53 protein-coding genes and 3 tRNA genes (1 of these 56 running past the window's edge) are annotated in these 57671 nt (G+C 57.5%); 29 read left to right on the top strand and 27 right to left on the bottom strand.

Translation table 11 applies throughout. The features are described 5' to 3' along the window. Together Q7U76_13785 and Q7U76_13780 are read left to right on the top strand one after the other, a co-directional pair. Window positions 1–13: the 3' end of a 6-carboxytetrahydropterin synthase gene (locus tag Q7U76_13785; GenBank protein MDO8357455.1), read on the top strand. It extends 740 nt beyond the left edge of the window; the window shows 13 of its 753 coding nt (coding positions 741–753); the start codon falls outside the window, past its left edge; the stop codon is at window positions 11–13. A 31-nt stretch (window positions 14–44) separates the two neighbouring features. Further along, on the top strand, window positions 45–527 hold the full coding sequence (locus tag Q7U76_13780; GenBank protein MDO8357454.1) for a DUF4440 domain-containing protein: 483 nt from the start codon (window positions 45–47) through the stop codon (window positions 525–527). A 58-nt stretch (window positions 528–585) separates the two neighbouring features. Here the strand turns inward: Q7U76_13780 and Q7U76_13775 are convergent, their stop codons facing one another. The 5 genes from Q7U76_13775 to typA form a co-directional block, all read right to left on the bottom strand. Next, the gene (locus Q7U76_13775; GenBank protein MDO8357453.1) at window positions 586–2103 is read right to left on the bottom strand and encodes an ATP-binding protein; all 1518 of its coding nucleotides are present in this window, start codon (window positions 2101–2103) and stop codon (window positions 586–588) included. A 147-nt stretch (window positions 2104–2250) separates the two neighbouring features. Further along, window positions 2251–2583 (bottom strand): thioredoxin family protein, encoded by a 333-nt coding sequence (locus tag Q7U76_13770; protein ID MDO8357452.1) that lies wholly within the window; start codon window positions 2581–2583, stop codon window positions 2251–2253. 78 nt (window positions 2584–2661) lie between these two features. After that, window positions 2662–3132 carry a peroxiredoxin gene (locus tag Q7U76_13765; GenBank protein MDO8357451.1) on the bottom strand — a complete coding sequence of 157 codons (471 nt, stop codon included), beginning with the start codon at window positions 3130–3132 and terminating at the stop codon, window positions 2662–2664. 144 nt (window positions 3133–3276) lie between these two features. After that, the gene (locus tag Q7U76_13760; protein ID MDO8357450.1) at window positions 3277–4032 is read right to left on the bottom strand and encodes a hypothetical protein; all 756 of its coding nucleotides are present in this window, start codon (window positions 4030–4032) and stop codon (window positions 3277–3279) included. A 13-nt stretch (window positions 4033–4045) separates the two neighbouring features. Then, window positions 4046–5932: a translational GTPase TypA gene (gene typA, locus Q7U76_13755; GenBank protein MDO8357449.1), complete on the bottom strand. Its 1887-nt coding sequence runs from the start codon at window positions 5930–5932 to the stop codon at window positions 4046–4048. Between the two features lie 327 nt (window positions 5933–6259). On the opposite strand from typA, the gene Q7U76_13750 reads away from it, so the two are divergent. Next, complete coding sequence (locus Q7U76_13750) at window positions 6260–8539, top strand: PBP1A family penicillin-binding protein (GenBank protein MDO8357448.1); 2280 nt, start codon at window positions 6260–6262, stop codon at window positions 8537–8539. A gap of 98 nt (window positions 8540–8637) precedes the next feature. Here Q7U76_13750 and iscX read toward each other — a convergent pair whose 3' ends face one another. The 7 genes from iscX to Q7U76_13715 all read right to left on the bottom strand — a co-directional run bounded on the left by iscX (window position 8638) and on the right by Q7U76_13715 (window position 14013). Further along, the gene (iscX, locus tag Q7U76_13745; GenBank protein MDO8357447.1) at window positions 8638–8850 is read right to left on the bottom strand and encodes a Fe-S cluster assembly protein IscX; all 213 of its coding nucleotides are present in this window, start codon (window positions 8848–8850) and stop codon (window positions 8638–8640) included. Between the two features lie 50 nt (window positions 8851–8900). After that, entirely contained in the window at window positions 8901–10721 is a 1821-nt protein-coding gene (gene dnaK / locus Q7U76_13740) for a molecular chaperone DnaK (protein ID MDO8357446.1), read from the bottom strand. 5 nt (window positions 10722–10726) lie between these two features. After that, window positions 10727–11443, bottom strand: a complete 717-nt coding sequence (gene hscB / locus Q7U76_13735; protein MDO8357445.1) for a Fe-S protein assembly co-chaperone HscB — start codon at window positions 11441–11443, stop codon at window positions 10727–10729. A gap of 78 nt (window positions 11444–11521) precedes the next feature. Further along, window positions 11522–11878 carry an iron-sulfur cluster assembly accessory protein gene (locus Q7U76_13730; protein MDO8357444.1) on the bottom strand — a complete coding sequence of 119 codons (357 nt, stop codon included), beginning with the start codon at window positions 11876–11878 and terminating at the stop codon, window positions 11522–11524. 21 nt (window positions 11879–11899) lie between these two features. Beyond that, window positions 11900–12298, bottom strand: a complete 399-nt coding sequence (gene iscU, locus Q7U76_13725; GenBank protein MDO8357443.1) for a Fe-S cluster assembly scaffold IscU — start codon at window positions 12296–12298, stop codon at window positions 11900–11902. Between the two features lie 27 nt (window positions 12299–12325). Further along, a complete protein-coding gene (locus Q7U76_13720) occupies window positions 12326–13543 on the bottom strand; it encodes an IscS subfamily cysteine desulfurase (GenBank protein ID MDO8357442.1) in 1218 nt (405 codons plus the stop codon). Continuing rightward, window positions 13540–14013 (bottom strand): Rrf2 family transcriptional regulator, encoded by a 474-nt coding sequence (locus Q7U76_13715; protein ID MDO8357441.1) that lies wholly within the window; start codon window positions 14011–14013, stop codon window positions 13540–13542. Before Q7U76_13715 ends, Q7U76_13720 begins: the two co-directional genes overlap by 4 nt. Window positions 14014–14148: 135 nt before the next feature. Between Q7U76_13715 and Q7U76_13710 the strand changes: the two genes are divergently transcribed. Continuing rightward, window positions 14149–14565: a 2Fe-2S iron-sulfur cluster-binding protein gene (locus Q7U76_13710; GenBank protein ID MDO8357440.1), complete on the top strand. Its 417-nt coding sequence runs from the start codon at window positions 14149–14151 to the stop codon at window positions 14563–14565. Here the strand turns inward: Q7U76_13710 and Q7U76_13705 are convergent. Beyond that, window positions 14562–15266: an FAD-dependent oxidoreductase gene (locus Q7U76_13705; protein MDO8357439.1), complete on the bottom strand. Its 705-nt coding sequence runs from the start codon at window positions 15264–15266 to the stop codon at window positions 14562–14564. The two genes, Q7U76_13710 and Q7U76_13705, sit on opposite strands and share 4 nt — an antisense overlap. A 132-nt stretch (window positions 15267–15398) precedes the next feature. Here Q7U76_13705 and gltX point away from each other — a divergent pair, with 132 nt between their 5' ends. From gltX to Q7U76_13690, 3 genes are all read left to right on the top strand, one after another. Then, window positions 15399–16814 carry a glutamate--tRNA ligase gene (gene gltX / locus Q7U76_13700; GenBank protein MDO8357438.1) on the top strand — a complete coding sequence of 472 codons (1416 nt, stop codon included), beginning with the start codon at window positions 15399–15401 and terminating at the stop codon, window positions 16812–16814. Between the two features lie 71 nt (window positions 16815–16885). Further along, window positions 16886–16959: transfer RNA gene (locus tag Q7U76_13695), tRNA-Gln, on the top strand. A 54-nt stretch (window positions 16960–17013) separates the two neighbouring features. Further along, window positions 17014–17087 (top strand) — tRNA-Gln (locus tag Q7U76_13690). Window positions 17088–17109: 22 nt separating this feature from the next. Here the strand turns inward: Q7U76_13690 and Q7U76_13685 are convergent. From Q7U76_13685 to Q7U76_13660, 6 genes are all read right to left on the bottom strand, one after another. Then, window positions 17110–18153 (bottom strand): NAD(P)-dependent alcohol dehydrogenase, encoded by a 1044-nt coding sequence (locus Q7U76_13685; GenBank protein MDO8357437.1) that lies wholly within the window; start codon window positions 18151–18153, stop codon window positions 17110–17112. Between the two features lie 196 nt (window positions 18154–18349). After that, window positions 18350–18544, bottom strand: coding sequence for a DNA gyrase inhibitor YacG (locus Q7U76_13680; GenBank protein MDO8357436.1), 195 nt, complete (start codon window positions 18542–18544; stop codon window positions 18350–18352). A gap of 42 nt (window positions 18545–18586) precedes the next feature. Further along, complete coding sequence (locus Q7U76_13675; protein ID MDO8357435.1) at window positions 18587–18922, bottom strand: PilZ domain-containing protein; 336 nt, start codon at window positions 18920–18922, stop codon at window positions 18587–18589. Between the two features lie 155 nt (window positions 18923–19077). Beyond that, entirely contained in the window at window positions 19078–20772 is a 1695-nt protein-coding gene (locus tag Q7U76_13670) for a glutamine--tRNA ligase/YqeY domain fusion protein (GenBank protein MDO8357434.1), read from the bottom strand. A 120-nt stretch (window positions 20773–20892) separates the two neighbouring features. Further along, on the bottom strand, window positions 20893–21306 hold the full coding sequence (locus Q7U76_13665; GenBank protein ID MDO8357433.1) for a hypothetical protein: 414 nt from the start codon (window positions 21304–21306) through the stop codon (window positions 20893–20895). Between the two features lie 142 nt (window positions 21307–21448). Next, complete coding sequence (locus Q7U76_13660) at window positions 21449–21982, bottom strand: hypothetical protein (protein MDO8357432.1); 534 nt, start codon at window positions 21980–21982, stop codon at window positions 21449–21451. Window positions 21983–22192: 210 nt separating this feature from the next. Here Q7U76_13660 and Q7U76_13655 point away from each other — a divergent pair, with 210 nt between their 5' ends. The 10 genes from Q7U76_13655 (at window position 22193) to Q7U76_13610 (ending at window position 29522) form a co-directional block, all read left to right on the top strand. Further along, window positions 22193–22417, top strand: a complete 225-nt coding sequence (locus tag Q7U76_13655; GenBank protein ID MDO8357431.1) for a helix-turn-helix domain-containing protein — start codon at window positions 22193–22195, stop codon at window positions 22415–22417. Window positions 22418–22539: 122 nt separating this feature from the next. After that, window positions 22540–22887: a hypothetical protein gene (locus Q7U76_13650; GenBank protein ID MDO8357430.1), complete on the top strand. Its 348-nt coding sequence runs from the start codon at window positions 22540–22542 to the stop codon at window positions 22885–22887. Between the two features lie 278 nt (window positions 22888–23165). Next, window positions 23166–23243: transfer RNA gene (locus Q7U76_13645), tRNA-Glu, on the top strand. Window positions 23244–23547: 304 nt separating this feature from the next. Continuing rightward, entirely contained in the window at window positions 23548–24654 is a 1107-nt protein-coding gene (locus Q7U76_13640) for a deoxyhypusine synthase family protein (GenBank protein ID MDO8357429.1), read from the top strand. Beyond that, entirely contained in the window at window positions 24651–25292 is a 642-nt protein-coding gene (locus tag Q7U76_13635; protein MDO8357428.1) for a thioredoxin domain-containing protein, read from the top strand. The genes Q7U76_13640 and Q7U76_13635 overlap by 4 nt, the downstream gene beginning before the upstream one ends. Before the next feature lie 76 nt (window positions 25293–25368). Continuing rightward, window positions 25369–25638, top strand: a complete 270-nt coding sequence (locus tag Q7U76_13630) for a hypothetical protein (protein MDO8357427.1) — start codon at window positions 25369–25371, stop codon at window positions 25636–25638. A gap of 27 nt (window positions 25639–25665) precedes the next feature. After that, window positions 25666–27105: an aldehyde dehydrogenase family protein gene (locus Q7U76_13625; GenBank protein ID MDO8357426.1), complete on the top strand. Its 1440-nt coding sequence runs from the start codon at window positions 25666–25668 to the stop codon at window positions 27103–27105. A gap of 148 nt (window positions 27106–27253) precedes the next feature. Beyond that, on the top strand, window positions 27254–27820 hold the full coding sequence (locus Q7U76_13620) for an arginine decarboxylase, pyruvoyl-dependent (protein MDO8357425.1): 567 nt from the start codon (window positions 27254–27256) through the stop codon (window positions 27818–27820). Between the two features lie 23 nt (window positions 27821–27843). Beyond that, window positions 27844–28776, top strand: coding sequence for an agmatinase (gene speB / locus Q7U76_13615; protein ID MDO8357424.1), 933 nt, complete (start codon window positions 27844–27846; stop codon window positions 28774–28776). Between the two features lie 17 nt (window positions 28777–28793). Further along, window positions 28794–29522, top strand: a complete 729-nt coding sequence (locus Q7U76_13610) for a pseudouridine synthase (protein ID MDO8357423.1) — start codon at window positions 28794–28796, stop codon at window positions 29520–29522. 16 nt (window positions 29523–29538) lie between these two features. Here Q7U76_13610 and Q7U76_13605 read toward each other — a convergent pair whose 3' ends face one another. The 4 genes from Q7U76_13605 to Q7U76_13590 form a co-directional block, all read right to left on the bottom strand. Beyond that, entirely contained in the window at window positions 29539–30333 is a 795-nt protein-coding gene (locus Q7U76_13605) for an MCP four helix bundle domain-containing protein (GenBank protein ID MDO8357422.1), read from the bottom strand. 13 nt (window positions 30334–30346) lie between these two features. Next, complete coding sequence (locus Q7U76_13600) at window positions 30347–32011, bottom strand: ATP-binding cassette domain-containing protein (protein ID MDO8357421.1); 1665 nt, start codon at window positions 32009–32011, stop codon at window positions 30347–30349. A 138-nt stretch (window positions 32012–32149) separates the two neighbouring features. Then, window positions 32150–33634, bottom strand: a complete 1485-nt coding sequence (locus Q7U76_13595) for a TolC family protein (GenBank protein ID MDO8357420.1) — start codon at window positions 33632–33634, stop codon at window positions 32150–32152. Window positions 33635–33755: 121 nt separating this feature from the next. Further along, the gene (locus Q7U76_13590; protein ID MDO8357419.1) at window positions 33756–35192 is read right to left on the bottom strand and encodes a biotin/lipoyl-binding protein; all 1437 of its coding nucleotides are present in this window, start codon (window positions 35190–35192) and stop codon (window positions 33756–33758) included. Window positions 35193–35468: 276 nt separating this feature from the next. Here Q7U76_13590 and purE point away from each other — a divergent pair, with 276 nt between their 5' ends. The 3 genes from purE (at window position 35469) to Q7U76_13575 (ending at window position 39353) form a co-directional block, all read left to right on the top strand. Continuing rightward, the gene (gene purE / locus Q7U76_13585) at window positions 35469–35975 is read left to right on the top strand and encodes a 5-(carboxyamino)imidazole ribonucleotide mutase (GenBank protein ID MDO8357418.1); all 507 of its coding nucleotides are present in this window, start codon (window positions 35469–35471) and stop codon (window positions 35973–35975) included. Further along, window positions 35972–37150 (top strand): 5-(carboxyamino)imidazole ribonucleotide synthase, encoded by a 1179-nt coding sequence (locus Q7U76_13580; GenBank protein ID MDO8357417.1) that lies wholly within the window; start codon window positions 35972–35974, stop codon window positions 37148–37150. Before purE ends, Q7U76_13580 begins: the two co-directional genes overlap by 4 nt. Before the next feature lie 352 nt (window positions 37151–37502). Continuing rightward, window positions 37503–39353, top strand: coding sequence for an ATP-binding protein (locus tag Q7U76_13575; GenBank protein ID MDO8357416.1), 1851 nt, complete (start codon window positions 37503–37505; stop codon window positions 39351–39353). Window positions 39354–39444: 91 nt separating this feature from the next. Here the strand turns inward: Q7U76_13575 and Q7U76_13570 are convergent, their stop codons facing one another. From Q7U76_13570 to Q7U76_13555, 4 genes are all read right to left on the bottom strand, one after another. Further along, a complete protein-coding gene (locus Q7U76_13570; GenBank protein MDO8357415.1) occupies window positions 39445–40149 on the bottom strand; it encodes a rhomboid family intramembrane serine protease in 705 nt (234 codons plus the stop codon). 7 nt (window positions 40150–40156) lie between these two features. Next, window positions 40157–41035 (bottom strand): hypothetical protein, encoded by an 879-nt coding sequence (locus tag Q7U76_13565; protein ID MDO8357414.1) that lies wholly within the window; start codon window positions 41033–41035, stop codon window positions 40157–40159. Between the two features lie 56 nt (window positions 41036–41091). Beyond that, window positions 41092–42147, bottom strand: coding sequence for an LOG family protein (locus Q7U76_13560; protein ID MDO8357413.1), 1056 nt, complete (start codon window positions 42145–42147; stop codon window positions 41092–41094). Window positions 42148–42233: 86 nt separating this feature from the next. Further along, window positions 42234–43010, bottom strand: a complete 777-nt coding sequence (locus Q7U76_13555) for a CBS domain-containing protein (protein MDO8357412.1) — start codon at window positions 43008–43010, stop codon at window positions 42234–42236. A 178-nt stretch (window positions 43011–43188) separates the two neighbouring features. On the opposite strand from Q7U76_13555, the gene Q7U76_13550 reads away from it, so the two are divergent. The 9 genes from Q7U76_13550 (at window position 43189) to Q7U76_13510 (ending at window position 57627) form a co-directional block, all read left to right on the top strand. Next, window positions 43189–44679: a DUF692 family protein gene (locus Q7U76_13550; protein MDO8357411.1), complete on the top strand. Its 1491-nt coding sequence runs from the start codon at window positions 43189–43191 to the stop codon at window positions 44677–44679. After that, window positions 44676–45851: a tRNA-dihydrouridine synthase gene (locus tag Q7U76_13545; protein MDO8357410.1), complete on the top strand. Its 1176-nt coding sequence runs from the start codon at window positions 44676–44678 to the stop codon at window positions 45849–45851. Before Q7U76_13550 ends, Q7U76_13545 begins: the two co-directional genes overlap by 4 nt. Next, entirely contained in the window at window positions 45852–46484 is a 633-nt protein-coding gene (locus tag Q7U76_13540; protein ID MDO8357409.1) for a Maf family protein, read from the top strand. A gap of 68 nt (window positions 46485–46552) precedes the next feature. Next, window positions 46553–47224 carry a hypothetical protein gene (locus tag Q7U76_13535; protein MDO8357408.1) on the top strand — a complete coding sequence of 224 codons (672 nt, stop codon included), beginning with the start codon at window positions 46553–46555 and terminating at the stop codon, window positions 47222–47224. A gap of 262 nt (window positions 47225–47486) precedes the next feature. Further along, window positions 47487–48860, top strand: coding sequence for a sigma-54 dependent transcriptional regulator (locus tag Q7U76_13530; GenBank protein ID MDO8357407.1), 1374 nt, complete (start codon window positions 47487–47489; stop codon window positions 48858–48860). Then, window positions 48857–49966: a PAS domain S-box protein gene (locus Q7U76_13525; GenBank protein MDO8357406.1), complete on the top strand. Its 1110-nt coding sequence runs from the start codon at window positions 48857–48859 to the stop codon at window positions 49964–49966. Before Q7U76_13530 ends, Q7U76_13525 begins: the two co-directional genes overlap by 4 nt. Before the next feature lie 264 nt (window positions 49967–50230). Continuing rightward, window positions 50231–50626, top strand: coding sequence for a response regulator (locus tag Q7U76_13520; protein MDO8357405.1), 396 nt, complete (start codon window positions 50231–50233; stop codon window positions 50624–50626). A 43-nt stretch (window positions 50627–50669) separates the two neighbouring features. After that, complete coding sequence (locus Q7U76_13515; GenBank protein MDO8357404.1) at window positions 50670–52055, top strand: sigma-54 dependent transcriptional regulator; 1386 nt, start codon at window positions 50670–50672, stop codon at window positions 52053–52055. Window positions 52056–52698: 643 nt separating this feature from the next. After that, complete coding sequence (locus Q7U76_13510) at window positions 52699–57627, top strand: hypothetical protein (protein ID MDO8357403.1); 4929 nt, start codon at window positions 52699–52701, stop codon at window positions 57625–57627. The last annotated feature ends 44 nt before the right edge of the window (window positions 57628–57671 follow it).

Below are 57671 nucleotides of genomic sequence, written 5' to 3'. Positions count from 1 at the left end.
ATTTGCAGGTTGACCGGGCTGCGCTCGTGCGGTTGGGGCGTTCTATGAAGACAGGTCTGATCTTTGGGCTGTTGATGCTGTGCCTCTTGTGGCCTGCGGTCTCCAGGTCTGCCGAAGAAGCGGAGGCGATCGAGAGGACCGTCAAGGATGCCGCCATGGCCGCGGCGACTTTCTCGGAAACCAGAGACAAGCAATCCGTCTTGAAGCTCTACACCAAGGACTATGTCGGTATTCAGGATGGCGAGACGGAGGGCCGTGCCTCTATCGAAAAGTGGCTGTCGGACTATGAGGCTGAACTCGACAAAGGCAGTACCCTGCGGTTTATCGGCGCCGTGTCGAATTTACAGGTTCGACTGACCGGCTCGACAGCCTGGGCGACGTATGACTATGTGTTTCAGGCGATCAGAAAAGGCGAATTTGAAGCACAGGACTCCGGACAATGTACCGCACTCTTGCGCAAGGATGGCCCCCTGTGGCTTATCTTCCACGAGCATTGCTCGAAGACACGGTCTGGATTCGGGAAGTAATGAGACGGGGCGCAGGGGAGGGACCACTGCGTTCAAGTGTAATGGTGTGGTCCGGCGATCAGCGCGGCTGAGCTGTTTGCAGGAGTTCTCGGACTTTCTCGATGAGCGTGGTAGGCAGGAAGGGCTTTGGCAGGAAGGGCATGTCGTCCTGTACCCCGTTAGCCAGAAGGGTGTCGCCTGCGTAGCCTGACATATAGAGCACCTTGGCCTCTGGCCGCATCGCATGGACCCCTTCGATAAACGTGGAGCTTTTCATCCGAGGCATGATGACGTCGGTAATGACGAGGGAACATTGTCCTTTGAGCATTTGCAGGCCCTGTAAGGCTTGAATCCCATCGCCTGCTGCCAGCACCTGGTAGCCTTGATCCTGCAGGACCGTCGTAATCAAATTCCTGATGCCCTCCTCATCCTCTACAACGAGAATCGTATCTTGTGGCGCGAGGGTTGGTTTTCCTGCCTGAGGCGTCTCAGCCTCGACGGCCGGCTGTCCTATACGCGGGAGGTACAGGGTAAAACGTGAGCCTCGCCCCGGTTCACTCGTGACGTCGATATAGCCCTGGCTTTGCTTGACGATGCCATAGACGGTGGCTAGCCCGAGCCCGGTGCCTTTTCCCGGGCCTTTTGTCGTGAAAAATGGTTCGAAAATGTGGGTCAATGTTTCCCTATCCATCCCGCATCCCGCATCCCGCACCATAATCTTGACGTAGGGACCAGGCGTGGAGCCTGGGTGCGAGTTCGAGAATTGCTCGTCTAAGTCGATATTATCCGTCTCGATATTGATGAGGCCACCGTCCGGCATGGCATCGCGGGCATTTAAGACGAGGTTCATGATCACCTGCTCGAGTTGTACGGGATCGACCAGCGCATGGCCGGTCTGGGGATGGAGCACGATGACCATCTGAATCTGCTCTCCGATCAGTCGCTGAAGAATATCCTCCAATTCTCGAATGGCCTGATTTACAGGCAATTCTTTCGGCTCGAACACTTGTCTCCTGCTAAACGTAAGTAGCTTCTTGGTCAGGGCTGCCGCCCGCAACCCGGCTTGGCTGATCATCTCTAGCTCCTGATGGGCCGGGTGGGTTCCCAGTTGCTGCAGCAATCGTTGGGCATGTCCGATCACGACCATCATCAGGTTGTTGAAGTCATGTGCAATGCCGCCAGCCAATCGTCCCACCGCTTCCATCTTCTGTGATTGGTGCAGTGCCGCGGCCGTTCGTTTGTGTTCGGTGATATCGACGATCGTTTCGATCACGTGGGTCTGCCCGTCGGCGGTGGAGGCTTTGGACCAATGGACGAGGAGAAACTTATCCCCTGGGAGCGGGACTTCGCTGGAAATGACCGAGTTCGACGTTAGCGCCTCCGGCATCCGGCAGAATTGGCAGGGAGCGGCGCATCCGGCAATTTTCTCATAGCAGGAGGCTCCGGCGATATTGCCGAACTGTTTGAGTCCTGTGTCATTCTGGAATTGGACCTGATGATTCGAGGGGGCGATGACCGTAACGATCACCGGTTGGGAGTTCAGCAGGACTTGCGGGTCGTAGCGCGGACGATCGGTCGTCTGTGATGGAGATTCCATACGCGCTACCTCGAAACAGGCGGTGGTGCAGGCGATTCTTGCCTCATGTCACCACGGCCTCTCGACCTTACTACAAGTCCTGAGTGAGTCAAGAAGATCGACGATTTTCGGAAGACGTGAGCTGAATTCGATGAAGAGACGGTGCGGCTACTTGAGCAGGTGATCTGAAATCAACGAGGCGAGTTCTGCTGGTTCGACGACACCTTCGCGGGTGAGGAGCAGCGTGCCATGTGCAAAGAAGTGCGTGGTGGGGTAGGTTTCGAAGGTATGGCTCTTTTTAATCTCTCGGCATCGGCCAGGGACATGCATCTTCGCTTTGCCGACTTTTACTCCGGGAAACTTGGCGGCGGTCTCTTCCAGGATTGGGTCGTAGGTCTTGCAGGGTTCACAGGTCGCGAGGCCGTAGGCGACGATCGCAGCGGGCGCGTCGGTGAATTCCTTATAGTTTTCGTCTCTAACGTCTTCGACTGTTCCAGGCATAATTAAAAGTACTCAGTGCTGAGTTCTGAGTGCTGAGTCAGCCGAAATCTCGGCCCTCAGCACTCAGGACTATTCGAATTAGCTCAGCTTCGCGAGGGCCGCGAGAATGTCCTTGTCTTCCCGCGCCACTTTGATCTCCTGTACCTTCGCGTAGGCGACCTTGCCGTTCTTGTCCACGATGACGGTTGCACGCTTTGAGCAATTCAACGGCTCAAAGTAGAGGCCGTAGGCCTTCGCCGTGGTCCGGTGCACGTCCGACAAGAGGCGGTGCTTGAGGTCCATAGAATCAGCCCAGGCCTTGTGCGAAAAGAAGCTGTCGCAGCTGATGCCGAACAATTCTGCATTCGCTGATTGGAACTTGGGGAAGTCGTCGGTCAGGCACTTGTTCTCGCCCTGACAGACCGGGCTCCAATCCAGAGGATAGAAGCAGAGCACGACATTCTTCTTGCCGCGGTAGTCGCTCAGCTTCACGTCCTTCTGATCCTGATCCTTTAAGTCAAAATCCGGTGCGGTATCGCCAACCTTAATTTCTGCTGCTACGTCGCTCATCTGGATGCCTCCTTCACTGGGTTTAGTCCGGCCTCTGACACATTCGTCTGTATTTTTGTACCGTGCGGCTTGAAACCTTGTCAACGGTCCTGAAGGCCTATGGTTGGCCATGGCGACCTATAAGCGCTCGATAAAGCAGGAAAACTATAACGAAGTTCTGACTTCTCGAAAGCTGAGCATACGACCGGCTGGTGCGGCGGTGCGGTGGTTGGCAATTTCAATATTCTGACCAGATGGTCCTATACGGATGCGGCTTCCGACCTTGGGAGACTGTCCGGTCCTGGTCAATTCATCTGCCGTTTCACGGAGGAGGTCACGGATAGGCTGGTCTGGGAGACCAGGGGAGAGAAACATTTCAAGTTCATCCACCCCGAACTTACTGAGGCCGAGGGTATAACACCGGCTCCGATGGCTCGGCTCATGGTCTTCCTGCAAGACTGGGATGTGATCGCTCACGTCGAAGTGGGTGAGGGGACGATTCTGCCAGTCAGACGGGTTCACATACTGGTTCGTGGTGATGTCATGGGCTGTGCCTTGCGTGAGGAGCGTGAGCCCCCTGGCTAGTCGCGCGGCAAAGAGAATCATATCCGGCATGTCTCGCGGAGGTGCAAGGGAGGGCGCGACTGCTCCCATTACGTCGTGTTCCCAGGCCAGCTGCTTCATCACGTCGGCCACGTGGCTCATCGGCAGAGGCATCACGACATGGGCCGACCAGGGGCCGTGAGTCGCATGCCAGGATTCTGCCGAGCCAGCCTCATGGCGAATAGTCAGCGGTCCACCATATTCCCGGTCGTACCAGACCTTTAGTTCGTCGGTAGCCGGTGCCGTTCCACGATAGCCGATGAAGTAGAGCGGAGGGCGGCGAGCCGAGGGTTTTGGCGTTTTCTTCTTGATCCTCATCGTGGCGCTGCGGCTATTTGCTGGACTTCTTAGCCCGACGGCGTTCATCCGAGTTGAGGATCTTTTTGCGAATACGCAGGCTCTTCGGCGTCACCTCAATCAGTTCGTCCGGGCCGATATATTCGAGTGCGAACTCCAAGCCCATTTCCCGTGGCGGCGTGAGGACCAAGGCCTCATCGGTTCCCGACGCACGCATGTTGGACAGCTGCTTTTCTTTACAGACGTTCACGTCCATGTCTTCGTCCCGGCTGTTCTCGCCGACGACCATCCCGCGATAGACATCCACGACAGGGCCGATGAACATGGTTCCCCGATCCTGGGTCATGAAGATGGCATACCCTGAGCTAGTGCCGTCTTCGCAGGCGACGAGCGATCCATGTGTCGCCACCGCGAGGTCGCGCTGCTCCAGCGGCTCGTAGGCGACAAAGACATGGTGCATGATGATGGTGCCGCGCGTCTTGGCGACCAGGAGGTTCTTGAGTCCCATAATCCCGCGGGTGGGGATATGATATTCGAGATGCATTTCGCTTGTTCCGACGTCGGAATGGATGAGCCGCATATGGCGCAATTCGCCACGTCGTTTGCCCAGCTCTTCGATCACGGCGCCTTGATAGGTCTCCGGCACCTGGATCGTCAGTTCCTCATAGGGTTCGAGGACCTTGTCTCCGTCCCGATGGACGATGACTTCCGGTTGCGAGACTTGCAGTTCGTAGCCTTCCCGGCGCATGGCTTCGATCAGGACGCCGAGGTGGAGTTCGCCGCGGCCTGCCACGAGGAACTTATCCGCACTATCCGTTTCCTGGACGCGCAAGGACACGTTGGTTTCGAGTTCTCTGAAGAGCCGATCGCGCAAGTGCCGCGAGGTCAGGTACTTCCCTTCCCGTCCGGCGAACGGGCTATTGTTCACAGAAAAGGTCATTTGGACGGTTGGCTCGTCGACCGTCACGCGAGTCAAGGCGACGGGGTTCTCCGCGTCGGCGATCGTATCGCCGATGCTCACCTCGTCCAGACCTGCCACTGCGACGATTTCTCCTGCTTCCGCCTGTTCCACATCCGTCCGGTCAAGGCCGGAGTAGACTGCGAGGTCGGATACTTTTCCTGGGAACTTGGCGCCATCCTTGCCGAGTACGACCACATTCTGTCGGCGGGCGATCGAGCCGGATTGAATCTTTCCCACTCCCATCTTGCCTTTGTAGAGGTCCTGGATCAGGGAAAGAATCAGGATCTGCAATGGCGCCTCAGCATTGATCGCCGGTGCGGGAATCTTCTCCAGGACGGTGTCGAGGAGGGGCGAAATGTCCGTGCCGGGCTTCGCGAGGTCGTTGGTTGCCGTGCCCTTGATCGCGGCGGTGTAGACAATGGGGAAATCCAGCTGCTCGTCGGTCGCTCCGAGATGGACGAACAAGTCGAAGGTCCGGTTCACCACATCGTCGATGACGGCATCAGGCCGGTCGATCTTGTTGATGACGACGATGGCTTTGTGTCCGAGCGCAAGCGCTTTCCGCAATACGAAAGTCGTTTGCGGCATAGGGCCTTCTTTTGCGTCGATCAAGATGAGGACGCCGTCCACCATGCGCAGGGTCCGCTCGACCTCACCGCCGAAGTCGGCATGGCCCGGGGTGTCGACGATATTGATTTTTACGCCCTTGTAGATGACGCTGGCGTTTTTGGCCCGGATCGTGATCCCGCGTTCACGCTCCTGGTCCATCGAGTCCATGATCCGCTCACCCATGTCGTCGATCTTGCGATGGACGTGGGTCTGTCGGAGCACCGCGTCAACCAAGGTCGTTTTGCCATGGTCGACGTGGGCAATAATGGCGATATTTCGAATGTCGCTACGACGCCCCTTAGGAGCGATATCGGCTGCGACGGGAGACTCTGTTGGGGCTGTCTGATCCATAGATATTGCTGCATGCTCCAAAAAAAAGCGCCCGGGAATCCAGGCGCCGTGGGACAGTATACCCGAAGCATGCTGTCCGGTACAAGCGATGCCGGGAAGAAGATGCCTGGGAGGAAGGGGTGCCGTCGCAGGCTTGAGTTTTGAGGGGCCCCACGGTATGGTGACTTCGGCCTCCTTCCCAGGGAGGCGAGTGTTTCCACAAGATAACCCCGCGTAATTATGATGGATCGTCAGGTTCCTAGTCAGTATGAGCCCCGTCACCCAGCGCCCCGTCGGTCATGGTGGTGGTGGCAGATCGCACTTCTCAGCTTAGGGGCGGTGGCCTTGATGGGAGGCTTAGCCGTCGGCGGTTTCGTATGGCACCTCGCGAATGACCTTCCCCCATTGGACCAGCTGGAGACCTATCAACCCAGCCTGGTCACGCAGGTCTATTCGAGCGACCAGCAGCGCATCGGTCAATTTTTTATTGAGCGTCGCATCCAGACCCCTCTGGCGGGAATTCCAGAAGGGTTTCGTCATGCAGTCATCGCCGTGGAGGATGTCCGGTTCTTTGAGCATCCAGGACTTGACTACATCGGCATGCTCCGTGCGGCCTGGACGAACCTCCGTCGAGGGAGCAAGGTTGAAGGCGCTAGTACGATAACTCAGCAACTGGCACGCTCCCTGTTTCTTTCATCCGAGCGTACCTTCGATCGCAAAGTTCGCGAGTTGATTCTGGCGTACAAGATGGAGTTGGTCCTGACGAAGGATAAAATTCTCGAACTCTATTTGAATCAGATTTACTTCGGGCAAGGCGCCTACGGTATCGCCTCGGCGGCCCAAACCTATTTCGGAAAAGATCTTTCAGCTCTCACGATTGCGGAGACCGCTTTTCTGGCGGGTCTTCCGAAATCTCCCAACCATTACTCGCCGTTCAAAGCCTACGACCGAGCGAAAAAGCGACAAGAACATGTATTGGCGCGGATGGAAGAGGCCGGGTTCCTCACCGCGGCAGAACGTGAAGCGGCGGTGGCCGAAACGCTCAATTTTCGGCGTCCTGGCGGTGAACAGGCGGCGCCCTACTTTGTGGAATATGTCAGGCAGATGTTGATCGCCAAGTACGGCGAAGCGCTGGTGTATAAGGGCGGGCTGAAAGTCTTTACGACCTTGAACATGGAGATGCAGAAGGCTGCGGAAGTGGCGTTTGCGGCCGGTTTGCGCGAACTAGACAAGCGGCAGGGGTGGCGGGGTCCGCTTCGAACGGTGGACGTGGATGCGCCGGTTACACCCGCTGCTGCTGCGACCGCTGGGCAGATTCTCAAGGCAGGGGACTACCGGGAGGGGTTCGTCACGAAAGTGGCGAAGGATCATTTTGTGGTGCAGGTCGGATCAACGGTGGCGAGGCTTTTGTTCGACGATATGGCCTGGGCGAAGCGCCGTTTGACCGGACCGGATACGGCGAAAGATGTCGTCATCAACCCAAACCTCAAACAGGTACTGAAGCCTGGTGACGTCGTCGAGGTGATGGTGAAGAAGCTCGAGCGGGACCTCCTGTACGTCCAGCTGGAGCAGACACCCCTGGTCGAGGGAGGGTTGATTGCGCTTGATCCGGCGAAGGGTGCCATTCGGGTCATGGTCGGCGGGTACGATTTTGGGCGCAGTGAATATAATCGTGCCGTTCAGGCTCATCGTCAGCCGGGGTCTGCTTTCAAGCCGATCATCTATGCGGCGGCCCTGAATCACGGGATGAGCCCTGCGTCGGTCATTCTCGATGCACCGGTTGTCTACGAGCAGGAGCTGGAGGAGAAAACGTGGAAGCCTGAGAACTATGGGAAGAAGTTCCATGGCATGGTGAGTTTGCGGGATGCGCTGGCTCATTCATACAACCTCGCGACAGTCCGGTTGCTGGACAAGGTGGGGATCAGGAATGTCATCGAGTTTGCCAAAACGGTTGGAATTACCAGTCCACTCGCCGCAGATTTGTCGCTGGGATTAGGATCGTCTTCTGTGGGGCTCATGGAACTGACTTCTGTGTATGCGGTGCTACTCAATGAGGGGAGCCGATTGGAGCCCTACGCGATTGTGTCGGTGGAGGATAGTGCGGGAAAGGTGCTTGAGTTGGCAGAGTCGCAATCCCTGACGGTGATCTCCAAGGAAACCGCCTACGGGATCACTAATATGATGGAAGATGTGATTCAGAAGGGGACCGGACAGGCCGCCAAAGGTATTGGCCGGCCGCTTGCCGGGAAGACCGGAACGACCAATGATTTCATCAACGCATGGTTTATCGGTGGCGCTCCAAACTTGGTGGCAGGCATCTATGTGGGCTTTGACGATCGCCGTTCGCTCGGCGAGACAGAGTCGGGGGCGCATGCCGCACTGCCCATTTGGATCAATTTCATGAAGGAGGCGCTCAAGCCGCTACCGGTGGCGTTCTTCAGCATTCCGGAAGGCGTGACATTCGTGAATGTCGATCCAGCCACGGGATTACTCGATGGCGAGCAGGAGGGGCAGGCCGGCACAGTCGATATCTTTATTAAGGGCAGCGAGCCAACCCAAGCGCCTCAGCGCCGACTGGACCCGATTGATTTCTATAAGCTGGATCAAATCCCCGAAGGGGCTCTGTAGCAGAACAATTTAGCAGGATAGCCGGACGAGAGAAGCTAGGAGTCTAATCTGTCCACGTCGCGCGGTTCTTGCCAGTCTCGCAGGTCATGCTTCTCAGCTCAGGGCTTCGAGTCCTGATATTCTTCGTGCCAGGCCATCTGAATCGCCTCCAGAATTTTCTCGTTCGATTTCTTGGGATCATCCTTGAAGTCCGGGAGCGCGACGATCCAGGCATGCATGTCGGTGAAGCGAATGGTGAGCGGATCCGATTCCGGATGTTCTTCTACCAGGCGAATCGCGATATCTTCAGTGTTGTTCCACTTCAAATCCATGCGAACTCCTTCGTCTCTCGTCGTTCGTGACGCAAGATGCGGATGACGTGTTACGTGAGGTCCGAGACCTTCTTGCCTTGGAGTCCTCGTTTGAGCGAGTCGTTCAGCATCGCGACGGTCAGTCGTTGCGCCGATTGTTCGAGGTCGGCGATGCGCGCGCGGATGGCGCGCGGGTCGTTGCCCTTCTGCGCGGTTGCCAGGGCCGCGAGCGCTGCTCGAATGGCTGCGACATCTTCTTCGGCGATCAGGTGCAGGCCCTCCCCCAGTGATTTCTCCGTCGTCGTGATCAAGGCGCCGGCGTCGAGCCGCGTCTCAATCAGTTTTCTGGCGTTGACGTCATCTTTTGCGAACTTGAACGAGTCCTCGATCATCTGCTCCACTTCATGGTCGGATAACCCGTACGACGGCTTTACCTCGATGGACTGGCTCAGTCCGGTTCGCATGTCGCTGGCCTTCACGCTCAAGATCCCATTGGCATCAATGAGGAACGTCACTTCGATGCGAGGGACGCCCGCCGGGAGTGGAGGAACCTTCAGTCTGAATTTTGCCAGGCTGCGATTGTCTTTCGCCAGTTCGCGTTCGCCCTGGAGGATGTGGATGTCTACGCCGGTCTGCCCGTCGACATAGGTGGTGAACATCTCCTTGGCACTGGCGGGGATCGTCGTGTTTCGTCGAATCAGGCTGCTCATCACTCCGCCCATAGTTTCGATACCCAGGGAGAGCGGCGTGACGTCGAGCAACAGCATATCCGTCGTGCCGCCGCTGAGAATGTCCGCTTGCACGGCTGCGCCGAGCGCCACGACTTCGTCGGGATTGATCTCGCAGTGCGGGGTCTTTCCGAACAGTTCCTGAACACGTTGCCGGACGATCGGCATGCGGGTGGAGCCACCGACCAGCACGACTTCGTCGATCGCGTCCGGGGTGAGTCCCGCGTCTTTCAAGGCCATCCGGCAGGGAGTCAGGGTCCGTTCGATGATCTCTATGATCAGGGATTCGAGCTGGTCCCGCGTCAGCTCTCGCGTGAAGCGTCCCTTGTTGTCCGGAAGCTCGACCGATACCTGTATTTTTAGTTCGTCGGACAGACCGATCTTGGCCCGTTCTGCTTCGAGCCGGATCGTTTGCATGTGGTCCGGGTGAGTGCTGAAATCGGCTCCATGCCGGCTACGGATTTCGGTAAGGAAGAGGTCGGCAATCCGGCGGTCGATATCGTCTCCGCCCAAGTGGGTGTCGCCGTTGGTGGCCAACACTTCGAAGATGCCATTCTTGAGCTTGAGGATGGAGATATCGAAGGTGCCTCCGCCGAAATCGTACACTGCGATCGTGCCTTGCGTCTTTTCTTGGAGTCCATAGGCAAGCGAGGCGGCAGTTGGTTCGTTGATGATTCGCAGGACTTCCAGCCCGGCGATCATGCCGGCGTCTTTGGTGGCTTGCCGCTGGCTATCGTTGAAGTAGGCGGGGACCGTGATGACGGCTTTGGTGATGCTTTCACCGAGGTGCGCTTCGGCCCGCTGTTTCAGTTCTTTTAAAATCATTGCGGAGATTTGCGGGGGCGAATAGGTCTTCTCGCCGAGCTTAATGCGGATGACCCCGCCTTGCTCGGTGAGCGAGTAGGGGAAGTAGGCCAGCTCGCCCTGCACGTCCGCGAGTCCTTTCCCCATGAACCGTTTCACGGAGTAGACCGTCCGCTCAGGATTGCGGGTCAAGTGTTCCTTCGCGGCGTCGCCCACGATGAGCCCGTTGTCGGTCATGGCCACGACGGAGGGCACGATTGCCCGTTCATTCCGACCTGGGATGACGCGCGGGCGTCCGTTCTCCATGTAGGCGACGAGCGAGTTGGTGGTGCCGAGATCGATGCCGACGATGCGTGCCATGATGGTTATCCGATGGTTGCAACGAGGTCGTTGATGATACTTTTGACGTAGGTCCGGTTGGAGAGAGTTTCCCGCATCTGCTTCAGCAGACTGTCTCGTTCTGATCGGGCTTGGCTGGTCGCTTCACCCCGATCTTGAAGAAGATCCCAATCGGTGAAGAGCTGCTGGAGTTGGGTCTCCATATCCCGTTTGCGTTCTTCCAGCGTCTGTTGTTCAGCTTGGAGTGTTGTGCGGAGCTGCTGCCCCGGATCCGATGTGCGATCGGAGGCCCGATACTCGTCGAGCGTGTCTTGCAGCTCGAGGATCTCCTCGAAGAGATCGGCTGGCGGCGAATTTCTGATCTCCTTCACGGAGCCAGCTTCCAGATCGAGCAGATATTCGACACGCTGAATCGGATCGCGGAGCGTACGATAGGCTGAATTGAGCGTCGCGGCATTGCCGAGGCTGATGCTTTGCTCCGTTTCGCTCTTGTTCTGATAGAAGTCAGGGTGAAACGCACGGCTGAGTTCGTAGAACTTCGCTTCCAGTTTACCCGGGTCGATGGTCAGCCGCCTCGGGAATCCGAAGCACGTGAAGTAATCGGTCTCTTTCGACACCGGCTGGACTTTGACGCAGCGATCGCAGAAGTATTCACCGGACACCTCGGACTGACAGTGCCAGCACATGCTCCTGGCCATCTGGAGCTCACGAGGGTTTGAGCTGTGGGTATGTTCATGGTCCATCCGCGACCTCTTCTGACAAGACAGGCATGGCGGTTTGCCATGCCTGTGTAAGATGCTTCCCGCCGGCTATCGCAGACGTTACGCGGAGAAGGACTCTCCACAGCCGCAAGTTTTGTCGGCATTCGGATTGACGAACTTGAAGTTTCCGCCCAGCAAGTCTTTCTGGAAGTCCAGCTGCGTGCCTTGAAGATAAATGGCGCTCTTGGCGTCAACAATCACTTTTACGCCATCAATGTCATGGACTTGGTCATGCGGACCGATTTTTTCGTCGAAGTTGATCGTGTAGCTCAGGCCTGAGCAGCCGCCGCCCTTTACACCGAGGCGGAGCCCGCCTTCCGTGAGGCCTTGCACGTTGATGAGGCGTTTGACTTCCTTCATGGCCGCCTCGCTGAGCGTAATCACCGGAGCCTGGGTCTCTGCATTCGTGGTATCCATGGCGTGCTCCCTTTAGTGACGTTACTTCGCGGCAGTCGTGGTGCCGTCGGCTTTCTTTTGGTAGTCCGCGAGGGCGGCCTTGATGGCGTCCTCAGCCAGTACGGAACAATGGATCTTCACGGGCGGCAAGTTCAGCTCCTGCACGATGTCAGTGTTCTTGATTTTCTGCGCTTCCTCGATCGTCTTGCCCTTGAGCCACTCGGTGGCGAGGCTTGAACTGGCGATCGCGGATCCGCAGCCGAAGGTCTTGAACTTTGCGTCCACGATCATGTCGTTCTGCACCTTGATCTGGAGCTTCATTACGTCACCGCACTCCGGGGCTCCGACCATACCGGTGCCGACCCCTTCTTCGTCTTTCTTGAAAGATCCCATGTTGCGGGGGTTGTTGAAATGATCGACGACTTTGTCACTGTAGGCCATGGTTCATCCTCCTCTTAACTATCCTGGTCAGTGGGCAGCCCATTGAACTGATTTCAAATCGACGCCTTCTTTTGCCATCTCATAGAGCGGGGACATTTCGCGCAACTTCGTGACGATTTCGACCACTTTTTTGATCGTATAATCGATTTCGTCATCCGTGTTGAAGCGACCCAGGCCGAAACGGATCGAGGAATGTGCCAGCTCTGTTCCAACTCCCAATGCGCGGAGCACGTAGGAGGGCTCCAATGTAGCCGACGTACAGGCCGAGCCGGATGAAAGGGCAATGTCTTTCATGCCCATCAGCAAGGACTCGCCCTCCACATAGGCAAAGGAGATATTGAGGTTGCCGGGGAGCCGGTTGGTCGGGTGACCGTTCAGATAACTTTCTTCGAGGGCCTTCATGATACTGACCTCCAGCCGGTCGCGCATCGCAAGCAACCGTGCCGTCTCCTTGGTCATCTCTTGCTCGCAGAGTTCGCAGGCCTTGCCGAATCCCACGATGAGGGGCACCGGAAGTGTCCCGGAGCGCATGCCGCGCTCGTGTCCGCCGCCGTCAATCTGGGCGACGATGCGAACGCGAGGATTCTTCTTTCTCACATAGAGCGCTCCAACCCCCTTGGGTCCGTACATCTTGTGGCTGGTGAAGGACATCAGATCGATGCCCATGTCCTGCACGTCGACCGGGATCTTGCCGACACCCTGTGTCGCATCGCAGTGGAAGAGGATGCCCTTTTCCTTGGCGATTTTGCCGATCTCTTTGATGGGGTTGATCGTGCCGATTTCGTTGTTCGCCATCATGACGGAGATGAGGATCGTCTTCTCCGTGATCGCATTCCGCACATCCTCGGGGCTGACCATTCCGCATTTATCGACGGGGAGATAGGTAGCGGTCGCTTTGCCCTTGCCTTCTAATACCTTGACGGTGTCGAGCACGGCGCGGTGCTCGGTGGCGGACGTAATGATATGGTTGCCCTTTTCCCCATACATCTCCAGCACGCCCTTGATCGCGAGGTTATCCGATTCAGTGGCGCCGCTCGTGAAGACGATTTCTTTCGGATCAGCCTTGATCAGCTTCGCGATCTGCTTTCGGGCGTTCTCGACGGCTTCTTCCGCGGCCCACCCGAAGGCATGGTTGCGGCTGGCGGCGTTCCCGAATTTTTCGACGAAATACGGGAGCATGGTCTCCAAGACGCGTGGATCCATCGGTGTGGTGGAATGGTTGTCTAAGAATATGGGCAGTTTCATCGTTCGACTCCTTGTGCCGTGGGAGACTGAATCGTAATGAGGGGTGTGCCACCCATCATGTCTTGCAGGGTCATGTTATTGAGCAATTGGGCGATGCTGTCCTGGACTTTCAAGAGCGGAGTGCGGATATTGCAATTTCCCCGCTGCATGCAGAACTCGCCGTCTTTCTCGTGCGAACAATCGGTGATACCCAATGGGCCTTCGATACTTTCGAGAATTTGCGCGATCGTAATCTGGTGCGCGCGACGGGCTAGGACGTACCCACCCTTGGGACCATTGTGACTCTCGATCAATGCGTTCTTGGAAAGAGTCTGGAGCACTTTGGCCAGGAGTTCGAGGGGGATGTTATATTCCTCCGCAATCTCCTTCGTATTTACCACGCGCCCAGGTGTGACGTCACCGAACTGGGCCGCAGCGATATGCTGAAGCGCCATAAGGGCATAATCTGCTTTTTTTGAAATCTTCAACATTGCTATTGCCGATCTTCTAGGTCGGAGACTATAATGATCTCCGATCAATAAGGTCGGACTAACAATAGCATGCAGGTTTCAGGGCTGTCAACAGCGAGACATCAGGCTGAATTGGGCTGAGAAAGGAACGAGCATATGGGCGGGACCAATCCCTATATTGAAAAAGCTGAGTATGAGCTACCTCAGCGAGCCTACACCGTCACATTTATCGCCCCTGATGGCGTGGTGACGAAGGTTGAGGTCGATCCTGCCAAGATTCCCTATGGTCCGACCGGGCTTCCAGGGAGTCTCTTGGACGTGGCGATGGGCAGTGGGGTTGCGTTGGAACATGTCTGCGGGGGGGTCTGTGCCTGCTCGACTTGTCACGTCATTGTGAAGCAGGGGCTGGAGAGCTGCAGTGAAGGAACGGACGACGAGTTCGATGAGTTGGAGCAAGCGCCGGTTACGACGTTGCAGTCCCGACTCGGCTGCCAATGTGTGCCGAATGGGACGAAGGACATTGTGGTCGAAATACCGTCCGTGAACAAGAACCTCGTGCGGGAAGGGCACTAATCGTAGGTTTCTGTCTTAACATCCTTCCGGTCATAACCCGCCTCGACAAAATAGGCTCGCAGGGGCCGCACAAATCCTTTCGTGCCGCACAGTAGGGGTGTCACTTTCGCAGTCCCTTCAATCAAGGGCCTCAGCATAGAGAGCGTGAGGTCGACGCCTTGCTGCTCCCCTCCGGCAGCCACCAGGGGCAGGTAGCGAAACTGAGGATGGGTGACGGCCAACGTGAGCAACGCCTGGTGAAAGAGTAATTCTTCCTCCGCCGGAGCGACGGCAATTAGGAGGATCGCTGCCGTCTGTCGTTGTGCATAGAGATGTTTCAACATGCAGCGGATCGGGACGAGGCCAGTATAACGGGCGATCAGGATCAATTCCCGATCGAGTGAGACCGGAAGGGTGAAGTTTCCATAGGGGCCCGAGAGTTCCGTGCGATCGCCAGGTTTGAGGTGGTAGAGGTAGTTGGATCCTATGCCGCCCGGTATGCGGTCGAAGATGAGTGTCAGCTCGCCAGATGGAGTGCCAGGCGCCGCCATCGAGTAGGCTCGATTCAGCGGTGGTTTGGCACCGACTGGCAATTTAAGTGAGACCCATTGACCGGGCTGAAAAGCGATGTGCTGAACAGTAGGGAGGAGTACGAGCTGACGAACGTGGGGCGTAAGATCCGTGATCGAGAGGACCGTCGCCGGTTGTGTGCGTTCCGCCATCACGATCTCCGTATCCCTCTCATATCAGAAGGCCAGCCCGGATGAAAGGGATAGAGCCCACAATTCTGTACAACACTTTTCCTCACGTGTTATAGATACCGGCCGTTAATCCTGCGACAGAGGTTCATCCCCATGAGTCAGGTCAGAGTTAGGTTTGCGCCCAGCCCAACGGGCTTTCTCCACATCGGTGGTGTTCGTACGGCTTTGTTCAATTGGTTGTTTGCCCGCCAGCAGAAGGGTGTGTTCGTCCTTCGCATCGAAGACACGGATCAGGACCGCTCGACCGATGAGTCGATTCAGGCCATTCTTGAGGGGTTGAAGTGGGTGGGGCTCGATTGGGACGAAGGCCCGTTCCGCCAGACCGAGCGCATCGACATCTATCGCAGTTATGCGATGCAACTGCTTGAGAAAGGGCAGGCCTACTGGTGCGCCTGCAAAGCGGAAGAACTCGAAGCCAGGCGGAAGGAAGCAGAGGCCAAGGGATTATCGCCGAAATATGACAGCCGGTGCCGAGACCGTGGCCTGGCCAATTTGACCGGCGATGCGGCATTGCGCTTTAAGGCCCCGCTAGAGGGGGAGACGGTGGTCGACGACCTCATCAAGGGCAAGATTGTCTTCGACAACAATGTGCAGGACGATCTGATCATCCTCCGGTCGAATGGCTACCCGACGTACAATTTTTCAGTCGTGGTCGATGATGCGCTCATGAAAATTACCCACGTAGTGCGTGGCGACGATCATTTGACCAACACGCCTCGGCAGGTTCCGATCTTTCAAGCCCTCGGGTTTCCCGTCCCCCAATTTGGGCATCTGCCGATGATCCTGGGTTCGGACAAAGCTCGTCTGTCGAAGCGGCATGGGGCCACCTCGATTATGGCTTATAGAGATATGGGTTATCTGCCGGATGCCATGGTGAACTATCTCGTTCGCTTGGGCTGGTCGCACGGAGACCAGGAACTGTTCACCCGCCAGGAGCTGATCGAGAAGTTCGCTTGGAGAAACGTGCAAACGTCCCCCGCCGTGTTTAATCCCGAGAAACTCATCTGGGTCAACGCAGAATATATCAAGATCAGCCCGCCGGATCAGGTCGCTCAGGCGTTGGTGCCCCTCTTGGAGTCAGCGGGACTTGCAGCCGAAGTCAAGGCTGTCCAGGCCGGTTGGCTCGCGCAACTCGTCATTCTCGTAAAGGAACGGGCGAAAACGCTGGTAGAGATGGTCGAGTGGGTGAGGCCCTATTTCGGGCAGGCTGTGGCGTTTGATGAAGAGGCCGCGAAGAAATTTTTAACCCCTGCCATCGCGCCAGTCCTCGGTAAATTGCTAGCTTGTTTCGAGGCCTTTCCTGCCTTTTCGAAGCAGCAATGGGAAGAGGCATTCAAGCAGCTGGTCGAAGCGGAGGGGATGAAGATGGGGCAGCTGGCTCAGCCAGTTCGTGTGGCCCTGACCGGTCGTACGGCCAGTCCTGGTCTCTTCGAGGTGATGGAAGTGTTGGGGCGAGACCGGACGTTGTTTCGACTCCGCCTGGGGATCGACCGGGCATCCCGCGCCTGAGGTTGCGTTTGTCACTAAATCAGCCTCGATCTTGACGAAGCCAAGAGCCTTATATTATTGTGAGCGAAGGTTGGGGGATCGTCTAGCGGTAGGACGTCAGTTTCTGGATCTGACTACCTAGGTTCGATTCCTAGTCCCCCAGCCAATAATTCTTTCCCGCCCTGAACTTTCAGATCCATGACTCGGTTCCGTACCGCGCTGGGGGATCGTCTAGCGGTAGGACGCCGGCCTTTGGAGCCGGCTACCTAGGTTCGATTCCTAGTCCCCCAGCCATTTTCTTTGATCACCTCGATATCTACTTCAGCGATGCCAGATCGATCACGAATCTGTATCTAACATCCCCCTTAAGCACTCTCTCATAGGCTTCATTCACTTGTTGGATCGGAATCAATTCAATATCAGATTCGATGCCGTGCGTGGCGCAGAACTCGAGCATCTCCTGGGTTTCTCGGATGCCTCCGATCACCGATCCGGCGATCCGGCGGCGATGCAGAATCAGGGGAAAGGGCTCTAGCGGCGCCGGTTTATCCGGCGCTCCCACGAGAATCATGGTTCCGTCGGTTTTGAGCAAGTTCACATAGTCGTTGTAGTTGTGCGGGGCTGAGACGGTATCGAGGATGAAATCAAAGCGCCGTTGTAGTCGTGTGAAGGTATTGGGATCTGATGTAAGAGCAAAGTCTGTCGCGCCTAACCGTGCGGCATCGTTTCGCTTCCGTTCAGAAGTGCTCAACACAGTGACGTCGGTTCCGAGCGCCTTGCCGATCTTCACCGCCATATGACCTAATCCACCCAATCCCACCACAGCAAGCTTGTGATACTTACCGACGCCCCAGTGGCGAAGCGGGGAGTACGTCGTAATGCCAGCACACAAGAGCGGGGCCGCTCCGGCAGGCGACAGGTTTGAGGGAATCCGCAGCACGTATTGCTCATCCACGACGATCTGTGTGGAGTACCCGCCTTGAGTGACCTGGCCGTTCTTATCCAGGCCGCTGTAGGTGAAGAGCATGCCGGCGTCGCAGTATTGCTCCGATCCTTCTCGACAGGGTCCACAGGTACGGCAGGAATCCACAAAACAGCCGACGCCAGCCGTCTCACCCACATGGAACCGCGTGACCATGCTCCCGACCCGCGAGATCGTGCCGACAATTTCATGGCCCGGCACCATGGGGAACATCGAGCCGCCCCATTCGTCGCGGGCTTGATGGATGTCTGAATGGCAGATACCGCAATGGGTGATCGCGATGAGTACGTCATGGGGGCCTACATCTCGTCGCGTAAAAGAGAAGGGTTGCAGGGCAGCCTTGGCGGTCAACGCGGCATAGCCTTTAGTCGGCAACATGGTTTGTGCTCCTTGTGAGAGGCCTAGTCCGGCCGTGACCATAACAAGATGCCGTGGGCTTGCCAACTATGAAATAAGTGAACGAGAGCGGCATCAACCAGTGTCTCGCGGTCAGTGGAGCTATTGGGGTGGGATTGCCGAATGTGCGCTGTGGGAAGAGGGGTGACTTCTCACGGGACTATGTCCCTGTACGGTTTTACGGTGTGTCGGTGTCGTCCTCTTCCTCCAACGAGTCGGGAAGCGAGCCGTCCATTGTGAGGTCGGGACCTGGTATGCGATAGCGGTCGGTTGCCCAGGCGCCGAGGTCGGTCATTTGGCATCGTTCAGAGCAGAAGGGGCGCCAGGTATTGCCTTCCCACATGGTGGGTTGGTGACAGAGGGGGCAGGTCATGTCCGGCAGTATATCATGCCGAGTCTGAGAATCGGTCAGCGGTTAACTCGGTTGGATCTGGAGCGGGGTGGTGATTTGCAGTAATCGGTGCAAGCGGCGCTGATCGATTTCCGAGAGGCCGAGAAATTCGACGCCAAACTCCCCGCCTTCACTCCAACGCACTGCGGCGGACTCGATCGTGATCGGTGAGCCTAGATCGGTGGCTCTGATGAGGATTCGCACGGCTATTCCACGCTGAACCGACGACATGCTGGTGACGGCGCATCCTCTGGCAGACAGGTCAAACATCGTGCCTTCGCGGATTTCTGTCTTGTTGGTGCTGGAGAAGAAGACCTGCATGTCAACGGGGACTCGTGGATATTCGCGGCACTCAATCATGTGGGCCTCCTTCCGGTCTGTGGTTCCTCATCACGGTTGCCAGGATGTACTCAGGCTAGTGTAGCAAGCCCCGACCTGTGGTAAAGCAAATCATGGAAATGTGATGGCAGAGGTCCGAGGGAGGGTTCTCACGAAGGGGGGAAATTGCTTGCCTGTTACCGGGATGGTTGCGCCTTTTCGATCTTGGCCCAGGCATCTTTTAGCGACACCGTGCGATTAAAGATCGGTGCCTCAGCAGTTGAGTCTAGGTCGGTACAGAAGTATCCAAGACGCTCGAATTGGTACCGAGTGCCTGGCGTTGTCTGTCGCAAACTAGGCTCAACGAGGCAGTTTGTGATTCGCTCCAATGAAGCGGGGTTAAGATAGGTCGTCCAGTCATGATCTGGCGGCACTTTTGCCAGGTCGGTCACCAACAAAGAATTATAGAGACGGACTTCGGCCTTCACGGCATGGGCTGCGGAGACCCAATGGATGGTGGCTTTGACTTTGCGCTGTTCCTGGGAGGCACCGCTCATGGTGGTAGGGTCGTAGGTGCAATGGAGTTCAGTGATCTCGCCGGTCTGCGGATCTTTCGTCACCCCGACGCATTTGATGATATAGGCGTACCGGAGCCGTACTTCGCGTCCTGGCGCGAGCCGGAAAAATTGCTTGGGCGGATCTTCACGGAAATCGTCTTGCTCAATATAGAGGACGCGTGAAAAGGGAACCTTCCTCGTCCCTGCCGCAGAATCTTCCGGATTATTGATGGCCTCCAGCTCTTCGGACTGGTCCTCGGGGTAGTTGTCGAGGATGATCTTGATCGGCCGCAAGACCGCCATGACTCTCGGCGAGCGTGTATTCAGGTCTTCGCGAACGAAGTGCTCGAGTAGCTGCATCTCGACAGTGGCCTCGCGCTTGGCGACGCCGATATGGTCACAGAATGCCCGAATCGCTTCCGGCGTATAGCCGCGGCGACGGAGGCCTTTGATCGTCGGCAATCGTGGGTCGTCCCATCCGGTCACGAGTTTTTTGCTGACCAACTCAAGCAGCTTCCGCTTACTCATGACGGTATAGGTCAGGTTCAAACGGGCAAATTCGATCTGCCGTGGTCGGCACGGCGCATCAGCCTGTTCGACCACCCAATTGTAGAGCGGCCGGTGATCTTCGAACTCCAAGGTGCAGATGGAGTGCGTGATCCCTTCAAGTGCGTCCGAGAGGGGATGTGCATAGTCGTAGGCCGGGTACAGGCACCAGGCGCTTCCGGTTCGATAATGCGTCGCATGTCTGATGCGGTAGAGGACTGGGTCGCGCAGGTTGATATTGGGCGAGGCCATGTCGATTTTGGCTCGGAGGGTATGGGTTCCGTCGGCGAACTCTCCTGCTCGCATACGTCGAAAGAGCTCAAGGTTTTCCTCGGCAGAGCGGGTGCGAGAAGGGCTGTTTTTGCCGGGTTCTGTGAGGGTGCCTCGATAACCACGCATGTCTTCGGCCGTCAACGTGTCGACGTAGGCGAGGTCTTTCTGGATCAGTCTTACGGCAAATTCGTAGAGGCGTTCGAAGTAATCTGAGGCGAAAAACATCTTCTCGTGCCAGTCGAACCCCAGCCATCGGACGTCGTCCTGAATGGCTTGGACATACTCAGGATCTTCGGTGGTCGGGTTGGTATCGTCGAATCGCAGGTGGCAAATGCCGTTCGGGGTATCCTGTGCCAAACCGAAGTTCAGACAAATAGATTTTGCATGGCCGATATGGAGATAACCGTTCGGTTCAGGTGGAAAGCGCGTGACCACTCGGTTGCCATGTTTGCCGGCAGCGAGATCGGCGGTCACAATTTCGCGAATAAAGTTCGAAGCACCAGCCTGGTCAGACATGCGAGGTCATTGACTCCTGGGAGATACGTGAATAAATCATCGCGGCTGTTCTACCATAAGAACGGCACAGGGGAGAAGGCCTCACGCGCCTGGGCAGGAAGAGAGGGGTGTGGGTGTGTCCTATGCGGTTTGGTGAGTGGGCATCTGTATCACACTGAAGTCTTTCTGCGCGATGAGATGCCCTTCCATGCGTAGGCGAAACTCATAACGCCCAGGGGCAGGGAAGACCAGGGATGGAATATTGACTCCAAAGTCTGAAATTTGAAGGCGGTCAGCGATCGCAATGTTCGGGAGGGCCGCCCGACAGACGAGTTGTTCGTTGTTGAGGTAAATCAAATCGATGTCGAAGTGATAGGTCCCTTCGGCGTCGGTGAGGCAGAAATACAGCCCCATTTGTGAATGTTGGAATGGAAAGCTCACCGCCTGCAGGTGGGTGAAGAGGCCGATGAGGCTCTTTTTCCTGGTGACGCTGTCCTCAATGACCTGATCGCAGACCAGGAAGGCTTGCACGCTCGGTTTCATGATATCCGACATGTCTTGATTGTACGGAAGTTTTTTCGCTTGTCAAAAAGGATGTATGTTTCAGCAAGCGATGAAGGTGGTGTGAGTGGTCCAGTTCTTGATCGATGGGGGCGGAAACGTGTGAGTTGAGGCTGCTGTGTTATGGGGGAAGGGACTATCCGATTGTGGCTGCGCCGCCGCGGCTTTCCGCGACATTGCCAAATAGGGTGAGGCCAGTGCCGATGCGGCAGTAGTGCGGGCTGACGGTCACTAATTCGCCGGTATGAGCATTGAAGTGGCCCACGGTAATGCGGATCTTTCTTTTCTGTATGAGGCAGGCCTCGAACACCGTGCGTTCAGTCGTCCGGTCTGTGACGGCGACCGAAGGAGGGCTGGTCTCGTCGCCGACCTTCACGGTAACGGTGAAGCGGGCTGCGCTATGCGCAGACAATGCATTCCGTCGGATGTGACCGACCCGAGTCCCCTGGTCATCATAGAAGTCCATGGTCAGGAGCAGGGTGAAGGGATCGGGCTGCAGCTCTAGCACCACCTGCTCCTTGCCTTGGAGTTTGATGACGCCGTTCGTGTTTCGAAACACGTTCGAGCCGAGGTGGAGCTCAAGGCCCTGTTCAGGCTTCTCAAGGTCGATCAGTTCAGGGGAGTCTGTGATGCCGATAGATTTAGCTTTGGCTTGGAGCGGGTTGTTCATGTTCCACCATGAGTCTGTCGAGAGGAAGAGGGGGCCGACGATCGAAGAATCCCCTTTCCCAGAGGCCCTCCGCACGTATTTTCCGCAAGGTAGGCTATGCCATCGTCTCTGTCAAGTCGCAGGTGAAGCCATGTTGAAGTAGTCTGAATACTGCTCCAAATCATGAGGACCGCAATGTTGCCGTAAATATTCGACAGTCCCTAGTGGCCTATGGACAGGCCGACACCCACCCAAATCACGCTGGCCGATGAGCTTGCCGCGCAAGGCCTGAGTCGGACGACGATTGCGGCGCATCTGGGGCGACACCGGGAGACCATCGGGCTCTGGCTCAAGGGGATTGCGACGGATGGGCTGGCCGGGTTGCTCGCCCGCCATGCCCAGGCCAAGAAGGGGCCCGACGAGCCCGGCAGGTCTCGGCGACGATCAAGCGACTGATCTGGGCGCTGCGTGTCCGTGAGCACGAGTGCTGTGGCCAGACGATCGCCTATTTTCTGGAGCGAGAGCACCAGGTTCGGCTCTCCGTGCCCAAGATCTCTGAGAGCCTGGCGGAGAAATACGTGATCCGGTCGAAGTGGCACAAGACTCAGAAACGGGGAGCCGTGCCGACGGCCTCCGGGCCTCGGGCCGTCCTTCAAATGGATACCGTGGTTTTTGGCGGCGTGTGTGCCTTCACCGGGATCGACCTCGACACCAAGGAAGCCGAGGTCATGCTGCGGCCCGCCCTAACCAGGGAGGATGGCGCCGCCTTTTTGCAGACCGCCAGGGTCCACCGCTTTACGGGCCGTGTTGCCGGGCTACAAGCTGACGGGGGGCCGGAGTTCAAGGGCCCCGTTGCCCAACCGGCCCGTGCCTATTGTGCCCGGCATCGTATTGCCCGTCCGTACAAGAAGCCTGAGCAGGCCTAGATTGAACGCTTCAATCGGACGTTGCGCAAGGAATGCTTCGGCTGGGGGACCGATCGCGTCGAGGATCTGCCACGCCTGATTCCGGCGGTGTACACGGTTCTCGACCGCTATCATTACCACCGCCCGCCCTTAGGATTGGTGCCCCTGCGACCACCGCTTACCGCTCTATCAACCCAGGAGGATCGACTGTCGAATATTTACGGAGAATAATGCGAGGAATTGAAAAGTCAAAAGCCCCTGTGCTACTGTGCCGACTCGATCTTACGTCATTGGTATCTGGTCCCATCGTCTAGCCTGGCCTAGGACGGAGCCCTCTCAAGGCTTAAACACGGGTTCAAATCCCGTTGGGACCACCAACCCACACCCCTCCTGTCGCGTAGCCGCAGGCCGGACTGCGCGCGGACACATCGATCAAGTCGGAACGATCTTTTCTTCGGTTACGTGCTTCGGAGTCGTTGAACTGATTCCTGCCCCGTGATCACCGCGCTCGACAGACCCTCTCATCCCACCTCGTGGTTCGCTGAGTAAGGAGTTATTGATTCATGCAGTGGAATGCGGGAATGGCTTCCTGGGACGCAACTTCGTTGACGCCTCTATCGCCGGTTGTGTATAAAGAATGCGCCTTTCCTCTATTCATCTCTATGGTAGGTAGACTCTTCTATGGGTGCACGCGAATTCCGTGATGGGGCGCAAGATGGACTCGAAGCGCTTGAGCCTCTCGACCCCGAACAGATCGGGTCGTTCGACGGCCTTCTGACCGCCATGCGAAAGACCGCCTTCGGGGGCCGCCGCTTGGGCGAAGCCTACGAAGTGCTCTGGGCGATGATCGAGGATCCCGACTGCTTCGTCGTGTTGACGCTGTCGGGGGCGATGACCATCGCCAAAATGGGCAAGATCATCAGCGCGATGATCGATCATGGGATGGTGCAATGTGTTGTTTCGACCGGCGCGTTGATCGCCCATGGGTTGAGTGAATCGGTCGGTAAAACGCATTATCGGCACCATCCGTCGATGTCAGACGAAGAACTATTCAAGAAGGGCTACAATCGGGTCTACGACACATTGGAGATGGAGTCCAACCTGAATTATGTGGAGCAGGTCGTCTCCCAGACGATGAAGCGGGTGAAGCCTGACCAGAATATTTCTTCCGAGATTCTTACGCGTGAATTGGGTCAAACCCTTGCGGAAGATTATGAGGGTGCGGGCATTCTCAAAAGCGCCTATGTGAAAAAAGTCCCCGTCTTCATTCCTGCCTTTACCGACTCCGAGATGGGACTGGATGTCGGAACGTGGGCCATGGGCCGTGAGCTTGAGCGGGCTCGCGCGAAGCTGCAAGGGAGCAGCGATCTTGACGTGCTGCGGGCGATTCATGTCGCCTATCCCTTCTTCAATCCCTATCTCGATCTAAACAGCTATGCGAGCCATATTGTGTCGGCGAAGAAACTGGGGATCTTTACGATTGGCGGTGGCGTGCCGCGTAATTGGGCGCAACAGGTCGGTCCCTACATCGAGATCAGCAATTCGCGACTTGGCCTCAATGTTCAGCCGCCTCGCTTCCAGTACGGTGTGCGTATCTGTCCGGAGCCGGACTATTGGGGCGGGTTGAGTGGCTGTACCTACCAGGAAGGTATTTCCTGGGGCAAGTTTGTGCCGCCGGAAGAAGGCGGGCGCTTTGCCGAAGTCTTGAGCGATGCCACGGTCGTTTGGCCACTCCTCATGGTGGCATTGTTAGAGCGTGCCAAAGCGAAACGCGCGCTGCGCACATGACGAAGGCCTATCTCTTTCGCACAGTCGCGGCTCTGTCGCTGTTGGTACTCTTGTCCTCGACTCAAGTCGGTGCCGGATCTGCCACGGAGGATGGGCGAGCCAGAGGGCGCGCTGACGCACCGATCACTTTGATCGAGTACTCCGACTTTACCTGTGGCTGGTGCGTGAAGTTCTTTCAGGCGACGTGGCCTCGGTTGCAAGCCAAGTATATCGATACGGGCAAAGTGCGTTTCCTGTATCGAGATTATCCACGAGCGGATCAGGGGGTCGGTGTCGAGGCGGCAGTGGCGTCACGTTGCGCCGGAGCCCAGGGAAAATATTGGCCGATGCATGACCGGCTCTTTAGCCAGGGAGGCCGGTTGGACTCGGGGTTGTTTAAAGGCTACGCGAAGACGATTGGCTTGGAGCAGACGGCGTTTGCGAAGTGTTTCGACGAGCGGCAATATCTTGAATCCATTTTTCAGGATCGTCAAGAAGCGAACCGGTGGGGATTTCACGGTACTCCCGGTTTTATTCTGATTCGGACGGTCAGTGGACCGACCGAGAAAGAGCCGGCTATCGCGATCCCAGGCGCAGTTCCGTTCGAGGATTTTGCCGAAGAGATTGAGCGCATGTTGGCCACTGCTCCACGTTCCTAGGGCGCTCCCACGGAGCCTCATGGGATGACGGCGGTGACACAGAACAATCAGTCCATCACTCACGAAGGATTACCAGATGTCTGTTACACAATCGTATTGGTCTGTTCCGCAGCGCGCAGGGGAGCCAGCCTACTGGGTCTGTATGTCCTGCTTGTCAGAAGCCTTTTATCTCAAAGTGCCGATGCCGGATTGCCCGACTTGTCACGGGGTCTCAACCTATGAGGCCTTCACGCTTGAAGCCATTCGCGATTGGGGCACAGAGGAGCTGATTGCCAAGGCCGGTATCGCCCAACAGGCGGCCAGCCTTGAGCCTGTCCCCACAGTATCGGGTCAGTCCGCCGACTAAGTCTTCACCACCCTCGGAGCATTTCCCGTGCAGGGACCACGTCCATTTTTGATTGGAGGCCTGTGGCGGCAGGGGGAGACTGTCGCTCCCGTGAATAATCCCTATACAGGGCAGCGGCTCGCCGAGATCTCGACTGCGAGTTCCGTCGATGCCGAGGCCGCGATCCAATCGACGGTCGATGCCGCTGTCGAGATGGCAGCCCTCCCGTCCCATGCCCGTTATCAGGCGCTACAAAAAATCGCAGGCGGGCTCTATGCCCGACGTGAGGAATTTGCCAGGCTGATGACGGCTGAAGCTGGCAAGCCGATCGCCGATGCGACGCGTGAGGTGAGCCGGGCCGTCCAGACATTTACCATTGCAGCTGAAGAGGCGAGGCGCATTCCGGGCGAGGTGATCCCCCTCGACTGGACGCCGGGGACGGACTCCCATCTCGGCATTCTTCGCCGGGTTCCGATCGGTCCGGTGCTCGGAATCACACCCTTTAACTTTCCGCTGAATCTTGTCGCCCACAAGGTCGCGCCAGCGCTGGCTGCAGGCAATTCCATTCTCATCAAGCCGGCGCCACAGACACCCCTCACCGCATTATTGCTGGGCGAAGTCGTGCTCGAATCCGGGCTTCCTCCTGGCGCACTCAACGTCTTGCCCTGCGACAACCGAGTGGCAGAACAGCTCGTCGTCGATCCTCGGTTCAAGCTCCTGAGTTTTACCGGGAGTGCCGCCGTGGGATGGATGTTGAAGGCCAAGTGCGGGAAGAAGAAGGTGGTGTTGGAGCTCGGCGGAAACGCGGGCGTGATCGTGGAGCCCGATGCTGAGCTGGAGGTTGCCGCACAGCGTTGCGCAGCCGGTGGGTTCGGCTATGCCGGTCAGACCTGTATTTCCGTGCAGCGCATCTTTGTCCATCATTCGATTGCGGACCTGTTCACGACGAAATTGCTGTTACAGGTTGCGCGTTTAAAAGCCGGCGATCCGAGCGACCAGGCGACGGTGGTTGGCCCACTCATTGATTCGGCTGCGGCCCATCGTGTCGAGGCTTGGGTAGAGGAAGCCGTATCGCAGGGGGCGCGAGTGCTGCTGGGCGGAAAACGGATGGGCTCGGTGGTGGAGGCGACGGTGCTCTCCCACGTGACGCCAACGATGAAAGTATCGTGTCAGGAAGTATTTGGACCGGTGGTGACCGTGACCCCCTATCGTCACTTGGACGAAGCGATCACGGCGCTCAACCAGTCCGACTACGGGCTTCAAGCCGGGGTCTTTACGCAGAATGTGAATGCGATTTTTCATGCATTTCGGCATCTTGAAGTCGGGGCGGTGCTGGCCAACGAGATTCCGACGTTCCGGGCCGATCACATGCCCTACGGGGGCGTCAAGGACTCGGGAATCGGCCGCGAAGGGGTCCATGCCGCGATCGAGGATATGACCGAGCCCCGTATGCTGGTGCTAAATCTCAGGCCGCCCGCTGGGGCCTAAGGGAAAAAAACGTCGCGGGATATTGCGAAGCGGCGCTAATCTTGGTACAACAGCGACCCTGTGCTTATTATGAGGCGTACTGTGGGCGCGCATGTCGTGACCATGCGTCCGTCACCTAGTTGCTTGGATAACGTAAGGAGAAGAGACGATGGTACCTACGCAGATGTTTCTGACGCGAGGCGTTGGAGTCCATAAAGAAAAGCTGGCCTCCTTCGAGCAAGCCTTGCGTAGCGCTGGCGTTGCCTATTGTAACCTCGTCACGGTGTCGTCGATTCTCCCGCCGAATTGCAAAATTATCCCGCGTGCGCGCGGCGAGAAATTACTGAACCCCGGTGAAATCACGTTCTGTGTGATGGCGCGATCGGAAACGAATGAGCGGAATCGCCTGGTCTCCGCCTCGATTGGCTTGGCGATCCCGACGGATCGCCGGACCTATGGCTATCTGTCCGAGCACCATGCACATGGCGAAACCGATGAAGAGACGGGTGAATATACGGAAGACTTGGCGGCACAGATGTTGGCCACGACGCTCGGCGTTGAGTTCGATCCGAACATTGCCTGGAAAGAACGGGAACAAGTCTTCAAGATGGCCGGCAAGATTGTTCGGACGCTCAACATTACCCAGTCTGCTATTGGGAAACCCAATCGCTGGACGACCGTGATTGCGTTGGCCGTGTTCATTCCAGAAGAAAATATTCCAAAACGGCGTCGGTAGCCCTGTCGAATGAGTGAACGCCCATGACGCTTCCTGCCGGATGGGAAGGTATCGACCAGAACTTCCTCGGGCTCGAAGAGCCTTGGTGCCATCCTGATCAGGCGGGCGTCTATATCCTCCCTGCGCCCTACGAACATACCTCCAGCTACGTGTTGGGATCCGATCGAGGGCCATCCTCGATCATCGAGGCGTCTCAACAGGTCGAGTTATACGACGAAACACTGCGTTGTGAGCCCTATCGCGAATGGGGCGGGGTCGCCACCATCCGCTCGCTCGACCTTGACGGAAAAGTCGATCGGCAAGCGGTGGATGCCATCGATGCCTTCGTCACACCTCATGTCGGGACCGGTCGGTTTGTTGTGACCTTAACCGGGGAACATACCGGTGCGCTGGGGGCGATCAGAGCCCATGCACGCCGCTATCCTGACTTGTGCGTGGTGCAAATCGATGCCCACGGCGACTTGCGGAAAGCCTACCAGGGAAACCCCTACAGCCATGCCAGCGTCATGGCTCGCGTGGTCGATGACGGATTACCGTTGGTTCAAGTCGGGATTCGGTCAATTTCTCCAGAAGAAATTGAGCGTATTCAGAGCACCGATCGGATTTCTACGTTCTTTGCCGCCGATATTCTTGACCCGTCAGGACCCTACGAGGGCAAGGCCTCTCGCTGGGTTCCTGAGGTGGTAAAGGCCTGTCGCGGGCCGGTCTATCTGACCTTCGATTGTGACGGGCTTGATGCCTCGCTGGTTCCCGCCCTCGGCACTCCTGAGCCCGGTGGATTGGGGTGGTACGATACGCTGAATCTCATCACAGCGTTGGCCAACGGCCCTGGCATCCTCGGGATGGATATCAGCGAGATTGCTCCAATCGAAGGGTTCGTCGCTCCGCAGTTTTGTATCGCCCGCTTGATCTACCGCATGTTGGGGCGAATTAAAGCGGGCCGTCGCGTTCACTAAAACGGCATGCCTACCCTGTGACCGCCCAGCTTCGCATCAATAAGTTTTTCACACACCATGGCATTTGCTCTCGGCGTGAGGCCGATCGCTTGATTGAGTCCGGTCGCGTGACCATCAATCAACGGGTGGCTTCATTGGGAGATAAGGTTACTCCTGAAGACGTCATCGCACGAGACGGACAGGTGATTCCCTGGGGAACGGCCTCGGTCTATATCAAGTATCACAAGCCTGTCGGCGTGACAACAACCAGCGAGTCGCATGTGGCTCGTAACATCATTGCGGAGATCGGCCACCCGGAGCGAATTTTTCCAATCGGCCGACTCGATAAGGACTCGTCCGGTCTCATCCTGCTCACGAACGACGGAGATATCGTGAACGAGATTCTCCGAACCGAGCATGGGCATGAGCGGGAATATGAGGTATCAGTCGATCGCCCGTTTGACCAGACATTCGTTGACCGTATGGCTCAGGGAGTCGACATTCTCGACCGTCCGACCAAACTCTGCCGGATTGACCGACTCGGTCCCGCACGGTTCCGCATCATTCTCACAGAAGGACGTAATCGACAGATCCGGCGCATGTGCCAAGTCTTGGGGTATCGGGTGCTCATGTTGCACCGTGTCAGGATCATGCATCTGACGCTTGGTGGATTAGCCTCCGGAGCCTGGAAGCCGCTCACCGACGAGGAGCGTGCACAGCTTTTTCAGGCTGTGGGGCGAGGGAGTAGTCACGGCATAAGCGGGTAGGTTGACCCAGAACGAACTATTCCTGGCGTAGTATCGCCGCTGGGGTGTCACTGGCCAATGGGCGTGGGATGGGGCGGTGGCCAGAATCGATCTCGCGTTCGTCCGGACCATCATTGTGCTGGGAGGTTCCTCCACGCTGTCTGGTGAAGAACAGATTCAAAAAGGCGATAAAAAAACTTCCACCTACGAGCAGCAGGCTTGTGCGCTGGATCGCCTTGGTGCCTTCATCCCGCATGTCTTTTGCCACATCCGCCACCGTGTCCAACAGCCGGTCCAGCGCGAGGCTAACCTGAATCATTTTCGGGCCTGCGTTGTCGGAGGCATGTTCTTCCGCCTTTCGCCTGATGGTTTCCCTTTCCGTTAGAGAGACGGCGGTCCATTCCTGCGTCAAGAGTTGTACGGTTGTGCTGGCTACGGAAAAATATTGATCGAGACTGCGCCGGACCGCCTCGATATCTTCAGGCTCACTGCGCCCGCTCCGTGAGACGCGCAGCCCCGCGGCTGCATACCGGTCCACGGCATGCTGAATTCTCGCGCGCTGTGCGGGCAAGGATTCGGTGATTCGCTCGAAGTCCTTCTGGCTGTCCGCTTCGAGGGCACGGATGATGGTGTTTCTGTACCGCATGATGTCTGCGGAAATATGGGCAAGATCGGTGGCCCCGAGCGTGTATTCGGTATACATAATGCGTAAATCCTGGTCGACGCTGCTTAAGGCTTGTCCGCTGAGCCACCCAAGGCCGGCAACCAGGAGGCTGATCAATAGTTGTGAGGCGCTCGGCTGAAATGATCGAATAAAGGTTGTCAGTCTCACTTGTTCCCCTAACTTAATCGAGAATGATTCGTCGATCGACGTGCGGCGTGAGATTCGGATCGTTCGATATAAAGATCACCGACCAGGGTTCGTCTTTTGAGCAGAGCCGTCGTAAGACGGTCTCGCGCATGGCCGGCTGCATATTGTGGATGATACCGTCAAAGATCAGAATTTGCGGACGGGCGAGGATTGCGCGTGCGAGCAAGATCCGCAGGATATGCGTTGGAGCAAGAATTTTTCCCGGGGCCCGGATGTGGGTCTTGATTCCCTGCGGGAATGCGTCGACGTCTTCTTCCAGTTCGGTGAAGCGCAATGCCCACCGGATATCGCTATAAGGAACATAGGATCGTCCCAACACGATGTTATCTTCGATCGTGCCCTCGAACAGAGTGAGCTGGGAGTCGATCATGAACCCTCGACAGCGATTGATCGCCTGAAGATCGAGGTGGCGAAGGTCTACGCCGTTGTAGCGAAGGACGCCGCCAGTCGGAGTTTCCAGGCCTGCCAAGACACGTGCGAGCGCCGTTTTGGCTGCCGCCGTACTGGCGTAGACGCCGATTTTTTCTCCGGGTGTGACTTCAAGATTGAACTGTTCGAAGATCGTCGGCAGGCCTGGGTGGATGACCGCGAGGTCTTTGCAGGTCACGCGAATACCGTGAATTGTGGGATCCGGCAGCGGGACGGACAGGGTGGCGGAGGCTTGGTCTTTCGGAAGCGAGAAGAGAAAATCGAGTTCGTTCAAACCGGTGAGGAAGTAATAAATGTGTCCCATGCGTTTGACGACGGCATCGAAACTCAGGAGGAGTCCGCTGACAACAACCTCGGCGGCGACCAGTTGCCCGAGCGTCAATTGACCGATGGACAACAGCCATCCGGCAGTGGCAAGGAGCCCGCTATGGGCGACGGCTTGCCAGCCGACCGATCCCAGGTATTGACGAATCAGGATGCCGAATCGAGTTTGTCTGGTTTCGACGTAGGACTGGACTAACTCATCGGTCCTCCGCATCAGTATGGCTTGGCTATCCGTGGCTTTGAAGTGCAGCAGATTAAACGAGATCTCCTGCAGCCAATGCAGGGTGTCATATTTTGCATGGGACATGGCGATAGTGGCCTTCAGCCCTCCATGCGACATGAGAAAAAAGACGACGGTAAACCCTGCCATGAGCAATGCGTTGTACAACAAGAAGTAGGGATGATAAAAAACCAGGATGGTCATGCCGACCGCCCCGCCCACGATGACGTTGATCAGGTCAACGAGGAGGACGGAGAGCGCCCGTTGCACAAAGACGGTCTCCATGAAGTAATTGGCATAGCGGGGTTTAAACCCTAAAAATTGCAACTGGGGCAACTGCTGGGCCATCCCGAGGGCGACCCGAGCGAAGATCCGGCGCTCCAGCACCTCGACGGAGTAGAACTGCAAAGCTCGGAATGCTCCGACGAACATGAGCCCGGCCACCATCACCCCTGCGAGAGTTACAATGGTGATGGGCTGAATGGCGAAGGCAAACGTGTTGACGAGCTCTTGGACTGTGAGAGGGACAATGAGGGAGAAGAGTCCGATGGCGAGTGAATACGAGACGATCAGGGCAAGGATCTTCCGCTCCAAGCGGAAGAGGACGCCCAGGCATGCAAGCATCGATTGAAACAGATTCTGTTGGAGACCGACCTGACTTTGCACGAAATCCGCCTTCTTCCTCGGCGAGGTCCTGCCTCTCGTTGCACTGCGTTAGAGGGGCAGGGTGAGCCGATGTATGGGAACAGGCGCGTTATGCTCTCACGCTATCAAAGCAGTGAAAGAAAAGCCACTTCTTCTCAATCAATCTCTTGCCCGATAGGTAACGGGAGTTACGAACGGCGTCGTTCTGGCCCAGGCTCCGATGGCCCATTGGTACAAGGCTCGCGCCTTTTGATAGTCCGCCTTGGCTCGGATGACCTGGCTCTCCGAATCGACTGAATTCCGTTCCCGTAAGTTGACGAAGAGGATACTAGTTGCTCCAAGGCTAAACCGGAAACGTTCCCCTTCTTCAAGGGTTTTAGCCAGTCGGAGCGATTCGGCTGCCGCCGCGACGCGTTCCTTGGCACGTTCGAGGGCGGAGAGGGCATTGTCGACATCGATGAGCACTTGTTGCTCGCGGAATTGCTGCATGAAGACAAATCGATCTGCCTTGCCTTGCGCTTCCAGGACTTCGCCGCGGCTCTTTCGCTGGAGGATCGGAATCTTGAGTTCCAGCCCAAAGCGGTAGCCGAGCCCCAGCACGAACTTCTCCGGCGTGCGAGATGGCGCTGCTTCAGCATCCAGGCTGGGAAGGAGGTTATTTTTGGCCAGCTCTAGATCGATATTGTTGAGTTTGGCTTCGATGCCGACTTCTTTGACCTCCGGCCGATCGACTTTGGCTTGGAGTTTATGGGCTTGGATGATGTCAGGCGCCGGCACCAGCATGGCCGACGGGAAGTCTGGGGCTCGCTCCAGATGCGGCGAGACGGGCGCGTTATTCTCCCAGAGGAACATGGACAGTTTCAGCTGTTCTTGCTCTACCAGCCGTTGCACGGCGATGGCCACCTCGCGGCGGCGCTGCACCTCCTGATTGGCCTCGACCACGTCGAGCGGCGCGACAGCTCCTGCCTTGGCGCGGCCTTCAACCTGTCGATACCGGTCTTCGGCCACTCCTACGGCTCGGCGCTGCACCTCTGCAAGCTTCACCGCGGTGACCCAATCCCAAAACTGTGTGGCTGCCGCCAGGAACAGGTCCTGTCTTGTTTGAGAGATCTGCACTTCCGCCTTTGGATTGGCCAATTCGGATCGCTGGAGTTCAGCATTTTCTGGATTCATCATGAGGCCTCGGAGCAGCGGGAAGAAGCCTCCGAGGAGGACTTGATTGTTACCCCCGCCGAATGAAAGATCGGGAATGGTTGCATCGCCGATGGCATGCCGTACCCCTGCGCTGTAGCGAAATCCCCAGGGGTGGCGCGCTTCGACGAGTGTGTCGTTGAATCCCGCTGTTTGGGTGCCTTTGCCGGGGTCTGAACTCTTGATGAATCGTTCGATCTCAGTATCGTTGATGAGGGTTGGCTCAAAAGCGCCTAATGCTTTGAGCATTTTCCCTCGTGCCATGGTTTTCTCTGTACCGGCCCCCCTGAGGAGTGGGTGCGAGCGATCGATCCAGGCGTGAATCTCTTCCACACTCAAGGGAATTGGCGGGAGCGATTTTGATTTCATCGGCTCTTCCGCAGAGGAGAGGGAGGGGCAGAGCCCGATCGAACCCAGGAGCAGCAGGACTGGGAGAGCGTGACGGGAATTCATGAGACAGACTCCTTTCGTCAGATAGGCGAGCGACCGCGGCGAGGGTTAGACCAGGCGCGGAAAGGTGATGTCGTTTGTGGTGCGGGCATATTGAGACGAGGTAACACGTACTGCGCTGCGCTTATTTCGCACCTCGCCCTGCTTTTGGCAAGAGAGTGTCGATGAGGCTTGGTGGGCGCTCTTGGTAATCTGGGGGAAAGAGGTTGAAGCGCCGCCAGAGCTCGTACCACAGGGGGACTCGGTTCAAGATGACCCATCCCATGGCTTTGGTTCCCTGGCGGACATGTTCTTGTGGCGGCCAGGTTCGATCGTCGGGATCCGGGACCACCCAGAAACGAAAGTTCCCCTTGCCGTCGTCGACTTGGTCGATGACCTTGATGACGCCACCATAGGTGCCGGCCATGATCTCCGGCCAAGCCGGGAGGGGAATAGCCGGAATCCCATAAAACAAGACACGCACCTTCCGGCCTACGTTGAGCAGCGGGGCGTCCATTCCGTCAGCCAGCATCTCGATGGCCTTGTCGGCACTCGCTGGAGAAATTTTCACGAGTTTTTCCCCGGGGCGGACGGTTTCACCGGCACCGGCTTGAGCCATCTTCACCACGGTGCCATCGATCGGGGAGAGGATGTGGCCGGCGAGCCGGCGTTGTTCCGCGTTGGACATGCGCAGTGAGACATCGGCCAGTTGATCGGTGGCTTTTGCCGCTTCGCCGATAGAGGCCTCACGGGCCGCTTCTGCGTCGAGCAATCGTTGCAGGACTTCGGCGCTGACCTGGTCGCGGCCGAAGCCGAGAGCCTTCATGGCCTGTTCTGCTCCCTTAAGGTTGGCCTGTGCTCCGGTCAGATCGGCTTTGGTGGCAAGCGCTGACTGAATGGTCAACTCGAGTTCGCGTTGCGACACGAGGCCCTGCTCGGCTAACTGTTTGTGCCGGTCCACGTTCAACTCGGCTGTCGCGACCGCAATTTTTGCTGCTTCGACTTTCTGGTAGGCTTCCCGGACCTTATTCTCAGATTCGATTACGCGTGCCTGGGCGGACGGGACCGCGGACTTCACGAGGTTCTGCATCTCCTTGATCCGTTTATCCAATTGCTCGGCGCGGGCGAGCGCCGCCTTGCGACTTTGATCCAGCGCCTTGCGTCGTTGGTCTAGGAAAGATAGGAGGTCCGGAGACATGAAATTGGGGTCGTAGTCATCTAACTCAAGAATAAGATCGCCTTGCTTGACGCGCACCCCTTCAAAGATGTGCCACTTCTTGATCCGTCCGGTGATCTGCGCTTCGATATCCTGCGGACGTTCGGAGGGCGTATAGGCGGAGAGTTGTCCGCTGACGGTAATCGTCTGTGTCCAAGGAACGAAGGCGATGATCAAGAGAAACAGGAGTACGAGTTTGATGGCGAGGCGCGAAGAAAATCGAAGACGTTCGGGGATTTGGACCGCTTCCCAGGACTGAAGCTTTCTGGAGGTCGCAAGTTCGTCGATAGCGATCTCATCCAGGCCGGTGTCCCGTCTGACAAGGGAGCGAACTTTGCTTCGCAAATCCTGTGTGAAGCGTGCCACCGACTTCTCCTCGACAGAGGCAGAGAAACGACTACTACGGCTCCATCATAGTGGAAAGCCGATCATCCGGTCAATTTCTCTGCGGGAATCGGCTTTTGCTGGTAGGGCCTGCTTGACCATCCTTCAGAGAGTCGATAAGGTGGGGGCTCCGTTGAGAGCCATAAGCCAGAGACCCACGAGAGAAAGGCCCGCGCGAATATGCCTCGTCTCAGTAGAGGACCCCTACGACTATCGCAACGAAAAAAGGTAGATCGCTCGCATCCCTTGGTCGGGGTGTTGGGTGGAAGTAAATCCGATTTCCCGATCTTAGAGAAGGCCGTGGCGATGCTGACGGATCTGGGGATTCCAAGCGAACTCCTGGTCGTCTCGGCGCATCGGACTCCGGATCGCTTGTTCACCTATGCTGAACAGGCTCCCGGCCGGGGGATCGAAGTGATTATTGCCGGGGCTGGCGGGGCGGCCCATCTTCCCGGGATGCTGGCTGCGAAGACGCATCTGCCGGTCATTGGCGTTCCGATCCCGACGGAGAATCTTCGCGGACTGGACTCCCTCCTCTCCATCGTCCAAATGCCACGAGGGGTCCCCGTCGCCACCGTGGCGATCGGCGGGGCGGAAAATGCCGGCTTGCTGGCGGCGCAAATCTTGGCAGGCCGGTATCCAGCGATTGCCGACCGTGTGAAACTATTCCGTCAAACACAGACGGACAGCGTGCTCCACTCTCCTGAGGCGAAGGGCTTGGTGGCCAAAACGAAAGGCCCAGGCCGCCCGAGTCGTCGAGCGTGAAGGCAGAGGTCATCGAACCAGGGTCTGTTCTCGGTGTTCTGGGTGGCGGACAATTGGGCGCCATGTTCACCCTGGCAGCACGCCGTCTTGGCTATCAGGTCGCCGTTTGGGATCCCGATCCAGAGGCGCCTGCCCATCGTTTAGCCACATACAACTTTTCAGTTCCCTTTAACGATCAGCCCAGTCTTGTGCGGTTTGTCGACCTGGTCAGCGCCGTGACCTATGAATGGGAAAATATCCCTGCGGAGCTCTGTCGTGCGTTGGAGCAGCAGAAACCGGTTCGTCCGTCGAGTGCCGTCCTGAACGTGATTCAGGATCGCCTCGAACAAAAGGGGTTCTTGGCCTCCAACGGATTTCCCGTTCCTTCGTTTGTCACCTTGACAGCACCCGATCAATTGGCGGCAACCGTCCGACAGGTTGGCTATCCCGCATTTTGTAAGACGGCGACGGCCGGTTATGACGGCAAAGGCCAGTGGCGCATTGGCCAGGAGTCCGATGTCCAGGAGGTGGAACGGGCATTATTGGAATCCGGCCGCCCAGGCATACGATGGATCGTGGAGGCCTATGTGCCGTTTGAACGTGAACTTTCGATCCTGGTGGTCCGCGGATCTGATGGACAGAGCTGCACCTATCCGTTGGCTGAGAATGAACATGAAGAGGGGATTCTTCGGACCACCATAGTGCCGGCGTTGGCATCTCCCATTGTGGCCGAACGAGCGGCCGCTCTTGCACGTCAGGTCGTGGATCGTCTGGAAGGGGTTGGGGTCTTCTGCCTCGAATTATTTCAGCTGTCTAGCGGAGAACTGCTCATCAACGAAATCGCGCCTCGGCCCCATAATTCTGGCCATTACACGCTTGATGCCTGCAGTGTGTCTCAGTTTGAGCAACAGGTTCGTACGGCTAGTGGAATGCCGCTTGGTGAAGTGCGTCTGTTGAGCCCAGCCGTCATGGTGAATCTCATCGGGAATGATGTCGCGGCTATTACACATGGCTCAGGTTGTCGAGCCCTGCTGGACATCCCTGGCGCAGTGCTCCACCTCTATGGTAAACGCGAGATTCGTTCCCGTCGCAAGATGGGACATGTCACATTTCTCGGCGAGACACTCGGTCTTGCTCTCGATCGTGCGAAACCGTTTCGTGACGGCCTGGCGAACGGTTCCCTCCCTTTAGCATAAACACTTTCATGTTTGTGTCTGGTTCCTATCCGGCATCAACCGACAGGATGCTGCCGCGGGAGCGACAACTTTATCGGCCTAGGTAATCAGGCAAAGCCAATCTGTGAGCCACTTTCTGGCCATCACGTACCGTTCTATTTTGTGAACTGCTGTAGGGAGATGGATAAAACGGTTCACCTTCTCAGTGCGTAGTTACTGGGAATGGCGGGGTTCTCCTCTGTTGGGGTATCGGTACAGGACTTGCTCCACTCTGAGCCGGTTGCAAGAAAACGATGTTGGCACGAGAGGCCACGACCGACCGACTCGCTCAGCATCCTGCGAGTCTTTGGTAGCCCAACAGGAGATCATGCAGATGAGCAGTCGCACTCTCCCTTCTGAGAATCGTGCTGAGCCGCTGTTGGACGACTCGCGGTACGACAGTGCGATTTCACGTCCACGATACGTCGTGCTTCAGTCGCTGGTTGGGGTCATGTTGGCCTACCAGCTATTATCAGGGGGGGGACTTCTCGCAAGCCAAGTGACAAGTGAAGTGATGGTCGGCGGGTTGGCGGCGATGGTTCTTTGTCTGTTATTGGTGCCGATCTCAATTCTGCAGGCTTCATGGTTCAGCGGAGCTCTGATCGGGATCGATACGGTATTCGTCACTGCAACAATCTACCTGTCCGGTAATGCTCGCTCGGATCTCTATCTGTCGTATTTTCTGCTCATGCTCATTGCCGCTTCGGTGCGGAGGCTCTCCCACGTCATCGCCTTTTCCCTGCTGCTTTGTGCCGGATATGGATTCACCCTCTATCAAGGGGTCGTCCAAACTGGTTCATTGACGGTCGGGCATCTGTTGGGGGTGCCGGTGTTATTGGTGATGGCAACATTCTACGGACTGGCGTTGCAAACGATTGGGGCCGAACGGCAACAGAAGTCATTCTTGATGGAGAGTATCGAGACCTTGAAAGAAACTGAGCAGGCCTTGCAAGCCTCGCGTGACCAGTTGGAGGTTCGTATCAAGGCGCTCAAGGGGGATCTCTCACGAGCGAATGAGCAAGTTCGGCAGGAGCAGCAAGAACGGCAAGGCCTGGAGAAGCAATTACTTGAAGCGCAGAAGATGGAGGCGATTGGTCGAGTTGCCGGAGGGATTGCCGACGAACTCAGTCATCTGGTTTCCGTGATCGGGCGGCAGACGGGCGTTGTCCTATCCTCCCTCAAAGCGGGCGACCCGCTGTATCGGCCGGTCGATGACATCTTTCGAAGCGGAGGTCAGGCCGCGGCCTTGACGGCTCAATTGTCCGGACTGGGCCTCCATGACGGCCACTTTCGGCAGGTGCTGTCGGTCAAGGCCGTGCTGGAGGAGATTCGTGGAGTGATCAGAGGGTTGCTGCCTGCGTCGATTGAGCTGGACCTCCTTATCGACAATGCATCGATGGATGTCGAGGTTGACCGTGAAGGTCTCGAACAGGTCCTGCTGCATCTTGCGGTCAATGCACGAGAGGCCATGCCACAGGGTGGTCGGCTTCGGATTGAGGCGAAGCCCGTGTCCAGTGGGCATGAGAGTGTATCGGTGAGTGGCAAGGGGGGGCACCAGTCCAAGGTGCTGATTCAAGTGAGCGATACGGGAAGCGGGATGAGTCTCGAGACCCAGTCGCACATGTTTGAGCCCTTCTTCTCCACAAAAGAAATGAATGTGGGACTTGGACTTACCGCAGTCTATGGCATCGTGAAACAAAGTGCAGGTCAGGTCGATGTGGTGAGTCAGCCTGGCCAAGGCACCGTGGTGCGGGTGGTGCTTCCCTGTGCACCACAGGGTCGGCCGCTCGCGCCATCACTCCAGACACAGGTTTCAGCCAAAGGTCAGGAGACGGTTCTCTTGGTGGATGCGAATGAAATTGACCGCAAGCTCGCACTCTCCACGCTGCTACGGCATCGCTATCAAGTTTTGGAGGCGAGCTCGTCCGTTGAAGCGTTGTTGCTCACGCAGCAACATCCTGGAGCCGTCCATGTGACCGTGAGCGATCTCATGATGCCGGAGATTGGCGGGCGTGACTTAGCCACACGGTTGCTGGCGCAACATCCGATGATGAAACCGCTCTTTGTCTCTGGTTATGACGACGAGGCGATGGTGTCTCATCGCCTCAACCCGAAATATCTCTTGCGGCGCCCCTATCGACAAACTGGGTTGGTGGAAAAAGTGCGTGAACTGCTAGATGCATGAGTCCCGGCTGCTTGTGCGGGTGTATGTGGCTAGTTTGGTTCAATCAACCACATGAGACAACCCCCAATAGACTAGAGAAACTAGCCTCCTGCTAGTTTTCCCGCCGGCCTCTGTCTCTTGCGCCAAAGAAGGGCACGTTCGGGCGCTTGAACAGACCGATCAGCGCCATTCCAGCGAGAAACCCGCCGATATGGGCAAAGAAGGCCACTCCTCCGCCCTTACTGCCGAAGCTCATCCCCCCGCTGAAGAGTTGCATCACGAACCACATGCCGAGGACGAAGCCGGCCGCCACCTTCGTGAGGCCCAGGCCCGGTATCAACACCAACACGCGGGCTCGTGGAAATAGCAGCACGTAGGCGCCTAAGACACCGGAAATGGCGCCGCTGGCTCCGACCATGGGAACAGTCGAAGACGGATCGGTTACGGCGTGACTCAAGGCGGCGAGGGTCCCGCATGAGAGGTAGAACAGAGCGTATTTCGTATGGCCCATGACGTCTTCGATGTTATTCCCGAAGACCCAGAGGTACAGCATATTGCCGATGAGGTGCATCCAGCCACCGTGGAGAAACATGCTCGTGATCAACGTGGCATAGGCGGGAATGGCCACATCCATTTCTGGGAGGCCTGCCTGTCCGAATACAAGAGCCGGAATCGCCCCGTACTGGAAGACGAAGGTATTGTCAGGGCCGGCAGGAAGGCTGATCTGGTAGAGAAAGACGAGGACGCAGGCCGCGATAGTAATGACCGTGACCACCGGCGTCAGCTCGGTTGGGTTATCGTCGTGCAGCGGGATCACGGTGCCCTTATTGCGAGGGAGGGCGGCGACGGTCGATGACCGATCGAGGCAGTGCCGGGTTATCCGGCAAGGTGCCATCGGGGCCCAGCAGGACTGAAAATCCGGCCGCATGAGTATGGCCGCCACCGCCGAAGGAAGCGGCAATGGCTCCCACATCAGTCCCGTCCTCTCTCGAGCGCATGCTGTAATAGCGGCGTCCGTCGCGATCGTGCCACATGACGCAGAACGGATGTTCTGCAGACAGGCGTTCACCGATCTGACTGGTCAAGACTGCGCTTTGGACCGACGGTATGATGGCTCCGTGAAAGTCGATCAACATCGCTTGTGCCGCGAGTTTGCTCACGAGTTCATTTTCATAACGGAGGATGGCTCGACCCTCCTGCTCCAACTCCTTCTGCTGGAAGTTGCTCCAGAGCTGATAGTCGAATGGATAGGAGGCAAGAGCCGCACTGATTTCCCGGCTGGAGGGGAGCGCCCAGGTCCAGAGGTCTTTGTCTTGAATATACTGGAGGAGCCAGGGCACCGGCTGATCGTGCGCCCATTCCCAGGCCAGGACCGCACCGGATCTTTTCATGTCGAAGTACGCATAGGGCAAACCGACAAGGGCCTTTTCTGCGGTGGTGTGGTGATCCAGTATGAGGAGGGCCTGCGCGTCCTTGGCGATAGCTTCCAGCGTTTCACGGGCATAGCTAAAATCCACGATGACGACTCGTTGGCCCTGGAGCCCTGGAGGAGGAGGATTGCCGTGTTTGACGGGAATGAACCGGGCCGTGGGGAATCGATTCCAAATCGCCCAGGCGGCGCCGAATCCATCGGCACATTCGGCGTGATAGAGCACGACCGTGGGGGGCTCACTGAACGGGTGTTGTATGCGGGATGCGATCATCGTGGCGAGCATACCATGAGGCTTTGCCGAGACTAAAGCCTCTTTATGCCGTGCGATCAGAGGTTGTTGAGATGGTCGATGAGCTGACGCAGCCGGCTGGCGCTTCGGCGGTTGGAAATGAAGGTCAAACGAGACAAGTTCCTCAGGTCCGGTTCGTCAAGTTCTTCGGGAAGTGGACCGCGCAACTCAAAGGTGCCCTCGGACAAGAGATCGCCAAATGTATCATGAAGGACGGCCACCTGTTCGGGGGAGATGGCGGTTTTTAACCGCATGGTCAACAAGCGTCCTACATATCGGATGGAATGGAATCGGCGATAGAAGTGTTTGATTTCCTCAATGGCCTCGTCCACGGATGTGGTGATTTTGAAGAGGCTGAGATCTTCAGGGTTGATCAGTTTACGAGCCAGCAGTTGGCGCGTGACGAAGCCGTACCAGTCGTCCCAATAGTCGCATCCGGGAGCCTGGAGGCAGACGATCGGCTGAGGATCGCTCTTGCCGGTTTGGGCGAGGGTCAGAATCTCAAAGCCTTCGTCATGCGTGCCAAAGCCGCCCGGGAACAAGGCAATCGCATTGGCCTCTTTTTGAAAGATCAGTTTTCGCGTGAAGAAGTATTTGAATGTGACGAGTTTTGGGTCATCGGCAATCGTGGCATTCGGGCCCTGCTCGAAGGGCAACATGATGTTTACCCCGAAGCTGTTTTCGCGGCCGGCGCCCTCCTGACATGCGCGCATAATCCCGTCAGCCCCTCCGGTAATGACCATGAATCCTTCTTCGACGATCTGACGGGAAAATTGGAAGGCCATCTGATAGTTGGGGTCATCCGAGGCCGTGCGGGCCGATCCGAAGATGCTGATCTTGCGTCGATCACGGTAGTCATGAAAGACGCGGAAGGCGTGGCGCAGTTCTTTGACGGCCCGGTTCACGATCTTGAGGTCCAAGGCATCCAGATGGGCATCGTGAAGCCGGAGTGTCCCGGCTAGGAGTTCCTTCATAATTGCGGCTTGCAGGTCGTCTTCCGGACTGTCGAGCAGGAGGCGAATCTGGCCGAGCAACTCCTCGTTCGAAGGGAGGGTGCGGGAACGGGTCTGGGAGGTCTTCATTGGGTTATCCATGTGTGGTGATGGCTCCATCCTCGGTCGAGAAAAAATATTATCAGGAGATTCCCGGTTGGTCAAAAGAATGGAGGATATCTGTGAGGTCAGAAACGATCGGGGGAGGGTGGCATGGTCTGAAGTGCCCAGGCCCTGATGCGTGCGAGGTCGGACGACGAGAGATCCGTGAATTGAATATCGACATGCCAGGTGTGGGTGCCGCTCGAGGTCTCAGCTGGTTCAGTTTCGGGACTCTCGCTGGCCAGCACTTTCCCCCGAATCGTCAGGGGAGTGTTTTGACCGGAAATGGAAAACGCCAGTACGACGTTCGTTCCTGTCGAGATTTTCGCGGTTGATTCGACCAATGCGCCGACATGGTTCAGTTGGATGATCATGGCATTATAGTTGAGCCCCTGAGCCGATGCGCGTCCGACCACACTCACCACTGAGGGGATCTTCGTGCGACGCCGGGCCGGCGTGAGCATGAGGTCTTGTGCCGTGAGGACTCCAACTGGTTGGTTCTGTTTGGTGACAATCAAGAGTGGTGCACCCGTCGCCATCATGAGGACTGAGGCGTCCGCTAAGGCCTGGTCGTATTCGATGAATTGCACCGGGCGTGTCATGATCGTTCGGACTTCGATGTCGTGCGGTTCGAGTCCCTGCGCGACGACTTTCTTGACGATATCGGTCGGCGTCATCAGCCCGAATTGCGCGTCGGTATCCTTCACCAGCAGGCAGGGGGCCTGTTCTCGTTCGAGTAATAGGGCCGCCTCACTGACGGAAATATCCCCGGGAATTTGCACGACTCCTGGCGTCATCATATGGGCAATCACAGTTGATAAGGGATTGGTAGTCTTGGCAGATTTATCATTGGTGTCCGACATGGGTTCGAGACCATCCCCGATTCGTCCTTGCACGATTCGTGAGGGTTTCGCCCCCCGGCGACGTACGCCAAAGTATAGCAGACGGAACGCCTTCGTTCGTGGCAAGGGCTTTCCTTGTCAAACAAGGGGTTGAGCGAATAGACTAGGCGAATTATCCCGGCAGCACAAGGGTAGATTGATGGTTGATCACGATTTGGTTTTTCAGGACTTTCACCGCCGCCTCAGGCCGATTTCTCCGCAGGGGATGGGGCTGTCGGTCGACGTCTACTCTCCCGATGTGTTCGAGCTGGTGACAGGCCTTAAGGAGCGAGGCCTTCGGCCTGGCTATCTCGAAGTCTTTAAGGCGACCACGACTGCCCTGGCAACGGTTCGACAGGCGCTGCCGGAGATGTCGCTGGCCTACCATGGGGAAGGTCTGTGGATCACGCAGCCGGATGTTCAGGCCTCTCCGTTCTTTCAGCAGGATGTCGGCGAGATGGTCACGCAGCTCAATAGCATTCAGAGTCTCTGGCTGAATCATGAATGTGCCATGAAGCAGATGGCGGGCTACTCGTTCGGCACCTATGTGCCGCCACTCTATACGCCGCTGAGCGCCGAGGTGGTGGCCGATAATATCGCGACGATTCAGGGGACGATTGATCGGCAGGGTCGTCGGGTAGACGGGACCTCGCCACTTTTCCTGTTGGAGATGCCGCCGCTCACATATTTTTCCCCTGGTACAATCCCTATCCCTCACTTTTTCCGGCTCGTCACCGCGCGAGTGCCCTGCGGTCTCGTGTTGGATATCGGGCACCTCTGGACGGTCTATCGCTATACGGCTGCCCGTCGACGAACGTCTCTTGCCCAATTCGCGAAGGAGTTCCTCGACGAATTTCCTCTGGAGCGGGTGGTCGAGATCCACGTGGCCGGGTTGGCCTGCCATGAGTCGAGTGATGGACCTGAGGGGGCGGAGGGGCTTCCTGAATGGATCGACGCCCATGCTGCGCCGATTCCCTCGATCCTCTTCACCATACTCGAACAGGTTCTGGCCCATCCGAACCTCGTGAGCCTCAGGGCGGTGGCGCTTGAAGTGGATACGAAGCCGATCGAGATGATTGTGGAGGAATATGCGGAGGCCGTTCGGCGTTTCTCACCCGTCGTTCAGCAGGCGATGGCCCGAGGAATGGCCGCTGCATGGCCGATCGCCGGGGTGCGTCCTTCATGTTCAGTTCCGAAGCCGATGAGCGAGTCTGACCGACAACAGTTGCGTGACGACTATGCGCGTTATGCGCAAATCATCTCAGGACAAATCCCCGCCACAGGTCAGGAATGGCAGGACGTGGCCGCGGATCAGGCAGGGCTCACATCCTATCGGACGTCCTATCTGCCCCACGAGATTCTCCATTGGGGGGGAGACCTCGTCGAGATGTTTCCCCAGACCTGTAAGGTGCTCGCGGAGCGGGGTGTCTGCCTCACTGAGTTTGTGGCCTTCTGGTTTCGCGCGCCACGCCCACTCACGCAGTCCTATGACTTCTTCCTCCTGAAGATCGACCGGTTTCTCGAATTTGTGACGGAATCTGCGCCGGACGTACGGATCTCTGCCCAACAGGAAGGCGATCAGTTGCGGCTGGCCTATGCGCAGGCGAATGAAGTAGGAGAACGAGCGATGGAGATGGAGCCATCCGCATGAGCTTTTGGCAATCGCTCACGGGACCGGTTATCGGGATGGCGCCAATGGACGGGGTCACCGATGCCACGTTCCGCCATACCGTGGCGATACACGGCAATGCAGATGTCTCCTTCACGGAGTTCACGCATGTGCATGACGTCTGCCGTGGGCCGGAGTTTTTGTTGGATTCCCTCATCTATCACGAGGCGGAACGACCGATCGTCGCGCAGCTCTATGGGAAAGACCCTGACCTCTTCTATCAGGCTGCCCATGCAGTCTGTGAGTTGGGGTTCGACGGATTGGATATCAACATGGGTTGCCCCTCGCGCAGTGTCGCCTCATCCGGCTCAGGCGCGGGGCTGATTCGAACGCCGGATGTGGCCCATGCGATCATGCAGGCCGCTCGACGAGGGATTGCCGATTGGGCGGCCGGTCAGACCCTGGAGGGTGCGGGACTCAAGCAGAGTAGAGTGGCGGCCTTCGAGCGGATGAACGAGCAGCGGCAGAACGCTCGCCCGCTTGTCCGTCGGACGATTCCTTTGTCTGTCAAGACACGCCTCGGCTACGACGTCGTCGTCGTCGATCGGTGGATCGAACATCTCCTCATGGAGCAGCCAGCCGTGATCTCCCTGCATGGCCGTACCCTGGAACAAATGTATCGAGGGGAAGCAGATTGGGACGCCATTGCGCGGGCGGCAGAGATTGCGCGGGGCAGCGGGACCTTGCTGTTTGGAAACGGCGACGTGCACAGTCTCCAGGACGTGGTCCGTCGTGTGCGGGATACCGGAGTCGATGGGGTGTTGGTCGGACGAGCCGTACTCGGGGCCCCTTGGTTCTTTCGGCAGAAAGAGGACGCGCGAATCTTGCTTCAGCAGCAGCTGCCAGGCCGGGGGCCTGAGCCGGTGGTGCCGCCACTCGACGTGCGTTTCGAGATGTTGCTCGATCATGCCAGACGGTTTGAAGCGGTGAGCGGGACGGGGCAGTTTCGGCGGATGCGTAAACACCTGGGGTGGTACTGTAAAGGGTTCCCTCATGCCGCCTCACTCCGGGCCAACATGGTCCGAGTCTCGTCGGTCGCCGACGTGGAGCAAGTGCTCGCTGATTTTCGCATGACCTGTATGAATCTTGAGGAAGGCCCTGAGCAGATCTCGCTCGAACCCCTGGCCTCTATTGAGCCCTCTTCGGCGTTGTAGATGTCACTCATTCTGGCTTCAACCTCTCCGCGCCGTCGCGAGTTGCTCGCATTGCTGGGCATCCCCTTCGTCGTCATAAGTCCATTGTTCGAGGAGCGGCTGGTGCCTGGTCTGACCGCGATCGAGCAGGTGCAGTCCTTCGCGCAGGGAAAAGCTCAGTCGGTCGCGAGGCTCGAGCTGGAGGCGATCGTGCTGGGGAGCGACACGGTCATCGAGCTGGATCATCACGTGCTCGGGAAGCCGGCTGACCTTGCGGAGGCCCGAGCGATGCTCCGGCGCCTGGCCGGCCGTGACCATCGAGTCCTCACAGCGGTCGCGCTGGTCTGTTCAGCTCGTGCGATGGACGTTGTTGCGCTATCCGCAGCGGTTGTTCGGATGAAGCCCTTCGATGAACGAGCGCATGAGCGCTATCTGGGGACCGGAGAAAGTTTGGGGAAGGCCGGCGCCTATTCGATCCAGGGAGCAGGCGGAGACCTGATCGATTCCATTACCGGCGATTTCCCCACCGTGGTTGGCCTGCCGCTTCGTCTGGTCGCCCAGTTGCTGATGCAAGCCGGCGTGAGTATGCCGGTCGATCTTGAGCAACTGTATGGTGCCAAGCCCTATGCCAACTGGGCTCGCTTCTCGGTCTGATTGCAAAGGGGTAGGGGTTTCCGTACAATGCCGCCCCATCATTTGTTGTCTTGTTTACGGAGGAAGTTATGAGCGTGCGATGCCTGACATCAGTGGCGCGGGTTGGTGTCGTTGTTACCTGTGTTGTCGTGGGTCTGCTGACGGTCGTCGGTCCCCAGACGGTCCTGGCGATCGATGTGAAATTATCCGCAGAAGAAGCGCAGAAGGCCTTGGAAGCCGGGCGGGCGCCGATGGAGAAGGCCAACAGCCCGGAGGACGTCAAGAAAGTCCTTCAGCAAGCTTCCCTGGTGACGCGAGTGGGCGCCGATCCAGAAAAAGATTCCTGTGGAGCCAGTGCCATCCTCAGGACCAAGCGGTATCGCCTTGAAGCCTTTGGCCGGCAGGAAGCGGCCGAGTCCAAGAAGCGGAAGATGGATGTGCGCATGCCCGACGAATTCATCAAGAAAGTCGTGGACATGCCCAATATGGAAATTGAAGTTCAGCTCTGTGGCGATGACGAGTACTTTGCAGAGGGCGCCCTGATCGAGTTGCAACAGGGCTCCAAGAAGATCAAGCCCATCGATATCGCCAAAGCCGAACGTGGCCGAAAGAATGAAGGCAGTGGGCCGGCCTACCGGTCGCGCTTTACCGCATTGTTCGCATATGAAAAGTTTGATCCTCAGGCGGCATCCCTGTTCGTCGTGAATCTTCAGGACGGAAAAGAGGCGAGAATCGCCGCTGATTTCTCCAAAGTGAAGTAGCTCGGTCTCTTCAATCCTGCCCCTGCCAGCGAGCATAACCGCTGTCAGGGGCCTGTTCTTCCGTACCAGTTCAGTCAGCCGTTGGTCCCACCCTTGCATTTTCATTCCTGTACGTTGATAAAACCGGTGCAATAGCTGGAACATTGAGGCGTTTGTCCCCAAAGGCAGGTCTGTGCCTGTCGCATTTCGCGACAGGAGGCTTGACCATCCTGGGAGCAAAGGGCTAGCGTCTGATTTCCTGTCAGCAGAGAAGGGGTGAAGCATGACCGAAGAGTGGGGTGCGATTCTCGTCGTCGATGACGATGCGGAAATGCGGGAGCTTGTCCATGATGTCCTCAAGGACCGTGGGCATCAGATCACGATGGCGGGGAGCGGACCGGAGGCTCTCAAGCTATTGGAGGAGAAAGATCACGCGGTCGTGCTGACGGATTTGCGGATGAAAGGGATGCTGGGGACGGAGTTGTTAACGGAGATCAGGCGCCTCTATCCGGACATCGGGGTCATTCTCATGACCGCGTTTGGGTCGGTGGACACCGCGGTGGAAGCCATGAAGCGGGGCGCCAGCGACTACTTGACCAAGCCGGTGAAAAACGAGGAGTTGGTTCGTGTAGTCGAGCGCGCGATTCGCGAAGCGGCGTTACGACGGGAAGTGAATCGGCTCCGGCGAGAGGTGCACAAGGAGTACAGTTTTCATCAGATCATCGGCAAGAGTAAGCCGATGCAGGAGATATTCGATCTGATCCGGCGGGTGGCCAATAGCCCGACGAATCTCCTGATCACCGGCGAAAGCGGAACCGGCAAAGAGTTGGTGGCCAAGGCCATCCACTATAATAGTGACCGCAAGGATGCGCCGTTCATTCCCGTCAACTGCGCCGCCATCCCGGAACAGCTGCTCGAAAGCGAGCTGTTCGGCCATATGCGTGGCTCATTCACGGATGCCAAGGTGGATAAGCGGGGCCTCTTTGAAGAGGCGCAAAAGGGGACGCTGTTCCTCGACGAGATCAGCGAACTGCCATTGATGCTGCAGGCCAAGATTTTGCGCGCGATCCAGGAGAAAGAAATTCGTCGCGTGGGAGCGAACAAGCCGATCGCCGTCGATGTCCGCATCATTGCGGCGACGAATCTCAACCTGACGGAAGAGGTCAAGGCGAAACATTTCCGTGAGGATTTGTATTACCGGCTGAACGTGATCGAGCTACGCCTTCCCCCCTTGCGTGAGCGCCGCGAAGATATTCCGTTGCTCGTGGATGCGTTCATGAAGAAATGTGCCGCGTCCCGCGGGAAGCAGATACAGGGCGTGAGCGAGTCTGCGCTGGCCATGCTGGTGGATTATGCCTGGCCGGGCAATGTGCGTGAATTGGAAAATGTGATCGAACGGGCCGTCACGCTCAGCCGGAGCGAACAGATTGTCCCGGACGACCTCCCGGTGACGCTTCAGGGCGCCCGTGGCGACCGGCGACTTCTCGATGATGCGGCTGAACGGACCCTCCCGCTGGACCAAGTGGAGAAAGAATACATTCTCAAGATCCTCGAGAAGACCGGCGGCAATAAATACCAGGCCGCGCAAGTACTTGGGATCGATCGCAAGACGCTCTATCGGAAGTTGGGCGAGATCGAAGGGAAGACGCCAGCGTGAGTCCAGAGTCGTTCGATAGCGAGCAGCAGTTTCGTCTTATTGTAGAGGCCGCTCCCAATGGGATGTTGCTCATTGATGAGCGTGGAGCGATCGTGATGGTGAATACCTCTGCTCTTCACCAATTCGGCTACGAGAGAGACGAGTTGCTCGGCCAGTCGGTCGAGATGCTTATTCCAGGACCGTTTCGATCCGATCATCGGCAGCACCATGCCGGGTTCATGAAGGCTCCCCAGGCACGGTCGATGGGGGGGCAGCGCGAGTTGTTCGGTTTGCGGAAGGACGGGAGCGAGTTTGCGGTGGAAATCGGACTCACGCCTATTCAGACGGCCAAGGGGATGGGGGTGGTGGCGTCGGTCGTGGATATTTCAGAGCGCAAACGTCTGGAGGTGCAACTCCGACGGGCTGAGCGGTTGGCGGAGTTGGGCACATTGGCTTCCGGTATGGCGCATGAAATCGGGACGCCGATGAACGTGATCCTCGGGCGTGCGGAATACCTGCTCCAACGCGCAGCCGATGACGGGATGAAGAAGGGCCTGACCACCATCATCACGCAGGTCGAGCGCATCACCAAGGTGATGAACCAACTCCTGGCCTTTGCCCGGCGGAGGACGCCGGAGCGGCGGGCCGTCGATCTTGCGAAGATCGTGGACGATAGCCTGGAAATGTTCCAGGAACGGATCGCCCACAGTCACATCACGGTCGACACGACGATTGAATCGTCATTGCCCTTTGTCCATGCCGATCAAGACCAGCTCATCCAGGTACTCATCAATCTCGTGATGAACAGTCTCCATGCCATGCCGGAGGGAGGGCGTCTTAGGCTGGGCCTCGCGCGTGAAGGCGATTATGTGCGCCTTGAGGTCGCCGATACCGGACATGGCATGCCGGAGGAGATCCGCACAAAAATCTTCGATCCTTTTTTTACCACCAAAGATTTCGGAAAGGGAACCGGCCTGGGTCTCACGGTGGTGAAAGGCATCATCGAGGAACATGGCGGGACCATTACCCTGGAGAGTGCAGTCGAAAAGGGGACGACCTTTACAATCCGACTCCCTATTGACTCGGCTCAGACTGCTGGTACGTCTCGATCAGCTCCATCAATATAAATAATAGGCCCCTCATAAGTAAGTCGATTGTCGGTGAGCCCTCTCTGTCGCGATCTGCGACAGGAGCGGGGTGACGCCTGTCCCAATTCTCGCCAGCTCTAACTGTTTTCCTCGCCATATGTCATGTGAGCCTGTAGGAATTTCAAGCGGATTTGCGTACTTACGGACTCCATGGCCTCACAACTGCTAGGAGGCAAGTTGGCATAGGTTGTGAATTCTTATCTTTCACGTAAGCCAAGTGGCTGGAGGTAGAGGGGGTACGTGATGTTGCAGGAACGGACGCCAGTGGTCCTACTCATTGCCGAAGATGACCAGGACATGCGAAGTTTGTTGTGCGATGAGTTATGGGATCTTGGGGTCTCTATCCGGGAAGCGGCCGATGGGGATGAGGCGCTTCGGTCGGTGCTGGATGCTCGTCCGACATTGATTCTCACGGATCTCCGTATGCCGGCAGGGGGCTTAGATTATATTGCCAGGCTCCGGACCTTTGCTCCCGGGGTCCCTATTGTGCTGCTGACGTCATTTGGCGACCCCAAGACGAAAGCCGATGCCTTGGCTATCGGCGTCGAGGCGTATTTCGACAAGCCGGTTCGCCTGAGCGAACTCAAGGGAACCGTCCGGCGCCTCTTAGGCCCGGCATTGAATGGAAAAATAGACTGAGACCTTGTACCCTAGCGACTCTTTAGCTTGTGAGAGGTGTGAGATGGCCGGATCTCAACGAGACCATTCGTCTGTCCCCTTCCTAACCGATCCCATCCTTGCAGCTCGACTGGAAGCCATCAAGCAGTTAGCCGGTGGGTTTTCCGATCGGGTGGCGGTGGTGGATCGTGACTTCAATGTGATCTACGCGAACGAATCGGCATGGTCTGAAGACACATCAACGTCATCGGGCCATTCAGCCAAGTGTTATCAGGCCTTTGCTCACCGGAGCGATCCCTGTGGCACCTGCCCGGCGACCAAGATGTACGAATCGCCTGAGGTTCGGTCCGTGGCCTGTGCGTCCGGCGGGGATGGCACGGCCTGTGGGATGCATCAGGCGTTTCCGCTTGTTTCAAGCAGCGGCAAGGTCGAGTCGGTACTGGTGCTGTTCAAGGCCTTGCCGAAAGCCGAGATGCAGACGAGTGGTGCGCATGCGGCCGTGAAGCAGGGGGCGAAGCTGGGCGAGTTGATCGGCTCGAGCGCGCCAATGCGAGAAGTGCTCGAGATGATCCGGCTCGTGGCGGACAGTTGCGCTACCGTGTTGATTCAGGGAGAGAGCGGCACCGGGAAGGAACTGGTGGCGAAAACGATTCATCAGACCAGCTATCGACGGGACAAACCGTTCGTCGTCGTCGATTGCGGTTCGTTGCCTGAAACGCTGTTGGAGAGTGAGCTCTTCGGCCATGTGAAGGGCTCCTTCACCGGCGCACATGCCACCAAACGTGGACTCTTCGAAGAGGCGGATGGCGGGACGATCTTCCTGGACGAAATCGCCGATACGACTGCGACCTTTCAATCCAAGTTGCTGCGGGTGCTTCAGGAAGGGGAGATCAAGCGGGTCGGAGGCAATCAGCCGATCAAGATCGATGTGCGGGTCGTGTCTGCGACGAACAGGGATCTTGTCGAGCTCGTCAAGGCCAAGAGCTTTCGGCAAGACCTCTACTATCGGCTGGCGGTGCTGCCGTTGTCTCTTCCTCCGCTCCGTCACCGGCGAGAAGATATCCCGCTCCTGGTGCAGCATTTCGTGGCGGCGTCCTGCAAGCGCCACCGGCAGCCAGTCCGGCAGGTCTCGCCGGATGTGATGCAGGCGCTCACCCAGGCCACATGGCCTGGCAACGTGCGGGAGCTTCAACACTATATAGAGCGGGCCGTCGTTACCACCACTGGTCCCACGTTGAATTGCAAGGACATCGTGGCAATGGGATCGAAACCGGTTGAACACGATCTCCGTACCGTTGCCCGCGGGGCGACCCGCCAGGCAGAGCATGCACGGATTCTTCAAGCGCTCCAGCAAACAGGGAATAATCGTGCGCAGGCCGCTAAGCTCCTCAAGATCAGCCGGGCGAGCCTCTATAACAAGCTCCGTAGTTATGGAGTGGGTGAGGCCTGACGTGAGGGAGGTGGCCCCTTCGACTGCATTCCAGTCTCCGCCTATTAGTGCTCCTCGACTCAGCTCCCGCTGACTCAGTAAGACGCCTTTCTTGTGCCGCCAATCCGTTCGTTCGTACCCCATTTCTTCTTCGCAAGGCTCTAGCGACTGCCCGTTTCCGCCCCACATTTCCATAGCAACTGTCCAATGAATTGGACAGTCTATCTGTTTGAATTTACTGCATTTGTAATTACTGCACGAAGAGACTGTCTAGTTCTGTAGAAGATTCTCCGGTTGACGGGACGAATTTCACAGAGTCGTCCTGTGCGAATCGTAAGGACTGGAGCGGATTCGCTGCTCATTCCTCCCGCTTTCTCTGTCGAGGCACGCAAGCTGCGTATACGTAGCGTTGCTGGTGGAGGTCTGGGTGATTAGGACCGGCCTCCGAATGACCCTCTTCTCCGTAAGGAGGACCCTTCACCAGCACCTAACGAAGGCCAAGGGAAGCAAAGTAGGGAAGAGATCAGCCGTCAGCAATCGGCTTGCAGGGGAAAATCGAACACTGAAGCCGATCGCTCACAGCTGATAGCGCACGTAAGTTGGATTCAACCATCCGCCAGGTAAGGCGGACATAACAGGGGGAGGCCGTACTATGAGGGGTGATGTGTGTAAACCAACGCGCAAGCGGCGCCGTACGAGGTTGGCGCTGATGCTGCAGAGCGTCTTGCTGGCCGGCAGTCTGGTGGCAACACCGGGGCTGTTTGCGGCGGGAGCAGGAGAGGAGTCCCATCAAGGGCATGCCACTCCGGTCGCCATGCCGGGATGGACTCAGCAGTTGAAGGGCCAGACCGTGGTGGAAAATGCCATGGAGGGTCGTGCCGGTAATGCAGAAAAGATGGAGATGCAGCACCATCGCCTGATGGAGAAGCTCGAGCAGCAGGCGCAGAAAGATGCCAAGGCGCAGCAGACGTCCGGTGCCTTCAACGAGATGTCGATGATGCACCAGTACATGGGCCAGGACGGTAGCAGCTTCTTGCTGATGTCGGATGGGACCAAGGGTGAGCCGGTGATGACGTCGGGCGGGAAGTGTCCGGCCGGTGTGCCGGTAAAGAAGTACGACGTGTCGATGATCAACGTCGAGATCACGTTGAACCGTTGGCTCGATTTCTATCCAGGCTACATGTACGTGTTGGCCCAGGATGTCGACAAGGTGCGGGCCGAAGAAGCCAAGAACAAAGCCGCGCGCGACAAGGATGGCTTCGATCCGGGAGCGGTGACCACCGGGTTGCAGGGCGACATGATTCAGCCTCTGGTGCTTCGCGTCAACCAGGGCGATTGCATGAAAATGACCCTCCGCAATCAGATGGAAGGTGAAGACGGCAGTCTGTTCGTCAGCGCCTCCAGCATGATCGTCAGCGCGACCGGCAAGCCGGCCACGACGACGAATCCTGAGTCCATCGTGGCTCCTGGCAAGTCGCAGGAGTTCGAGTGGTACATCCATCCCCAGATGCAGGAGGGTGTGCGGCAGTTTCACTCCTACAGCCACGACCGTGAGTTGACCGTGCTGGGTCTCTTCGGTGCCCTCATTGTGGAGCCGAAGGGATCGACGTATGTCGATTCGTTGGGGACTGGCCCCGATAAGCCGGTCACGAGCGGCTGGCAAGTGAACATCGACAACGGGTCCGGACCGGACTTCCGCGAGTTCGTGTTGTTCTATCACGAGATCGGCGATGAAGCCTTCCGTCCGTTGAACAAGAAGGGCGACTTCCTCCCGCAGCGCGATCCGCTGACGGATGCCTATCGTCCGGGTGGCCGTGCGATCAACTATCGCAGCGAGCCCTTCGGTATCGATGAAATGCATCTGCAGCACGAGTATTTCGGTTTCGAAGATGAGTCGATGGCCTACAGCGCCTATACGTTCGGCGATACGCCGACCACAATTGCCCGCGGCTATCTGGGCGATCCGGTCAAGTGGCGGTTGGTGCATGGTGGATCGGAAGTGTTCCATTCCCACCATCCGCACAGCGGAACGATCCGCTGGCAGCGCAGCCCGCGTGCCGATCAGGAAGAACATTGGTACAAGGGTCAGGATGGTCCTGTGAAGTATCCGGTCGTCCGGACCAAGTCCGATCGCGTGGACGTGGAAGTCATCGGGCCATCAGAAGCCTTGGACCTCGAACCGGAATGCGGTGGCGGTGGCTGCCAGCATCTGGCCGGTGAATTCCTGTATCACTGCCATGTCGCGCACCATTATGTGGCGGGCATGTGGGGGTACGGCCGTTTCTACAATACGCTGCAAGTCGGCGCGGCCCATACGGACACGATGCCTGACTTGGCGGAATTGCCGGACCGGAAGGGCCGGATGAAGCAGGGCGTGTCGTCCGATAAGTTGATCGGGACGACCGTCGATTGGTTCGGGAAGGTCTTCAAGATTGTCGACAAGAGCCAGAAGACCAACTGGAAGTCCGATCCCGTCATTGTGAACATCAAGGATTGGGTCGAAATGTTTGTGCCGGCCGCCGGTCAGCCAGGCCACACGAACGATGAGAAGGCTCAGATCATCTCCTACGATTCCACCGTGTGGGATTGGAAGTGGGATGGCAACATTGCCAGGGGCGAGCGTGAAAGCACCGCCCAGAATCCGAAGTACCCGGCGGCAGCCAAGTGGGATGACAGCACCAGACCAGCCATCCTGTTTGATCCGACCACGGCCAAGATGTCCTGGCCTCTGTTCAAGCCGCACTTCGGCAAGCGGGTACCGTTCTCTGCCAACCACAGCGGTGCGCCATGGCTGGAACCGATTCACCAGGACGCTAATGGTGAGCGGACTTCCGAGCCGGCACAGCCGGGCGAGCAGGGCCGTTGGAGCCTCTGCCCCGACAATGCCAATCGTAAGCATTACAACATCCATTTCGTCCGTATGCCGATTACTCTAGCCAAGAAGCAGGGCAAAGAGCCGGCGATGGTCGATAAGGACGGTCTGATCTACGTGCTCCATGAAGAGGAGAACCTGACCAGAGCGAACGACGACCTCAAGCTTCCGGCGGTCATTCGCGCCAACGTGTATGACTGCGTGGACTTGTTGTTGACGAGCGAATGGGACGACGACGATTACACGAATTTCCAGTCGTCCAAGATCAACATCCATCCCCACTTCTTCCAGTTCGACACGGGGAATTCGGATGGTGTCATCTCCGGGTTCGAGTATGAAATGTCGGTCCGTCCGTTCACCATGTGGGGCAAGAAGACCAAGCATGGGTTGCCGGCCCCGATGGTCGGTAAGCTGACGGGTGCCGTGAAGGCTGGTTCTGCGTCCATGAAGATTCAGATGGCGCCGGGTGCCACGCCGTTCCATGTGAACACCGAAGTGATGGTGGGCATGGATTGTTTGGAGAAGGGCCACGATGCCACGGCTTCATTGCCGCGGGACAAGAGCTGTCAGGAAGTCGCCAGGATCAAGGAGATCAAGGGCGAGAACGTGACGTTCTTCAAGCCACTGAAGCAGAACCATCCGGCGGGCGATCTCGTGTCGCCGGAGTTCGTGCGGTACCGGTGGTGGGTGGACGTCGATATGGGGACCGTGTTCTGGCATGACCACGCGTTCGGCGCGACGACCTGGCCGCATGGCGGGTTCGGCGTGACGATCGTGGAGCCGTTCGGGTCCACCTATCACGATCCGAAGAACGGCAAGCTGGTGTATAGCGGTCCGATTGCCGATATTCACAGCAACGAGCCGATCGGTGCCGGTGTGAGTGGCAGCTTCCGTGAGTTGATGGTGTCGATCCATGACACCGTTCCGCACACGGTGAACACCATCGAGGCGGGCAATCCTCCGGGACAGCCCATCGAAGTGGCGTTGGAAGCAGGCAAGACCATTTCGTTCCAGATGCCGGATAAGATTCTGGCTTCTCCGAACAAGTACATCAACGGCGGTACGCATACGACCGGTAGCGGGTTCAACTTCCGCGCGGCTCCGTTTGCACAACGTCTGTCCAACAATCCGGATACGTCCAAGCTGTTCAACAGCGCGATCCATGGCGATCCTGGTACGCCGCTCTTGCGGGCGTACACTGGGGACACCATGGTGTTCCGTCTGTTGCACCAGCTCATGAACGAATCCCACGTCTGGACCATTTCAGGCCATACCTTCCTCACGGAACGGTATGCGGCAGATGCCAATCGGAAGAACTCGATTCACGTCGGGATCGCCGAGCGGTATGACCTCGTGAGCAAAGCGGGCGGATTCCAGGGCATGCCGGGCGACTACATCCACTTCAACGGCAGAACGTCACACTTCGCCGAAGGTGGATGGGGTATCGTGCGCGTGCTCGATAAAGAAGTGGCGGACTTGAAGCCATTGCCCAGAGGAACCAATCCTCTCGGGATTCCGGCCACGCCGAGTTCCGTCTGTCCGTCCGATGCCCCGGTGAAGAATTTCAACGTCGTGTCCTTGGACCGTCCGTTGAAGCTCCACCCGAAGGCGCCGGATGTGATCGAAGTCGACTTTGAGCGCAAGATCGAAATGACCGTGCCGGAAGGCAAGATCTTCGCGCTGGAAGAAGAAGCGACCACGGTGGCGGGCAATGTGATGCCGAATCCTCTCACGTTGCGTGCCAATCTTGGCGACTGCATCAAGGTCCATCTGAAGAACAAGATGAAGGCGAGCCGGGCGTCATTCTTTGCGCCGGGCCTGGCTTTCGATCCGAGAGACAGCCAGGGCCTGAACGTCGGGAACAATCCTGGCGATCAGACGATTGCCCCAGGCGAGAGCCGCACCTATACCTACTACGCGCATCCTTCCAACAAGGAAACGACGTCGCTGGTGTGGGACGGTGGCAACATCGTCGTCAATCCGCGCAACGGATTGTACGGAGCGGTGGTCATCGGGCCGAAGGGCTCCCAGTATCGTGACCCTGTCACCGGGGCCGATATCTCGCAGAAGAATTCATGGAGAGCTGACGTCATTGTGGACGCCAGCCTGCCAGAGAACGTCGGCAAGCGGAACTACCGTGACGTGGCCCTCTTCTTCCAAGATGAGGACAACATCATCGGCACCGCGTTCATGCCCTATGTGCAAAACGTCGCCGGGTTGACGTCGGTCAACTATCGCGCGGAACCCTATAAGTTCCGTGAGGAGCAAGGCTGCTCGCTGGGCAAGATTTTCCAGCCCTGCGTGGTGGACAAGCCCGAAGATCCGATCACGCCTCTGATCGAGGCGCATGCCGGTGACGCGATTCGCATCCATGTGATCGGCGCGAACAGCGAACAGAACGGGATGTTTGCGGTCGAAGGCCATGAATGGCCGATCGAGCCCTACATGCCCGGTGCCGACATGATCAGCGTGGTGGAGTATGCCGGGTCCGAGATCCTCGATGTGTTCCTCCGTGGCGGTGCGGGCGGCCCGTATCGTCAGGTGGGAGACTTCGTGTGGTCCAATGCGCGGCTGCCCTACACGCAGTCCGGACAATGGGGCTACCTCCGTGTGTTGCCGGTCGGTGACTCACGGATCCAACCGCTGAGCGCTCAAGGAATGGGCGCCAAGCGTGCGGATGTGCAGCCAGAGCCTCGTGCTATTCCGACGGCGATGAAGTAGTCGACAGCGGAATAGTCTCGGTCAAGACGGGGGAGCTGCGCGTA

It is taken from the genome of Nitrospirota bacterium (assembly GCA_030645475.1).
In the GTDB taxonomy this organism is placed as follows: Bacteria; Nitrospirota; Nitrospiria; order Nitrospirales; family Nitrospiraceae; genus Palsa-1315.
Note: the sequence above shows the minus strand (reverse complement) of the source record. Positions and strands in the feature narration are given on the sequence as shown.

Excerpts from the sequence above, each read along its gene's own strand:
- Q7U76_13765 (MDO8357451.1), bottom strand. The coding sequence starts at position 3,132 with ATGAGCGACGTAGCAGCAGAAATTAAGGTTGGCGATACCGCACCGGAT.
- Q7U76_13550 (MDO8357411.1), top strand. The coding sequence starts at position 43,189 with ATGGTTGATCACGATTTGGTTTTTCAGGACTTTCACCGCCGCCTCAGG.
- Q7U76_13630 (MDO8357427.1), top strand. The coding sequence starts at position 25,369 with ATGTCTGTTACACAATCGTATTGGTCTGTTCCGCAGCGCGCAGGGGAG.
- Q7U76_13670 (MDO8357434.1), bottom strand. The coding sequence starts at position 20,772 with ATGTCTGACCAGGCTGGTGCTTCGAACTTTATTCGCGAAATTGTGACC.
- Q7U76_13680 (MDO8357436.1), bottom strand. The coding sequence starts at position 18,544 with ATGACCTGCCCCCTCTGTCACCAACCCACCATGTGGGAAGGCAATACC.
- Q7U76_13655 (MDO8357431.1), top strand. The coding sequence starts at position 22,193 with ATGGACAGGCCGACACCCACCCAAATCACGCTGGCCGATGAGCTTGCC.
- Q7U76_13560 (MDO8357413.1), bottom strand. The coding sequence starts at position 42,147 with ATGGATAACCCAATGAAGACCTCCCAGACCCGTTCCCGCACCCTCCCT.
- Q7U76_13710 (MDO8357440.1), top strand. The coding sequence starts at position 14,149 with ATGGGCGGGACCAATCCCTATATTGAAAAAGCTGAGTATGAGCTACCT.
- Q7U76_13520 (MDO8357405.1), top strand. The coding sequence starts at position 50,231 with ATGTTGCAGGAACGGACGCCAGTGGTCCTACTCATTGCCGAAGATGAC.
- gltX (MDO8357438.1), top strand. The coding sequence starts at position 15,399 with ATGAGTCAGGTCAGAGTTAGGTTTGCGCCCAGCCCAACGGGCTTTCTC.
- Q7U76_13620 (MDO8357425.1), top strand. The coding sequence starts at position 27,254 with ATGGTACCTACGCAGATGTTTCTGACGCGAGGCGTTGGAGTCCATAAA.
- Q7U76_13530 (MDO8357407.1), top strand. The coding sequence starts at position 47,487 with ATGACCGAAGAGTGGGGTGCGATTCTCGTCGTCGATGACGATGCGGAA.
- Q7U76_13535 (MDO8357408.1), top strand. The coding sequence starts at position 46,553 with ATGAGCGTGCGATGCCTGACATCAGTGGCGCGGGTTGGTGTCGTTGTT.
- iscU (MDO8357443.1), bottom strand. The coding sequence starts at position 12,298 with ATGGCCTACAGTGACAAAGTCGTCGATCATTTCAACAACCCCCGCAAC.
- Q7U76_13575 (MDO8357416.1), top strand. The coding sequence starts at position 37,503 with ATGAGCAGTCGCACTCTCCCTTCTGAGAATCGTGCTGAGCCGCTGTTG.
- typA (MDO8357449.1), bottom strand. The coding sequence starts at position 5,932 with ATGGATCAGACAGCCCCAACAGAGTCTCCCGTCGCAGCCGATATCGCT.
- dnaK (MDO8357446.1), bottom strand. The coding sequence starts at position 10,721 with ATGGCACGCATCGTCGGCATCGATCTCGGCACCACCAACTCGCTCGTC.
- Q7U76_13780 (MDO8357454.1), top strand. The coding sequence starts at position 45 with ATGAAGACAGGTCTGATCTTTGGGCTGTTGATGCTGTGCCTCTTGTGG.
- Q7U76_13515 (MDO8357404.1), top strand. The coding sequence starts at position 50,670 with ATGGCCGGATCTCAACGAGACCATTCGTCTGTCCCCTTCCTAACCGAT.
- Q7U76_13640 (MDO8357429.1), top strand. The coding sequence starts at position 23,548 with ATGGGTGCACGCGAATTCCGTGATGGGGCGCAAGATGGACTCGAAGCG.
- Q7U76_13540 (MDO8357409.1), top strand. The coding sequence starts at position 45,852 with ATGTCACTCATTCTGGCTTCAACCTCTCCGCGCCGTCGCGAGTTGCTC.
- Q7U76_13705 (MDO8357439.1), bottom strand. The coding sequence starts at position 15,266 with ATGGCGGAACGCACACAACCGGCGACGGTCCTCTCGATCACGGATCTT.
- Q7U76_13775 (MDO8357453.1), bottom strand. The coding sequence starts at position 2,103 with ATGGAATCTCCATCACAGACGACCGATCGTCCGCGCTACGACCCGCAA.
- Q7U76_13660 (MDO8357432.1), bottom strand. The coding sequence starts at position 21,982 with ATGAACAACCCGCTCCAAGCCAAAGCTAAATCTATCGGCATCACAGAC.
- Q7U76_13635 (MDO8357428.1), top strand. The coding sequence starts at position 24,651 with ATGACGAAGGCCTATCTCTTTCGCACAGTCGCGGCTCTGTCGCTGTTG.
- Q7U76_13720 (MDO8357442.1), bottom strand. The coding sequence starts at position 13,543 with ATGAAACTGCCCATATTCTTAGACAACCATTCCACCACACCGATGGAT.
- Q7U76_13715 (MDO8357441.1), bottom strand. The coding sequence starts at position 14,013 with ATGTTGAAGATTTCAAAAAAAGCAGATTATGCCCTTATGGCGCTTCAG.
- Q7U76_13760 (MDO8357450.1), bottom strand. The coding sequence starts at position 4,032 with ATGAGGATCAAGAAGAAAACGCCAAAACCCTCGGCTCGCCGCCCTCCG.
- Q7U76_13555 (MDO8357412.1), bottom strand. The coding sequence starts at position 43,010 with ATGTCGGACACCAATGATAAATCTGCCAAGACTACCAATCCCTTATCA.
- Q7U76_13595 (MDO8357420.1), bottom strand. The coding sequence starts at position 33,634 with ATGAATTCCCGTCACGCTCTCCCAGTCCTGCTGCTCCTGGGTTCGATC.
- Q7U76_13545 (MDO8357410.1), top strand. The coding sequence starts at position 44,676 with ATGAGCTTTTGGCAATCGCTCACGGGACCGGTTATCGGGATGGCGCCA.
- speB (MDO8357424.1), top strand. The coding sequence starts at position 27,844 with ATGACGCTTCCTGCCGGATGGGAAGGTATCGACCAGAACTTCCTCGGG.
- Q7U76_13565 (MDO8357414.1), bottom strand. The coding sequence starts at position 41,035 with ATGATCGCATCCCGCATACAACACCCGTTCAGTGAGCCCCCCACGGTC.
- Q7U76_13730 (MDO8357444.1), bottom strand. The coding sequence starts at position 11,878 with ATGGATACCACGAATGCAGAGACCCAGGCTCCGGTGATTACGCTCAGC.
- Q7U76_13770 (MDO8357452.1), bottom strand. The coding sequence starts at position 2,583 with ATGCCTGGAACAGTCGAAGACGTTAGAGACGAAAACTATAAGGAATTC.
- Q7U76_13665 (MDO8357433.1), bottom strand. The coding sequence starts at position 21,306 with ATGTCGGATATCATGAAACCGAGCGTGCAAGCCTTCCTGGTCTGCGAT.
- Q7U76_13750 (MDO8357448.1), top strand. The coding sequence starts at position 6,260 with ATGGGAGGCTTAGCCGTCGGCGGTTTCGTATGGCACCTCGCGAATGAC.
- iscX (MDO8357447.1), bottom strand. The coding sequence starts at position 8,850 with ATGGATTTGAAGTGGAACAACACTGAAGATATCGCGATTCGCCTGGTA.
- Q7U76_13685 (MDO8357437.1), bottom strand. The coding sequence starts at position 18,153 with ATGTTGCCGACTAAAGGCTATGCCGCGTTGACCGCCAAGGCTGCCCTG.
- hscB (MDO8357445.1), bottom strand. The coding sequence starts at position 11,443 with ATGGACCATGAACATACCCACAGCTCAAACCCTCGTGAGCTCCAGATG.
- Q7U76_13675 (MDO8357435.1), bottom strand. The coding sequence starts at position 18,922 with ATGATTGAGTGCCGCGAATATCCACGAGTCCCCGTTGACATGCAGGTC.